Origin of the sequence: Falsiroseomonas selenitidurans (assembly GCF_012103215.1) — a bacterium.
GTDB lineage: Bacteria > Pseudomonadota > Alphaproteobacteria > Acetobacterales > Acetobacteraceae > Falsiroseomonas > Falsiroseomonas selenitidurans.
The window spans coordinates 1-56,639 of the sequence record NZ_JAAVNE010000022.1 but is presented as its reverse complement, the minus strand read 5'-3'; the positions used below and the strand labels follow the sequence as shown (position 1 = coordinate 56,639).

Genomic DNA, 56,639 nt, shown 5'->3' with positions numbered 1-56,639 from the left:
TTCGCTCTTGCCGCAGCCGCGGAAGTCGAAGCGCAGCACGGCATAGCCGAAGCCTTCCAGCAGGCGCGCCATGATCTCCGCATGGCTCTTGTCCTTGGAGCCGATGAAGCCGTGCAGCACGATGAAGGCCGGCAGTTTCTGCCCCGGGCGGTGGCCTGCCGGGATGTGCAGGTCGCCGGCCAGCGCAAGGCCGTCCGAGGGGAAGGTGATCGGCATGTCCATCGGCGGGCCTCCCATAGCGCGGCACACGCAGCGCCGCGTGTGCCGGGAGTAGGCCACGGATTTTCGAACATGACAACTTGTTCGAAGGAAATCAGGGTCAGCCGGAGGTCGGCCGGCTGCCCTTGAACAGCGGCCGCGTGGTGCGCGCGGCGTAGCGCCAGCGGCCATCCGCGCCGCGCACGCACGCATCCGTGACGGCGCCGATCAGGATCGGCGGTTCCGACAGCAGCGGCGGCTCGCCATCCTCGGCGTAGAGGCACATGGTCCATTCCGCCGTCGCATGGTCGGCATCCTGCACCGTGACGTGGAAATTGTGGATCAGGTGCCGCGCCACCCGCGGCCCGCGCCCCTCGCGCTCCGCATAGAAGGCGCGGATCGCCTCGCGCCCGGTGCGGGCCTTGTGGCTGGTGGTATAGACCCCGTCCTCCGTGAAGTGCTCGTGCGCGTTGCGTCCCCAGTTCAGGTCCACGTCGTGCCAGAAGGCGATGTTGAGGATTTCCAGCTCCTGCCGGATGCGCAGCGCGTCGAAGTCCATGGCGGGGTGCGTCCTGTGTCAGTCCACCGAGATGTTGGCGGCGGCGATGATCGGCCGCCATTGCTCGACCTCCGCCGCCATGCGCTGCGTCAGTTCCGCCGGCGTGCCGCCCAGCGGCGTCAGCCCCAGCGGCTGCAACAGCGACCGCGTCTCGTCCATCGCGAGATAGGCGTTGCTGGCGGCGTTCAGCTTCGCCACCGTCTCCGCCGCCAGCCGTGCCGGGCCGAGCAGGGAAATCCAGCCGGTGGCGCGGTAATCCGCGATGCCCTGCGCCTGCACCGGCGGCACGCCGGGCAGCTGCGGGATGGCCTGCGTCGCGGTGATGCCCAGGGCGCGCAGCGTGCCGGCCTGGATATGCGGCAGGTAGGTGGTGACCAGGTCGATGCCCATGTCCACCGCGCCGGCCAGCAGGTCGTTGGTCAGCGGCGCGGAGCCGCGATAGGGCACCAGGTTCAGGCGGATGCCGGTGCGATGCATCAGCAGCTCGATCGCCAGATGCGCGGCGGAGCCCAGCGGCGGCGTACCGCAATTCACCTTTTCCGGATTCGCCTTCGCGAACGCCACCAGCTCCTGCACCGTGCGATAGGGCATGGCGCTGCGCGCGGCGATGACGATGGGCAGTTCCGCCAGCAGCGCGATCGGCGCCAGGTCGGTGGAAGGGTTGAACGGCATCGACTTGAACAGCAGCGTGTTGTTGGTGATCGGGCCGTTGGTGGTGACCATCAGCGTGTGCCCGTCCGGCGCCGCGCGGGCGACAGAGGCGGCGCCGATATTGCCGTTGGCGCCGGACCGGTTCTCCACCACGAAGGCCTGGCCGAAGCGTTCGGAAAAATTGCGCGAGACGGCGCGCGCCAGCACATCCGTGGACCCGCCGGCCGGCCAGGGCACCACGACGGTGACGGGCCGACTGGGCCAGGCCTGCGCGCGGGCGGGAAGCGAGGTTGCGGCAAGCCCCGTGCCGATGGCCAGGCCGCCGAGCCGCCGCCTCGTGATTCTGGACATGGTGTCCTCCCTTCCTGGTTCTTCATGGGCCTGCCGCGGGGCAGGGTGGTTCATTCGCGTGGGATGCCCGCCGCGACGGCCAGCGCGCGCCACAGCGGCACCTCCGTACGCAGCCGGGCGGCCAGCGGCGCCGGCCCGTCCAGCAGCGTCGCCGCCCCCAGCTCCGCCATGCGCAGCGCCAGCGGGGCGCCCTGGCGCAGCGGCGCCAATTCCCGCATCAGCGTTGCCACCGCATCGGCCGGCAGGTCGCGCGGGCCGAACAGGCCGAACCACAGCTCCACGCCCTCATAGGCCGGCACCAGTTCCGGGATGGCCGGCGCCTCCGGCAGCAGCGGGCTGCGGGCGCGCGCGCAGCTGGCCAGGGCGCGCAGCCGGCCGCCGCGGATATGCGCCAGCACCTCGATCGGGCTGAGGAAGCCGGAGGCGACCTCGCCGGCCAGCAGCGCGGTGGCGGAGGGGGCGGAGCCGCGATAGGGCACGTGCAGCAGGTCCACCGCCGCCCGGGCGCGCAGCAACTCGCCCGCCAGGTGCACGGTGGTGCCGATGCCGGCGGTGCCGAAGCTGACGGCGCCCTGCCGCGCCTTCGCCTGCGCCAGGTAGTCCGCGAGATCCCGGAACGGCGAATCTGCGCGCACCACCAGCAGGATGGGCGAGGCCGCCGTCATCGTCACCGGCACCAGATCGGCCAGCGGGTCGAAGCCCGGGTCGCGCTGCAGCGCCGGCAGGATGGCGACGGCGGAGGTGCTGTGCAGCAGCGTGTGCGTGTCCGCCGCCTGCACCATGGCGCGGATGCCCAGCGCGCCGCCGGCGCCGGAGCGGTTCTCCACCACGAAGGGCTTGCCGAGGCGCCGTGCCAGGTGGTCCGCGATGATGCGCGCCGGGATGTCCGTGGTGCCGCCGGGGGCGAAGGGCACGATGATGCGCGCGGCGCGCGACGGCCAGGGCAATTCCGCCCGCGCAACCCCGAGGCAGGAAGGCGCCGCCAGGCCGGCGAGGCCCGCCGCCAGCAGCGTGCGGCGCCGGGGTGCAGGGGGTGGCGGGGCAGCCGGTGGCGGGCCGGGCGGCATCGGGCGTTCCTCCGCGGCGCCTTTCCGGTGCCGTTGCGAAGGAGGCTACCGACTTCGCGGGGGTCATCCAGCGCGGCGACGGTGCATTCCGGCCTGCGGAACGGGTCCAGCCCGGCCTCGGCGGCGGCGGCGCCGCGGCCTAGCCTCGGCCCAGCAGGGGGAAGACGACATGCAGGCTGATGACCCGGGCACCGCGCCGCGCGCGGCACGGTTCCGCGTGCCGCCCTTGGCCTGCGACGCGCATTGCCACGTCTTCGGCCCCGCCGAGCGCTTCCCCTACGCGCCGGGCCGCCGCTACACGCCGGAGGACCGGCCGAAGGAGGTGCTGGCCGCGCTGCACCGCCGCCTCGGCCTCGGCCGTGCCGTGATCGTGCAGGCGAGCTGCCACGGGACCGACAACCGCGCCATGCTCGACGCCCTGCGCAGCGCGCCCACCCGCACCCGCGGCGTGGCGATGATCGACGATGCGACGACGGAGGCAGCGCTGCGCGACATGCAGGATGCCGGCGTACGCGGCATCCGCTTCAACTTCATCGCGGCGCTGGGCGGCGCGCCGGACATGGGCGTGTTCCACCGCGCCGCGGACCGCGCCCGCAAGCTTGGCTGGCACATGGTGATGCAGCTGCAGGGGGATGGCGTGACGCGGATGGCGCCGGTGATCCGCGCGCTCGGCATGCCGGTGGTGATCGACCATATGGGCCGCGTCGACCCGGCGCTCGGCGTGGAGGGCCCGGCCTTTCGCGACCTGCTCGACCTGCTGCGCGATCCGCGCATCTGGGTGAAGCTGAGCGGGGCGGAGCGCATGACCCAGGCCCCCTTCACCGACGCCCTGCCCTTCGCGCGCGCCCTGCTGCAGGCGGCGCCGGAGCGCGTGCTGTGGGGCACGGATTTCCCGCACCCCAACCTGGCGACGCCGGTGGAGGAGCAGGTGCTGCTGGATCTCGTCGCGGATTTCGCGCCGGCGGAGGCAGACCGCCAGCTTCTGCTGGTGGACAACCCCGCCACGCTCTACGGCTTCCCCCGGAAAACGCTGCCAGAAGGAGAACCGCGATGAGCGAGGCGAAGCCGGGTGGCCTGGGCCCCTATGCCCTGCAGGGGCGCGTTGCGGTGATCAGCGGCGGCAGCAGCGGCATCGGCGCCGCCGCCGCGCGCCGCCTGGCCGAACAGGGCGCCACCATCGCCGTCGGCTACAACACCGGCCGCGACCGGGCGGAAGCCCTGGCGGCGGAACTGCCAGGGTCGGGCCACATCGCGCTGCACCTGCCGATGGGCGACAGCGCCGCGATCCGCGCCGCCGCGGCCGAGGTGGAGACCAGGCTGGGCCGTGCCGACATCCTGGTGAATTCCGCCGGCACCACCCGCGCCGTGCCGCATGCGGACCTGGATGCGCTGGACGACGAGACCTTCGACCGCATCCTGCTGACCAATGTCCGCGGCCCCTACGCCACCATCCGCGCCTTCGTGCCGCTGCTGCGGCGTGGCGGGGATGCGGTGATCATCAACATCTCCTCCCTCGCCGGGATCAACGGGCTGGGCAGCAGCATCGCCTACTGCGCCTCCAAGGCGGCGCTGGACACCATGGGCCTGTCGCTGGCGCGGGTGCTGGGGCCGGAGATCCGCGTCATCGGCGTCTCCCCCGCCGCGGTCGATACCGGCTTCGTGCCGGGCCGCAGCCGGGAAGCGGTGCTGAAGCAGGCGGCCGCCCTGCCGCTGCCGGTGGTCTGCCAGCCGGATGACGTGGCGCTGGCGGTGGTGGCGGCCGTGACGCATCTGCGGCTGAGCACGGGCACCACGCTGCTGGTGGATGGCGGCCGGCACCTGTAGCCCTGCCGGGCCCGGCAGGGCTACAGGTGCTGCTCAGCCGGGCGGCAGCGCCATCTGCCGGCGCAGCCAGTCCAGCCTTTCCGCCGCAGCGGCGGCGGCCAGCGCCTCGATCTCCCGGTAGGCGGCCAGCACCTCCTCCCCGAAGGGGGTCAGGGCACTGCCGCCGCCGCGCGCGCCGCCCTTGGCCGGGGCCACCACCGGCGCGTGGAAATGCCCGTTCATGGCCGACACCAGGTCCCAGGCGCGCTGGTAGGACATGCCCATGCGCCGCCCGGCCGCGGCGATCGACCCCGTCTCCCGGATCGCCTCCAGCAGGTCGGCCTTGCCGGGGCCGAAGGGCATGTCCTTGGCCAGCAGGACGCGGATGCGCAGGGGGGACGGCATGGGGCCCCAGGAAACCATGGAAGGTGGCGGGCGGGAACGGGCTTGATCTGGAGTCGCCGATCGATATCTTCCCTAATGGATATCGCCGCCGGGAGACCGCTCATGCGCCGCCGTGCCCTGGCCGCTCTGGCCCTGCTGCCAGCCCTGGCGCGCGCAGCCCGGGCGCAGCCGCAGCCCGCCACCGTCTTCGCCGCCGCCAGCCTGACGGACGCCCTGCGCGCCCTGGGGCAGGCGTGGGCGGCGCGCGGCAACCCGGCGCCGCGCCTGTCCTTCGCCGCCTCCTCGGCCCTCGCCCGGCAGATCGAGCAGGGGGCGGGCGTCGACCTGTTCCTCTCGGCCGATGAGCCCTGGATGGATTATCTTCAGTCCCGCGGCCTGATCCTGGAGGCCAGCCGGATCAGCCCGATCGGCAATGCGCTGGTGCTGGTGGCCCCCGCAAGGCCCGCCCGCGCGCCGGTGGCGCTGGGGCGCGGCGCGGATTTGCTGGCACTGGCCGATGGGGGCCGCATCGCCACCGGCGATCCCGCCCATGTGCCGGCCGGCCGCTACGCCCGCGCCGCGCTGGAATGGATGGGGCAGTGGAACGCCGTGTCCCCACGCCTGGCACGCGCCGACAATGTGCGCTCCGCCCTGCTGCTGGTGGAGCGGGGGGAGGTGCCGCTGGGCATCGTCTATGCCACCGACGCGGCGGCCAGCCGCGGCGTCACCGTGCTGGGCACCTTCCCCGCCGGCAGCCACCCCCCCATCACCTACCCCTTCGCCCTCACCCGCCGCGCCGCCGGGCACGCCCCGGCGCGGGCGCTGCACGCCTTCCTCGCCGGGCCGGAGGCCACCGCCACCTGGCAGCGCTTCGGCTTCGGCCTGGCGCGCTGATGGAGCTCTCCGCCGAGGAATGGCAGGCGATCCGCCTGAGCCTGGAGGTTGCCGGCCGCTCCGTCCTGGTCGGGCTGGTGCCGGCGGTGCTGGTGGCGCTGCTGCTGTCGCGCAGCCGCTTCCCGGGGCGCTTCCTGCTGGATGCGCTGGTGCACCTGCCGCTGGTGGTGCCGCCGGTGGTGGTGGGCTGGGCGCTGCTGATGCTGTTCGGGCTGCGCGGGCCGATCGGCGCGCCGCTGCATGACTGGTTCGGCATCCGCCTGGTCTTCACCACCGAAGGCGCGGCGCTGGCCACCGCCGTGATGTCCTTCCCGCTGATCGTCCGCGCCGTGCGGCTGGGGCTGGACCAGGTGGACCCGGGGCTGGAAGCGGCAGCGCGGACGCTGGGCGCCGGCCCGCTGGACCGCTTCCTGACCGTCACGCTGCCGCTGATGGCGCCCGGCATCCTGGCCGGCGCCGTCACCGCCTTCGCCGCCGGGCTGGGCGAATTCGGCGCCGTCATCACCTTCGCCTCCAATATCCCGGGCGAGACGCAGACCCTGCCGCTGGCCATCTACACCGCCACGCAATCCCCGGGCGGGGAGGCGGTGGCGGCGCGGCTGGCCGGCCTCTCCCTGGCCCTGGCCGTGGCCCTGCTGCTGCTGGCGGAATGGGTCGCCCGGCGCATGCACCTTCTGCTCGGCCGCGCCTGAGCATGCTGGAGGTCTCGGTCCGCCACCGCTACGGGCGGGACGGCTTCGCGCTGGATGCCGGCTTCACGGTGGCGGAGGCCGGCGTGACGGCGCTGTTCGGCCCTTCCGGCTGCGGCAAATCCACCCTGCTGTCCATCGTCGCCGGGCTGCTGCGGCCGGATGCGGGGCGCGTGGTGCTGGGCGGCACCGTGCTGGTGGACACGGCGCGGCGGGTGTTCCTGCCGCCGGAAGCCCGGCGCTGCGGCGTGGTGTTCCAGGATGCGCGGCTGTTCCCGCATCTCAGCGTCGCCAGCAACCTGCGCTACGGGCTGACGCGCGCGCCGCGCGACGCCACCGGCCCCGGGATGGCGGAGGTGGTGGCGCTGCTGGGGCTGGAGGCGTTGCTGGCCCGCCGCCCCGCCGGGCTTTCGGGCGGGGAGCGCCAGCGCGTGGCGCTCGGCCGCGCCCTGCTCGCCCGCCCCTGCCTGCTGCTGATGGATGAGCCGCTGGCGGCGCTGGATGCGGGCAGGCGGGCGGAGGTGCTGCCCTTCCTCGCCCGGCTGCGCGACGCCGCCCGCCTGCCCATCCTCTACGTGACCCATGCGCTGGAGGAGGTGGACGCGCTGGCCGACCGGCTGGTGCTGCTGCGCGACGGCCGGGTGCTGGCAGAGGGCGCGGTGGAGGACCTCGCCACCCGCACCGACCTGCCGCTGGCCGCGCGGCGCGATGCCGGCGTGCTGCTGCCCTGCACGGTGGCGGCGACCGATCCCGGCGGGCTGACCCGGCTGGACTTTCCCGGCGGCACGCTGCTGGCCACCGCACGGCCGGAGCCGCCGGGCACCCGGCTGCGCCTGCGCATCCGCGCCCGCGACGTGGCCCTGGCGGTGGCGGAACCGCGCGGCCTGTCGACGCGCAACATCCTGCCCGCCGTGATCCAGGACCTGGCCCCCGGCAGCGCGCCGCAGGAGGTCTTCGTGCGCCTGGCCGTCGGCCCCAGCACCCTGCTGGCCCGCCTCACGGAGGACAGCGTGGCCCGCCTGGCGCTGCGGCCGGGGATTCCGGTCTGGGCGCTGCTGAAGGCGGTGACTTTCGACCATCTGGGCGGGGTGCGGTAGCCGGCTGCGGGGATCCGGCCGATCGCCCCCAATGGCCTTCGCCCTACCCCCGCAGGTGGCAGGAAGCGAAATGGCCGGGCGCCACTTCCCGCAATTCCGGCACCACCGTCTGGCAGGGATCCGCCTTCGCGATCGGGCAGCGGGTGTGGAAATGGCAGCCGCTGGGCGGGTTCAGCGGGCTCGGCACGTCGCCCTTCAGCCGGATGCGCTGGCGCTTCACCGTCGGGTCCGGGATCGGCACGGCGCTCAGCAGCGCTTCCGTGTAGGGGTGCACCGGGTTGGCGTAGAGGTCGCGGGCGGAGGCGATCTCCACGATCCGCCCGAGATACATCACCGCGACGCGGTTGCTGATATGCTCCACCACCGACAGGTCATGCGCGATGAACAGGTAGGTCAGGCCGAACTTCGCCTGCAGGTCTTCCAGCAGGTTCACCACCTGCGCCTGGATCGAGACATCCAGCGCGGAGACCGGCTCGTCGCAGACCACCAGCTTGGGGGAGACCGCCAGGGCGCGGGCGATGCCGATGCGCTGGCGCTGGCCGCCGCTGAATTCATGCGGGAAGCGGCGCATCTGGTCGGCATTCATGCCCACCGTCTCCAGCAGCTCCACCACCCGGTCCTCGCGCTCCGCGCGGGATTTCGCCAGGCTGTGGATCACCAGCGCCTCGCCGATGATGGCGCCCACCGTCATGCGCGGGTTGAGGCTGGCGAAGGGGTCCTGGAAGATGATCTGCATGTCGCGGCGCAGCCGGGAAAGCTGGTGGCGGTCCATCGCCGTCACCTCCTGCCCCTCGAACCACACCTGGCCGGCGCTGGGTTCCATCAGCCGCAGGATCAGCCTTCCGGTGGTGGATTTGCCGCAGCCGGATTCGCCCACCAGGCCCAGCGTCTCCCCCTGCGCCAGGTCGAAGCTGACGCCGGAGACGGCGTGCACCTCCTCCACCATGCGGCGCAGCAGGCCACCGCGCACGGCGAAGCGCTTCTGCAGGTCCTGCACGCGCAGCAGCGGCTCGGTCATGGGCGGTGTTCCGGGTAGAGGATGCAGGCCACCTTGTGGCCGGGCGCCACCTCGCGCAGCGGCGGCTCCGCCGCCACGCAGTCCGGCATGGCGTGGCGGCAGCGCGCGGCGAAGCGGCAGCCCACCGGCGGGTTGAGCAGGGAAGGCACGGTGCCGGGGATCGCCTCCAGCCGCGCATGCACGCTGGCGGCGCGGTCGATCCGCGGGATGGAGCGGATCAGCCCCTGCGTGTAGGGGTGGCGCGGCGTGGCGAACAGCGCCTCCACCGTCGCTTCCTCCACCACCTTGCCGGCGTACATGACGACGACGCGCTGCGCCACTTCCGCCACCACGCCCATGGCATGGGTGATCAGCAGCACCGCCATGCCGAGCCGCTGCTTCATCTCGTCCAGCAGGTCGAGGATCTGCGCCTGGATGGTGACGTCGAGCGCGGTGGTCGGCTCGTCCGCGATCAGCAGCTTCGGGTTGCAGGACAGCGCCATGGCGATCATCACGCGCTGGCGCATGCCACCGGAGAACTGGTGCGGGTAGTCCTGCACCCGGCGCTGGGGGTTGGGGATGTTGACCAGCCGCAGCATCTCCGCCGCCCGGTCCAGCGCGGCACGGCGGGACAGGCCCTCATGCTGGCGCACCGTCTCGGCGATCTGCTGGCCCACAGTGTAGACCGGGTTCAGGCTGGTCATCGGTTCCTGGAACACGAAGCCGATCTGCTTGGCGCGGATCTTCCGCATCTCCGCCGGCGGCAGCGGCACCAGGTCGCGGCCCTCGAAGCGGATCTCGCCGGCGACGATGCGGCCGGGCGGCATGTCGATCAGCTTCAGCACGGTCTTGGCGGTGACGGTCTTGCCGCAGCCGGATTCACCGACGACGCAGACCGTCTCCGCCCGGTTCGCCGTGATGTCCACGCCGTCCACGGCGCGGACCATGCCGTCATCGGTCTTGAAGTGGACCTTCAGGCCGCGGATGTCGAGCAGCGGCGTCGTGTCCCGCGCGGGCGCCGCCGAGGGCGCGAGCAGGGCCTCGCTCACAGCACGCGCCTCGGGTCGAGCGCGTCGCGCAGGCCGTCGCCGATGAAGTTGATCGTCAGCACCGTCAGGAAGATGGCGAGCCCGGGGAAGATCGCCCAATGCGGCGCGAAGTCCAGATTGTCCTTGGCATCGAACAGCAGCCGCCCCCAGGTCGGGATGTCCGGCGGGAATCCGAGGCCGAGGAAGGACAGCGTGCTCTCGGCGATGATCGCCGCCGCCACGTCGATGGTCGCCGCCACGATCACCGGCCCCAGCGCGTTGGGCAGGATGTGCCGCACCACCAGCCGGGGGCGGGAGGCGCCGAGGGCGCGCGCGGCCTCGACGAATTCCTTCTCCCGCAGCGAGAAGAACTGCGCGCGCACCAGGCGGGCCACCGGCATCCAGCGGAAGCCGCCGATGACGGCGACGATCATGATGAAGACGCCGGCCTCCGGCCCCACGATCTGCCCCAGCCCGTCGCGGAACAGGTAGATGATGAGCAGCAGCAGCGGCAGCTCCGGCAGCGACAGGAACAGGTCGGTCAGCCACATCAGCGCCGCATCCACGCGGCCGCGCGACATGCCGGCGATGGCGCCCACCAGCACGCCGACGCAGACCGCGACCAGCATGGCGGCGACGCCCACGGCCAGCGAGATGCGCCCGCCATGCAGCACGCGGGCCAGGATGTCCTGGCCCAGATCATCCGTGCCGAAGGGGTGCGCCCAGCTAGGGCTCTGCAACTGCGCGGAGAAGTCGATCTCGTCCACCGGCAGGGTCCAGACCAGCGGCCCGACCAGCACCGCCAGCACGATGCCGCTCAGCAGCACCAGGCTGACCACCGCCAGCCGGTGCTTGCGGAAGCGCCGCCAGGCTTCCGCGCCCGGCGTCACGCGCGGCCGGGCGGCGGCGGGGCTAGCTGTAGCTGATGCGAGGGTCGAGCCAGCCATAGATCACATCCGCCAACAGGTTGAAGAAGATGACGAGCCCCGCGAAGACGAAGGTGACGGCCATGATCACGGGCGTGTCGTTGGCCAGGATGGCACTGATGAGCAGGGAGCCGATGCCGGGCACGCGGAAGATCTGCTCCGTCACGATGGCGCCGCCGAACACGGTGGGCATCTGCAGCGCCACCAGCGTCACCACCGGGATCAGCGCGTTGCGCACCACATGGCGCAGCGTGACGCTGCCTTCCGGCAGGCCCTTGGCGCGCGCCGTCGTCACATGGTCCAGCCGGATCACGTCCAGCACGGCGGAGCGCACGAAGCGCGTCCAGGCGGCGCCCTGGAACAGGCCGAGCACGGCGACCGGCATGATGGATTGCCGGATCTGCTCCCCCCACCAGGTCCAGCCGGTGGAGGTGAGGTCCGCCCGGTAGACGAAGGGCAGCCAGTCCAGCGTGATGGAGAACAGCAGGATCAGCAGCAGGCCGGTGAAGAAGGTGGGCAGCGAGAAGCCGATGAAGGCCAGCGTGTTCGCCACCTGGTCGAACACGGAATAGGGCCGCGTCGCCGCCATCACGCCGACCGGCAGCGCGATCGCCAGCGCCAGGACCTGGGAGGCGCCGATGATCGCCAGCGTGGTCGGCAGCCGGGCCAGGATCAGCTGGTCGACATTCACGCGGCTGACGAAGGAATACCCCCAGTCGCCACGCAGCATGGCGGTCAGCCAGCTGAAATAGCGCGTCCAGACCGGGTCATCGAGACCCAGGCTGGCGCGCAGCGCCGCCCGCACATCCGGCGGGATGGCGGGGTTGGTGGCCAGCTCCTCGAAGGGGTCGCCCGGGGCCAGGGCGAGCACGGTGAAGAGGATGACGCTGATCCCGAGCAGGCTCGGGATCGCGATCAACAGGCGACGGACGACGTAGTTGGTCACGTCGGGACGCGGCCGGGGATCAAGCCGCGCGATGCCAGTCGTGCAGGAAGCCGAAGGTGAGATCCCAGGCGCTCAGCTTGTGGGTCAGCGTGTTCAGGCTGGCCGAGACGGTCGGCCGGCCGACCAGCGGGATGACGTGGTTGGAGCCCACGATCAGGTCGTTCATGCGGATGAACAGCGCGGCGCGCTTCACCGGATCCAACTCCCCTTCCGCGGCGCGGTAGGCGGCGTCGTATTCGTCGCTCTTCCAGCGGATGATGTTGCGGCCCTGCCAGGAATTGGCCTTGGTCGACATCTCCCACGACACATACTGGTTCATGAACAGCTGCGGGTCGGCCTGCGGCATCGTGGTGGTGTACATCTGGATGTCGCTGAAGAACTTCGTGTAGGTGTCCGGGTTCGCGACGTCCGAGGAGAAGAAGACGGAAGCGGTGACGGCCTTCACCTCGATGTCGATGCCGGCCCGCTGCGCTGCCTGCTTGATGACGGCCTGGGTGCGCTGGCGCGGCGTGTTGATGGAGGTCTGGTAGACGAACTTCAGCCGCTTGCCGTCCTTGGCCCGGATGCCGTCCGCGCCGCGCGTATAGCCCGCCGCGTCCAGGATCTCATTCGCCTTGGCGATGTTGAACTCGAACTTCGTGTTGGGTGAGCGGAAGCGCGGCGGGTTGTTCAGGAAATTGGCGGTGGCGGGGCCGCCGCGGCCGTAGATGAACTGCTCCAGCGCGTTGCGGTCGCACAGCAGCGACAGCGCCTCCCGCACCTTGGGGTCGGACAGCGTGGGGTGGGTGGAGTCCAGGCTGGCGCGCTCGCCATTCACCTCGTTCCAGGGGTCGCGCGTGTGCAGCTGGATGAACTCGATGCCGCCGCCGGGCACAATGTTCACCTTGCCGCGGCCATTGGCTTCCAGCCGCTTGAGGATCGCATCCTCCACCTGCATGTTCCAGGCATAGTCGAATTCACCGGTCTGCAGCACGGCGCGCGCGGCGGAGACGGCATCGCCGCCGCCCTTCACCTCCAGCGTGTCGAAGAAGGGGCGGTTCGGCATGTGGTAGCTGGCGTTGGCCTCGCCGCGCAGCATGTCGCCAGGCTGGAATTCCGAGAATTTGTAGCCACTGGTGCCGACCGGGCGCAGATTGGCCGGGGCCTCGCGGGACTTGGCACCCATGTAGTCCTTGAACAGGTGCTTCGGGATCATCATCCCGCGGGAGCCGACGAAGGCATCCGCCCAGAACGGCGTCGGCTTCTGGAACTCCACCCGCACCGTGTAGTCGTCCACCTTCACCACGTTCACGTCGCGGTAGCTGCCGGTGGTGACGGAGGCGGTGGCCGGGTCCTTGGCATATTCCCAGTTGAACACGGCGTCGTCGGCGGTGAAGTCCTGCCCGTCATGCCACTTCACGCCGCGCTTCAGCTTCCAGGTCACGGAGCGGCCATCGGCCGCCAGCCCGCCATTCTCGCGCGACGGAATCTCGGCGGCCAGGATCGGCTCCAGCGTGCCGTCCTGCGCCCAGCCGGCCAGCGGCTCGTAGAAGGCGCGGCTGCCGTCCTGGTCCTTGGTGCCGACCGCGAAATGCGGGTTCAGCAGCGTCGCGCCCTGCCAGTACAGCACCTTCAGCGCCCCGCCGCCGCGCCGCGACGGATAGGCGGAGGCGGTCTGCGCCGCGGCCGGCGCGGCGCCTGCGATGGCCAGAAGCTGCGTCGCCATCGGCGCCGTCAGCCCCACCGCCGCCATGCGCCGCACGAAGCCACGGCGCGTCAGCGTGCCGCGCTGCACGCGGCCGATCATCTGACGCAGATCGTCTTCCGTCATCCCCAACTCTCCCGACTTGCCGCCCGGGGCGCCGGGTCTGATGAGACCGCCCGGCTGCCCGCAGGCCCCTGTTTCAAGAACGCTACAGCAAGCCGGCGCCGCCTCGCACCCCCTTTTTCGATCACGGCCTTGCCGTTTCGCGCGGGCCTGCCCTCCGATGCGGCAGATCAGCGGCGCTGTTGCCCCAGTTCCTGGTCCACGACGCTGACCCAATAGGCGACGCCCATCGGGATGATGTCGTCGTTGAAGTCGAAATGCGGCGTGTGCAGGTTGGGCGAGGTGCCGTCCGGCCCATTGCCGCCGCCGATGAACATGAAGGCGCCCGGCCGCGCCTCCAGCATCAGCGCGAAATCCTCCGCCCCCGTCACCGGCGGGAAGGCCGCATCCACCGCCGCCTCGCCCACCAGCGCCGCGGCGGCGGCCACGGCAAGCTCCGTCTGCTCCGCATGGTTCACCAGCGCCGGCACGCCGCGATGGTAGATCGCCTCCGCCGTGCAGCCATGTGCCATGGCAAGGCCCTGCGCCAGTTCGCCGATCCGCCGTTCCAGCAGGTCCCGCACCGCAGGGGTGTAGCTGCGCGCGGTGCCGGTCACCGTCAGCGCCGCCGGCATGACGTTGGAGGAAATCGGGGAGCCGCCCTGGATCGAGCCCACGCTGAGCACCGCCGCCTCCACCGCGGCGACGTTGCGGCCGATGATGGTCTGCAGCGCCAGCACGAAATGCGCCTGCACGATGGTGACGTCCGTGGCCAGGTGCGGGGTGGACCCGCCATGCCCGCCGGTGCCGTGGAAGGTCACCGTGAAGCGGTCCGCCGCCGCCAGCGCCGGGCCCTTGCGGGTGGCGAAGCGCCCTGCCGGCAGGGTCGGCTTGTTGTGCAGCCCATAGACGGCATCGCAGGGAAAGCGGTCGAACAGCCCGTCCGCCAGCATCGCCCGGGCGCCGCCCCGGCCTTCCTCGGCAGGCTGGAAGATCAGGTGCACCGTGCCGGCGAAGTCGCGGTGCTCCGACAGCCAGCGTGCCGCGCCCAGCAGCATGGTGGTGTGCCCGTCATGGCCACAGGCATGCATGGTGCCGGGCGTGGTGGAGGCCCAGGGTTTGCCCGTCTGCTCCGCGATCTGCAGCGCGTCCATGTCCGCCCGCAGGCCGATCACCCGCTGCCCGGGCCTGGTGCCGCGGATGGTGCCGACCACGCCGAGCCTGCCGACGCCTTCCTCCACCTCCACACCCATCGCGCGCAGTTCCCGCGCCACCAGGGCAGCGGTGCGCACCTCCTCCATCCCCATCTCCGGGTGGGCGTGGATGTCCCGGCGAATGGCCGCCAGCGCCGGCTGCCAGGCCTTCACGGCTTCGATCACGTCGGCGGTCATCGCTGGGGTCCTTCCCGGGCAAGGCGCGCAGCTTGCCAGGGGGACGCGCCCTGTCCAGGGGGATCAGGCGAGGCCGTGGGGCAGCAGCGTCACGCCGGAGGGGACCCGGGGCGGGTCGGCGCCGGCCAGGCTGGCGAGCCGGGGGAAGACCAGGCAGCGCCCATCCGGCACGCCGAGGATCATCCCCGCCGGGCCCTCATGCAGGCTCACGGCGATGCCCGCCATCCCGGGCGTCTCACGCAGCCCCAGGCGAAGCTCCTCGCCCCAGACGCCCTGCGGCGCGTCGTTCACCACCAGCGCCAACTGGCCCGGCCCCAGTTCCGGGTCGGGTCGCAGGTCGAGGTGCAGCAGCACGCCGCCCTCGCCCTGGAAGGTCACCGCCTGGCCAAGCTCGATGGCCTTGTCCTGGAACAGAAAGCTGGCGCAATGGCGCGGCAGCGGCGGCGGCGGCTCCGCCGGCAGCAGCGAAATGAATGCCGCGTCATGCACCGGGGCGGAGACGGCCGCCAGGCCGGGCAGCCGCGCGAAGCCCAGCCGGCCATGGCCTTCCACCTCCAGCTCCACCCGACCGGCGCCGCGCAGCACGGCCACCACCAGCGGTGCCGCCGCACCCGGCAGGGGCAGCGACACCACCCTGCCCCAGCCGCTTCCCGCGCCGGCGCCGCTGCGCCAGTCATTCACCAGCAGCACCAGCCCTTCCGCCGCACGCCGCATCCGGACATGCAGGACGACGTCCCGCCCCTGGTAGAAGGTGACCGCCGCTTCCTCCGCCACCGCGGCCCCGGTGAAGTTGAACCGGTAGACCGGGCGGGTTGTGATCATCCGATCCGCTCCAGCGCCTGTTGCACCGGGATCTGCCAGGCCTGGCCCAGGGCGCGGAGGTGCTTGCGCATGCGCGCCAGCATCGCCGGGTCGCGGCCCTGGAAGCGCAGCATCGTCTCGAAGACGCGCAGCGTCTCCTGCAAGTGGCGGCCATGGTCCGTGCGGGTGGTGATGGTGCCGGCATGCCGGCGGTGGCGGTTCAGCGACTCCACCACGTAATGCACCGCGCCACCCGGGGCGCAGGCCTCCACATAAAGGCGCCAATCGGCGCAGAGGCGATAATGCGCGGCCTCCGGCGCCAGGCGGCGCAGCGCCGCCAGCAGGGCGTCGCGCCGCCAGAGCACGCTGCTGAGGTTGAGGATGAGGTTGCGCGGGCACAGCACCTCGGCCAGGAAGGCCGGGGCCGCGAAATGCTCGTCCTGCTGCAGGAAGGTGTCGCCCAGATCGGCGTAATAGGCCTTGTAGTCCGGGTGGGTGACGCGCCCTCCCTCGTCGATCTGCTGCGAATCGCAGAAGGCGAGCACGGCATCCGCCGCCCCCTCCAGCCGCCCGGCCATCCGGCGCAGGAATTCGGGATGCGCGGTGTCGTCCGCCTCCGCGATCCAGACCAGATCGCCGCCGGCCATCTCCACGCCCGCCTGCCACTGCCGCAGGATGTTGCCGCCATTGCTGGCGGACTGCACCACCCGCGCCGGCACCCTGTGGCGGGCGCAGAGCTCCTCGAACAGGGCGACACCGGCATCGGTGGAGCCGTCATCGAGCAGGACCACCTCCTCCACCCGATGCGTCTGGCGCAGGATTCCCCCCAGGCGCTCCGGCACGAAGCGGGCATATTGGTAGTTGGGGATGATGACGGTAATCCCGGTGCGGCCCAGCGCGATGGCCGGCGCCGGCGGCGCCTGCCCTTGCCGCATTGCCACGGCCTCGGCCAGGCAGGCGTGCAGCGTGCCGGCCAGCGTGCCGCGCTGCGCATCGAAGCACAGGGCCGCCGGGCGGATCGCCTCGGCCGGGCGCAGGCCCCGCGCCTCCCCCACTGCCAGGTAATGCGTCAGCGGCTCCCCCGGCGGATCGTAGGTCTCGCCGTACCAGAGCGGGTCGAAGACGCCGGCGGCACGGATTTCGGAGCTGCCGGGTGCCTCCTCTGCCGGAAGGGGCTGGGTCCCCGGCGGTTCGCGCCACAGCGACGGGGGGAATTCCGCCAGGGCCGGCGCCACCTGCCGCACCACCGTGTAGCGCAGGCCGGGGCTGCACCGGGCCAGGCCATGCAGCGTGCCGGGCCAGGGCCAAGCCCAGCGGCCGGCTGCCGCGCCGCAGGCGGTCAGCCGCAATTCGCCGGCTGCCAGCGCACCCTCCAGCACCACGCCTGGTCGTCCCATGGCCGTCGCGGGCAGGAAATGCACCTGCTCGGTCCCGTCCTCCAGCCCGAAGCAGATCTCGATGCGACGAAGCATGACCCAGAATCGCAGGGCGAAATACCCGCCCGTCGGCAGTGCCATCTCAACCCGCCAATCGCCGAGGCCATAGCCGGGGACGACCTCCAGCCGGTGTTGCCCGGCGAGGCCCAGGGGAATCGCGGGCAGGAGCCCCAGCTCCGCGCCAGCCCCGGCCCAAGGCCCTGGCCTGACGAAATCGCGGACTGGCCCTTTCACGTGCGGCTCTTTTTGCCCCTGGAAACTGTACATTGTCGGAATCGTGATAAGTATCGGGTCGCTACCCGGCTTGCCAAGGCCGGGGCGCGTCATTTCCGCCCGGCGTGCAGCGGTGGCAACGCCAGACGCCTGCCAATCCCGTTGGTTGCACCGCACACGACGAGATGCTTTTACCTGCCGGTGGCACGCCCCGGAGCCGGAGCGCGCGACCCCTGACGAGGCGGGCAAGCTGATGACAATGGACCAGACCGACATGGCGTCGCGCGAGACCATGCTGCGCACCGTGGCGCTGGAGGCCGATGGCCTGCGCGCCCTGCATGCCGAACTCGGCGGCAGCCTGGGCGAGGCGCTGCTGCGGACCGTCCGGCTCATCATGGCACGACCGGGCCGTGTGATCGTGACCGGCATGGGCAAATCCGGCCATGTCGGCCGCAAGATCACCGCCACCCTCGCCTCGACCGGCACGCCCGCCTATTTCGTGCATCCCGGCGAGGCGAGCCATGGCGATCTGGGCATGATCGCGCGCGAGGATTTGGTGCTTGCGCTGTCCTGGTCCGGCGAGGCGCCGGAACTGGCCGACATCATCGCCTATACAAGGCGCTTCGACGTTCCGCTGGTGGCCCTCACCTCCCGCGCCGAAAGTGCGCTGGGCAGTGCGGCGGACATCTGCCTGCTGCTGCCACGGGCACCGGAAGCCTGCCCGAACGGCCTGGCGCCGACCACCAGCACCACCATGCAGCTGGCACTGGGCGACGCGCTGGCGATGTGCCTGCTGGAGGCCCGCGGCTTCACCAGCGCCGATTTCCGCGACTACCACCCCGGCGGCAAGCTGGGCGCCCGGCTGAAGCGCGCCCGCGACCTGATGCACGGCAAGGAAGAGCTGCCGCTGGTGCCGGAGACGGCGAGCCTGCAGCAGGCGGTGGTGGAGATGACCTCCCGTCGCTTCGGGGTGACGGGGGTGGTGGACGAGGCGGGGCGCCTAGTCGGCGTGCTGACCGACGGCGACCTGCGCCGCGCCTTTCAGCGCGGCACCGCGCTGGAGCAACCGGTGGGCGGCGCGATGACGCGCCAGCCGCGCACCACCACGCCGGAAACCCTGGCCGCGGACCTGCTGGGCCAGATGAACGAGACCCGCATCACCAGCATCTTCGCGTTGGACGAAGCAGGGATCCCGGTGGGGGTGCTGCACATCCACGACCTGCTGCGGGCGGGGATCGCCTGAGGGCAAGGCATGGCGGGGCCAAAGGGGCCACGTGCCGGCAGGCCTGTGGGACTACCTCGGCATCACCACGACGCACACATCTTGTCAGAGAGAAAATCAAAGGGCATAGCATGCGCTTTGAGGGGATCCAGAAGACAATGGCGGTGAGCGTTCTAGACGTCGGCGAGTTTCGGCGGGCGTTTGGCGACCAGCCTGAGGAACGCCGCCCCGAGTTTCTCGCCGATGTCCTCGAAACGCTGGCAACGGGTCTCAGCGGCATTAACGGTATCGTCGCCTGCGTTGACATGGATGCGAAAGGCTTCCGCAGAGGTCTCGAACTGGCGCTTACGCGAAATCCGGCCAATCTGACGGCCGGGCGGGCGCTGATCTGGCACCTCATCCGGGAAGGCGAGACGGAAGCGGCGGATGCGCTGTCACAGGCGCTCGCCGGTCATTTCCCTAATCACCGCGACCTCTATCCCGAGCGCGTGCGGACACTACTGGTCGGCAATTCAGCCAAGGCGATGCCGGCCTTCGAGGCTGTGAAGCGCCAGCTCGGTGAGACCGCGCAGCTCTCCTATGCGCTGCAGTGCGCCTCGGTGGAGCCGAAAGGTGCCGCGGCAGCCAGCGTTGCCGCCTTCAACACCGTTCTGCGCGGCGCCTTCCTGGACATGGTCAACCTGCCGGAGAAGGACCATCCCCTCTCGTTGTCACCGGAAGAGCGCCAATCGCTCTGGCGCATCAGCGAGATACTGCTTGGCGCCCGCCGCATTGCCCTGGTCGGCAATGCGCCGACCCTGAAGGGGGCGGGGCTGGGGCCGGAGATCGACGCGCATGACCTCGTGATCCGCTGCAACTTCGCCGAAATCGAGGGCTTCGCCGCCGATGTCGGAAACCGCGTGGACCTGGTGGCCTTCAACGAGACGCTGCGCCCTTCATTGCAGCGCCTGCGAGGGAGATCTGGGCGCTATGCGGAGGTACCAGCGCTCGGTCTGCACCCGATCGCCGATTTCGGCGCATCGACAACGCGTGAGCCCATCCCCACCGCCGTCGCAACCCTACCCTATCCGACGCGTGCCTTCATCTCCGCCATCTCCTATGTCCGTTCGACCACCGGGCTGATGACGATGAACCTGCTGACGCTGATTTTCGGCAAATCCGTTACGGCCTATGGGTTCGATTTCTTCGCCGATGTCGCGCGGCCGCACTATTTCGGCCACCAGACTGGCGCCTACCTCGGCCACGAGGTGCAATACGAACGTTGGTTTGCCACTCATTTCCTCCCGGCAGTCCGCCCGGGCTTCCTATATTTGGTAAAGCCCAAATCGGCAGACTAATCTTGTGCGGCCGGCCCACGCCGTCGAGGAGCTCGGTTTAGGCGGGTCCGGCCGCGATGCCCTTCAGCCGGCTAGAAGGTGTAAGGCCAGCTTGCTCCAGCATTGCGCCGAAGCGAGTGGCCAGCGAGGCCCGCACAGAATCGAAGCGCTCGGCATAGGGGCCGATGGCATCGACGATGTCGTCCGCGATCGTTTCGCGCCCCGCATCGGTGGTGGCCATGACCGGCAGGCCCATGATCTCGGCCAGTTCGCGCGTCCTAAGGTCATGCGGGAAGATCAAGGCCGGCCGGCCGGACTGCCAGCCCAGATTGACACCATGGATGCGCGTGCCGACGATGACATCGAGGCGCCGATACGACTCCATCCAGGGTTCCACACCGAAATAGGAGCGCAACCGTCGACGGAAGGTACCGCGATCGACCTTCGCCACATACTTCTGGAACCCGGCCCCCGTGAACCAGGCCTCCTCCAGAGCCTCATCGCGATCGCCGCGGGCAAGGGCAACGGCGGCCAGCGGCTCCTGGCAGATGATTTCCTCGACCATCGGCGAGATGCGGCGGAACAGGCGCATTTCGAAGTTTGCCAGGCGGTCATAGAAAGTCGGCACGAAGGCCCATCGCTCGATCGGTCCGGCAAGGCGGCTGGCAATACGCTGGCCCATGCCCGGATCTGGATTGAGGAAGTTGGAGGGGCAGCCCAGCACCTCGTAATTCGTCACGCCTTAGTGCTCCAACACCTGAGCGGTGAAGTCTCCGCGCACGGCAATGGTGCGGCACTGTTCCGCGAGCACCCGCAGAAGGCGCTCTGTGCCCGGCTTCAGCTTCACTTCATCCACGCTGCGCCCGGCCTGCGCCCCGAGTCCGGCAATGACGACCGGCAAGCCCGCCTTCTCCAGCCGCCCGGCAAGGTCGGAGAAGTCGAAGCGTGAATAGAGAAAGTTCGCTGCCGGTATGCAGATAGCGCGGTAAGTTTCGCGGATCTTCGCCGGGTCGAAGCGGAAGCCGACAGGTGTGCAGGGATCCGCAAGGCAACCCGCCAACGCGGCGTGGAAGGCGAGATTGCCAGTATTGCGGCCGGTTTTGGCGAAGGCCTCCTCGGTGTCGAGGAAGCCGGACGCCGGAACGGTGCCGAACGACCCGGCATAGGCAACCGGCTTCAGGGGAGGCGCTGCTGCGGGAATTGGTTCGGGCATGCTCTCACCAGGAGAAGGGTTGCGGAAGGTGGTGCCGGTCCCGAGGCTCAGGCGGCTTTGGCCCGGCGGGCCGTCTCGGCGACCGCCTGCGCGAGGGCAGCGTAGTGCTTCGGCCGTTCCTGCGCAAAGCGCGCAAGATCGTCAGCTTCCTTCGCAGACCATCCCGCGTACTCCTCCACTCGAAGTCCAGATACAGCCTCGGGCTGGATGACCCGGCGCGTGTCACCAAAGACGTCCTGCAGCAGATTGGAAATCTTCTTGGTATTGGATTCTATGGCGACGAAGGGTGTGCCTGTGTTGATGGCGAAGCACACTGCGTGGTAGCGGCCGGTGACCAGCAGATCCAGACCTGCCATGCGCGCCGCGTAGTCGTAGATCGTGGTCGGCTGGTTCGGCGGGATGCGGATGTCACACGCAACGAAGCCCTTGTCCGTTTTCATCGTCTGCAACTGCGCCGAGACCTTGGGCAGGATCGAATCGGTTACGCCAATTCGTGCAGGCGGTTCAGATGGCGGCACAGTGCGCGCCGATGCAAAATCGTGGTACATTGAGAAATCAGGACAGTAAAGTGGCTTGGCCAAGCCGAAGGCCGCCAGCTCAGCAAAGCTCTGCCGATCGCGCACCTGCACGAGGTCATACTGCGCCAAATGAGTGTAGACCCGCGCGTCATTCGCTTCCAGGGTTGCGTTCAGCAGGATAGAGGGAACGCGCAGGGTCTGCCGACACAATGACCCGATCTGCGCCAGCGCCTGCGCCCGGGCGTTGCTGTGGTGAATGGAGCCCTCGCCGTTCACGACAACGGCGGAAACCTGCGCGATCCGCTCGTGGAACGTGGGGTCGGCCGTCCAGGGCTTCCCGACCGGGTGAAAGGACGGGATGCGCAGACCGGCCCGGGCGAGGAACACCAGCAGCCCTTCCACCACCGCCTGGCACCCGTAATGCCGGTCGGGCCGTGTGTCGTTCACCAGCATGACCGACCTGGCGTTACCATCCGTCTCCGGCATGTCTCGATCCTTGCCCTGCAACAACATCCAAGCGGCGTGCTGTTCGCAACCGCGGACCCTGGCTGTCAATCCTGGAAGCGACGGCCGGCGCGGATTGGTCAGGCGAGGGCCGGCGCCGCCACACGAAGCCGGGCGTAAAGCCCGCGCACCTCGCCCACCGTCTCCGCCACGCTCGGCGGCCGCGCCAGCGTCGCCTGCAGGTCCAGCACTTCCTGCGGATTATCCGCCAGGCGGCGCAGCAGGTCGCTCAGCGAGGTGGCGCTGCGGGCGCGGAAGTGGAAGCCGTCCACGCCATGGCGCACCTTCTCCGCCATGCCGCCGATGTCGGAACAGATCACCGGCCGGCGCGCCCCGAACGCCTCCTGGATCACCATCGGCGAATTCTCCCACCAGATGCTGGGCACCAGCACCGCGTGGCAGGCCTGCATCAGCGACTTCACCCGCTTGTGGTCATAGGGCCCGCGCACCGTCACCACGCCGCGCGCCGCGGCCAAGCGTCGCTCGATCTCCTCCCGCAGCACGGGCGGCTGGTTCGAGGCATCGCCCGAGATCTCAAGCCGCAGCCGGCCGCGCTTCGGCGGCCGCCTGCGCAGGTCGTCCGCCGCATCCATCAGCAGACCCACCCCCTTCAGCGTCGACAACTGGCCGAAGAACCCGACGATGAGCGTCGCCGGATCCGGCATCGGCTGGTCCTCGCCGGGAAGGGTGGGCTGGCCGTTCTCGATCACGCTCACCCGGTCCGCCTCCAGCCCCCAGGCGATGTAGCGATCGGCGAGGAAGCGGCTGGGCGAGATGAAATGATCGGCCAGCTTCATGAAGCGCTGGATGTAGAGCTTGCGCATGAAGAAGTCGTTGTCCGACTTCTCCGGAAAGCACCGCGCACAATCATGCGGCGAAGCAGCCTCGCACAGCTCCATTCCCGGGCGCTTCACCATCTGGCCGAAATGGTGACAAATCGCCAGGTACTCGTGCAGCGTCAGCACGATGCGTGCCTCAGGCGCCGCCTGCTTCACCTGCAGCAGCGCCTCCATCCCCAGATTCGCGAAATGGTGGAAATGCACCACATCCGGCTTCAACTCCGCCACCAAATCGCGGAATTCATCGGCAAAGCGCGGATTGTTGGCGCTGTGGTTCCAGTGGTCGTAGCCGGGATTGCCGATGACGAACTCGTCCGGCCCGAAGGGCTGGAAAACATGCGTGCCGAGCGGCGGCTGCATGGAGGCCGAGGCACCGCCGCAGAACCAGGCGGTGATGCCCGGCATCTCCCGCAGCGCGGTGTACATCTGGTAGGCGGCGATCTCCGCCCCGCCACGCGACACCCGCGGGTGCATGTGGGAGACGATGAGCACGCGCAGCGGCGTCGCGCCGGCCGCGGGGCCCGTCGCGCCGCTGGCGCCGCGCCCGGAATTCCTGCTGCTCCGCATCCTTCAGCTCTCCACCGCCAGGTGCCGTGTCAGGTGCCGGCGCCGGTTGAAGCTCCAGGCATTCAGCAGGGTCAGGTTGGTGCGCCAATTGTCGGTTGGATCGTTCTGCGACTGCCGCTCCAGGTGCCAGGCGCGCACGGTCATGTCGGTGGCGCAGGCCAGGCCGCGGGCGGCCAGGCGAAGGCACAGATCCGCATCCTCGAAATCGCCGATCACATAATCCGGGTCGAAGCCGCCGAGTTCCAGCGCCAGGTCGCGGCGCATCAGCATCGCGGCGCCGGTGATGGCCGGCGCCTTCGCCAGTTCCGGCCCCTCCTCCCGCGGGAAGCGACCTTTGCCGGGATGAATGGGGAACAGCCAGCCGGAGAACTGGCGCAGCTTCTCGAAGGCCATGCCGGCATGCTGGATGCTGCCATCGGCGAACAGCAGCAGCGGCCCGACCGTCCCGAGCCTGGGGTCGGCTTCAAGGCGCATCACCAGCCGGTCCAGCCAGTCGCCGCGTTCCGGGAAGACATCCGAGTTCAGGAACAGCACATAGGTGCCGCGTGCCTGCTGCAGGCCGAGATTGCTGGCCGGCCCGAAGCCACGATTCTCCTCCGGCAGCAGCACGCGGAACGGCATGCCGAAGCTGGCATGGACCGCATGCGCCATGCGCAGCAGCGTCTCCCGCTGATCCGGGTCGTCCAGCACATAGACCACCTCATCCGCCGGCAGCCCCTCGCGGGAGAACATCGCCAGCTGGTAGCGCATGAAGTCGAGCCGCTTGTAGAGCGGGATCACGAGGCTGACCCGCGGCTTCTCCGGCAGCTGGCCGAACACCTCCTCCTGCACCGCCATCGGCCTATCCAGCCGCGCCCGATTCAGCTGCAGCAGCGGCTTGCCGAAGATGGTGTCGAACATCCGGTCCAGCTCATGGCCCGGCAGGGCGGCGGAGGTCAGGATGCGCCGCATCGCGGCGACGCCGCTGCGCATCGGCCGCGGCAGCGGTTTGGAAAGGATCCGGCCATTGGTCAGGCGGATCTCGAGGAACAGCTTGTCGTCCCGCACCGCCCCGGTGTCGCCCCAGGCGACGAAGCCGGCCTGGCGCTCATCGGTGCCGTAGCGGGGGCCGAAGGTGTCGTGGATGTCGTTGCGCCGCACCCGAACGCGCGAGGTCTCGAGTGGCGGCGAGAAATGCGGCCCGCAGCGCAGATGGGTGGAGGCGATCAGCCCCAGCGGATCGACGCACCAGCCCATCAGCATGGCGCAGCCGGTGCCGGTCTGCACCACCTCGTCCATCTCCAGATGCACCGGCAGGCCGGCGCTGTTCAGCGTGTCCTGGTCCGGGTTCATCGGCCGGTCGAGCGTGGCGCGCACGGCGCCGGCACCGCCGGCACCGGCATGGCGCACCGCATCACGGGCCAGGCGCAGAATGCCGGGGCCGTCGCGCCTGGTGGTGCCAGGCGAGCAGCCGATCACCCAGCTTCGGCGCGGATCGATGCGCAGCACGATGTCGGTGAGCGGCAGCTGCCCCGCCGGCGCGCCCGGGAACAGCAACGCCAGGACGAAGCCATGGCCGAAATCCCGCACATCCGGCCGGTCATACTGCAGCAGCAGGGCCTCGCCCTCGATCGCCCGGCCTTCGAACTGGATGGTCGCCGGGATATGGCCCGAATGGTCCGCCGGCAGGCTGCTCCGCATCCAGCCGATGAAGAACAGCGCGTCGAGCGCCTCGCTGTAGCCGTAGTCGTCCACCACGCCTTCGGTCCGAACCGGCTCCGGTGGCGGCGGTGGCGGCGGCGGCGGCGGGGCCAGCGCAACCGGCTCCGCCGGCGGGGCAGTCACGGCCGGCTCCGCCGGCGGGGCGGCCACGGCTGGCACGACGGGTGGGGCGGCCACGGCTGGCACGACGGGTGGGGCAGCCACGGCCGGCGCAGCCGGCGGGGCAGCAACGGCCGGCGCGGCCGGCGGGGCGGCCACGGCCGGCTCTGCCGGCGGGGCAGCCACGGCCGGCTCTACCGTCGGGACAGCCACGGCGGGCTCCGCCGGCGGCTCGGTGATCGTCGTCCCCTCGGTCACCAGGATGCCGTTGGGCACCAGCATCTCGGCCGAGCCGGCCAGGCGAAAGCGGCCCGGCACCCCCAATGGCTCCCGGCCCGGCAGCGTCACGCGCAGACCATCCTCCGTCACCTGGAGGACCACAAGCAGATCGTCTCCGGGCGGCACCACGACGGGAAGCCTCACCTCGGGATTCCAGCGGCCATTGATCCGGTCGTTGATGACCAAGGTTCCAATGGCCGCACGATAGATCGCGTGCAGCAGCGTGTCGTCACCGCGGATGATATTCAAATTCTGCCCGACGCTCAGCGCACGCGGCGAAAAGCGCAGGACCCATCCGGCCCCGATATCCAACTGTACAGCGTGGTGGGCGATGCCGGGCGCGGCTGCGGCGACGGGCTTTTCCTTAAGCACGCGAAATCTCCAGCCGGAATGCCAAGATATCCGAAGCACCGTCACGTGCAAGAGCCCCGTGGCCGCCTCTAATACCTTACGTTATAGGTTAACCGAGGTTGTGCTGCACCGCAACGCGGCACATGCCCCGCCCTGGCCCGCGCCAGCATTGGCGTTTCTTCCGTTGCAAGCTAGACACCGCTCTCCCGGTCGAGGATTTCCGCGCCATGTCCCGCACCACCGTTCGGATCGGCCCCGTCGCTGTCGGCAACCACCTGCCCCTGTCGCTCATCGCCGGCCCCTGCCAGATGGAAAGCCGGGCCCATGCGCTGGAAACCGCCACAGCCTTGAAGGAGATCTGCGGCCGGCTTGGCATCGGACTCATCTACAAGACCTCCTACGACAAGGCGAACCGCACCTCCGCCAAGGCGGCGCGCGGCATCGGCATGGCGAAGGGCCTGGAGGTCTTCGCCGAGATCCGCGAAACGCTGGGCCTGTCGGTGCTGACCGACGTGCACGATGCCGCGCAATGCGCCCCGGTGGCGGAAGCGGTGGACGTGCTGCAGATCCCCGCCTTCCTGTGCCGGCAGACCGACCTGCTGCTGGCCGCCGCCGCCACCGGCCGGGTCATCAACGTCAAGAAGGGCCAGTTCCTGGCGCCGTGGGACATGAAGAATGTCGCCGCCAAGCTGACCGGCGCCGGCAACCCCAACGTGCTGCTGACCGAGCGCGGCGCCTCCTTCGGCTACAACACCCTGGTCTCGGACATGCGGTCCCTGCCGATCATGGCGCGCGACACCGGCCTGCCGGTGGTGTTCGACGCCACCCATTCGGTGCAGCAGCCCGGCGGCATGGGCACCTCCTCCGGCGGCCAGCGGGAATTCGTCGAGACCCTGGCCCGCGCCGCGGTGGCGGTCGGCGTCGCCGCGGTGTTCATCGAGACGCATGAGGATCCGGACAATGCGCCCTCCGATGGCCCCAACATGGTGCCGCTCGACCAGTTCGAGGCGCTGATCGGCCGGCTGCAGCAGATCGACGCGCTGGTGAAGGGCTTCGCCTGATCATGCGTCCGCTGGTGCTGATCCCGGCCCGGATGCAGGCCAGCCGCCTGCCCGGCAAGCCGCTGGCCGACATCCTCGGCCGGCCGATGATCCTGCATGTGCTGGACCGGGCGCGGGAGGCCGATATCGGCGAGGTGGTGATCGCCACCGACACGGCGGAGGTGGCCGAGGTGGTGCGCGCCGCCGGCGGCCGCGCGGTGATGACGCGCGCCGACCATCCCTCCGGCTCCGACCGCATCCATGAGGCGATCGGCGCCGTGGACCCGGACGGCACCTGCGACGTGGTGGTGAACGTGCAGGGCGACCTGCCCTCCATCGCGCCGCACGCCATCCGCGCCGTCTTCGGCACGATGGACGAGGCGGAGGTCGCGCTCGGCACGCTGGTCGCGCCGATCGTGGAGGAGGAGGAGCGCCATGCCTCCTCCGTGGTGAAGATGGTGGGCACCGAGATCCGGCCCGGCCACTTCCGCTGCCTGTATTTCACCCGCACCACGGCGCCCTGGGGCGAGGGGCCGCTGTGGCACCATATCGGGCTCTATGCCTGGCGCCGTGCCGCGCTGGACCGCTTCGTGCGGCTGCCGCCCTCGCCGCTCGAACTGCGGGAAAAGCTGGAGCAGCTGCGGGCGCTGGAGGCCGGGATGCGGATCGACGCGGTGGCGGTGGACGACGTGCCGCTGGGCGTCGACACCCCGGCGGATCTGGAACGGGCGCGGCGAATCCTCGCCGCCCGCGGCCAGGCCCGGCCTTGAGTCACCCGCCGGTGGCAGGCCCGCCATTGCGCTGCACAATCCTTGCCTTTAGGTGTTGCTGCCCATGACGATCCTCATCACCGGTGGCTTCGGCTTCATCGGTTCCGCCGTGGTCCGGCGCCTGCTCACCACCACCGAGGAGGTGGTGGTCAATGTCGATCTGATGACCTACGCCGCCAGCCCCGCCGCGCTGGGCATGCATGCCGGGGACCGGCGGCACATCCACATCCAGGCCGACATCTGCGACCACGAGGCGATGCGCGAGGCGTTTGCCACACACCGGCCGGACCGGGTGATGCACCTGGCGGCCGAGAGCCATGTGGACCGTTCCATCGATGGCCCGGCCGCCTTCATCCGCACCAATGTGGTCGGCACCCAGGTGCTGCTGGAAGCCGCCCGGCACCATTGGAACACGCTGGACGCCGCCGCCAAGGCCGCCTTCCGCTTCCACCACGTCTCCACCGACGAGGTGTTCGGCTCGCTGCACGAGGGCGATGCGCCCTTCGATGCCCGCACCCCCTACGACCCGCGCAGCCCCTACAGCGCCTCCAAGGCGGGCTCCGACCACCTGGTGCGTGCCTGGGAGCACACCTATGGCTTCCCCGCCTTCGTCTCCAACACCACGAACAATTACGGCCCCTGGCAATTCCCGGAAAAGCTGATCCCGCTGGTGACGCTGAACGCGCTGGAAGGCCGCCCCCTGCCCGTCTATGGCAAGGGCGAGAACATCCGCGACTGGCTGCATGTGGACGACCATGCGGAGGCGCTGGTGCTGGCGCTGATGCGCGGCCGGCCGGGCGCCACCTACTGCATCGGCCCGCGCCAGGAACGCACCAACCTGCAGGTGGTGCGCGCCATCTGCGCCACCCTGGACCGGCTGCGGCCGGACCCGGCGGGGCCGCGCGAACGCCTCATCACCTATGTCGCCGACCGTCCGGGCCATGATTTCCGCTACGCCATGGACCCGTCCGAGGCCGAGGCCGAGCTGGGCTGGACCGCGCGCTACGATTTCGAGGCCGGGCTTGAGCACACCATCCGCTGGTACCTCGACAACGAGGCCTGGTGGCGACCGATCCGGGACAAGACCTATGGCGGGCAAAGGCTGGGTGTGAAGGCATGAAGGGTATCATCCTGGCCGGGGGATCCGGCACGCGGCTGCACCCGATGACGCGGGCGGCCTCCAAGCAGCTGCTGCCGGTCTATGACAAGCCGATGGTCTACTACCCGCTCGGCACGCTGATGCTGGCAGGCATCCGCGACATCATGCTGATCTCGACGCCGGAGGATCTGCCCAATTTCCGCCGCCTGCTGGGCGATGGCAGCCAGTTCGGCGTCAAGCTGACCTATGCCGAGCAGCCCTCCCCGGACGGGCTGGCCCAGGCCTTCCACATCGGCGAGGACTGGATCGCCGGCGAGGCCTGCGCGCTGGCGCTGGGCGACAACATCATCTACGGCGAGGGCCTGTCGGACCGGCTGCATCATGCGGCGGACCTGGCCGAGGCCGGCACCTCCACCATCTTCGGCTACCGCGTCGCGGACCCGGAACGCTATGGCGTGGCCGAGTTCGACGAGACCGGCCGGGTGCTCTCGATCGAGGAGAAGCCGGTCCGGCCGAAATCCGACTGGGCGGTGATCGGCCTGTATTTCTACGACAAGCGGGTGACGCGGATGGCCCGGCAGATCCAGCCCTCCGCCCGTGGCGAGCTGGAGATCACCGACCTCAACCTGCTCTACATGCAGGATGGCTCGCTGCGCGCCGACCAGCTGGGCCGCGGCTGCGCCTGGCTCGATGCCGGCACGCCGGCCAGCCTGCTGCAGGCGGCGACCTTCGTGCAGACGGTGCAGGAACGCCAGGGCCTGCAGGTCGGCTGCCCGGAGGAGATCGGCTATCGCCGCGGCTTCCTCTCGGTGGAGGAGCTGCGCACCCAGGCCCAGGCCCAGGCGAAGACTGCCTATGGCCGCTACCTGCTGCAGCTCTGCGCGGAGCATGTGCCGTGAAGGTCACGCCGCAAGCCATTCCGGACGTCCTGCTGATCGAGCCGGCGCGCTTCGGCGATGCGCGCGGCTTCTTCAGCGAGGTGTGGAAGCGCAGCGCGCTCGCCGCCCAGGGGCTGGACGTGACCTTCGTGCAGGACAACCACTCCCTGTCGCGGGAGGTGGGCGTGCTGCGCGGCCTGCATTTCCAGCGCGCCCCGGCGGCGCAGGGCAAGCTGGTGCGCGTGGTGCGCGGCCGGGTGCTGGATGTCGCGGTCGATATCCGGGAAGGCAGCCCGACCTATGGCCGGCATGTGGCGGTGGAGCTTTCGGCCGAGAACTGGCGCCAGCTCTGGGTGCCGCGCGGCTTCGCGCATGGCTTCCTGACGCTCGAGCCGGATTGCGAGGTGCTCTACAAGGTCGATGCCGAATACAGCCGGGAGCATGACGGCGGCATCCTGTGGAACGACCCGGCGCTGGGCATCGACTGGCCGCTGCCGCCGGGCGGGCCGGTGCTGTCGGACAAGGACCGCGCCGCGCCGAAGCTGGCGGATGTGGCGCCGGTGTTTCCGAAGGGGGCGGTCTGATGCGGCGCATCCTCGTCACCGGCCGCGGCGGCCAGCTCGCCACCGGGCTGGAGGCCAGCCTGCCGGCACAGGGGTTCGAGGCGGTGCTGGTCGGCCAGCCCGATTTCGAATTCGACCAGCCGGAGACGGTGCAGGCCGCCTTCGCGGCGGTGCGGCCGGACGCGGTGGTGAACACCGCAGCCTGGACCGCGGTGGATGCCGCCGAGGATGACGAACCTGCCGCCTTCCGCGCCAATGCGCTGGGGCCGGCGCTGCTCGGCCGGCTGTGCGGGGAGGCCGGGATCCCGCTGGTGCAGATCAGCACCGACTATGTCTATGACGGGCTGGGCACCGCGCCCTATGTCGAGACGGCGCTGCCGAACCCCTCCTCCGCCTATGGCCGCACCAAGCTGGCCGGCGAATGGGCGGCGCTGGCGGCCTGTCCGCAGACCCTCGTGCTGCGCACCGCCTGGGTCTACAGCCCGGTGGGCCGGAACTTCGTCCGCACCATGTTGGCGGTCGGCGCCCAGCGGCCGGAGCTGCGCGTGGTCAACGACCAGCACGGCAACCCGACCTCCGCCCCAGACCTGGCGGATGCCATCGCCGGCGTGCTGGCGCGGGTGCGGGAGACGGGGTGGCAGGCATCCTATCGCGGCGTGTTCCACGCCGCCGGCAGCGGCCACACCCATTGGCACGAATTCGCCGAGGCGATCTTCGCCGCCGCCGCCCCCTTCGGCGGGCCGCGCCCGGTGGTGCACCCGGTGGGCAGCCATGAATACCCCACCAAGGCGAAGCGCCCGGCCAACAGCCGGCTTGACACCGGCAAGCTGAAAGCGACCTTCGGCGTGGAACTGCCGGCCTGGCAGGACGGGCTGGCCCAGGTGGTCAAGGCACTGCACGCGGGCTGATTCAGGCCCCTGCGCCCGAAAGCGCCGCCCAGACCCGCTCCGCCGTCATCGGCAACGGAATCTCCGCCATCACCCCGGCCTGGGCCAGGGCGTCGGCCACGGCATTGGCCAGGGCGGCCGGGGCTCCATTGGTCGGCAGCTCCCCCACCCCCTTGATTCCCAGCGCGTTGTTCGGGCTCGGCACGCCGCGGTCCACATGGACGAAGCCGGGCAGGTCGGCGGCGCGCGGCATGGCGTAGTCCATCAGCGTGGCCGCCTGCATCTGGCCCTCGGCATCGTAGCGGGCGGATTCCAGCAGCGCCTGGCCAATGCCCGCCGCCCAACCGCCCTGCAACTGCCCGGCCAGTAGCATCGGGTTCACCACGGCCCCGGCATCGACGGCGCAGGCATGGCGCAGCAGGGTGACGGCGCCGGTCTCGGGGTCCAGCTCCACCTCGGCCCAGGCAATGCCGGCGGGCCAGGTTTCCACCGTGCCGGCGAAATCCGCGCGCCCCTCCAGCCCGCCGGCCCGCGCCGCAACGGCGGCCAGCGCGACGCGGCGGTCGGTGCCGGCCACGGCGTAGGCGCCATCCTCCCACACCACATCCACCGCCGCGGCTTCCAGCATCGCCGCCGCCAGGCCCCGCCCCTGCTCCACCGCCGCCTCCGCCGCCCGGGCCAGGGTGGTGCCGGAGATGATGGTGGAGGAAGACCCGCCGGTGCCGCCGCCGCGCGGGATGCGGTCGCTGTCGCCCTGTTCGATCCGCACCATGCCGGGCGCCACGCCGAAGGCGGCGGCCAGCAGCTGGGCATAGGCGGTGGCGTGGCCCTGGCCCTGGTTCTGCGTGCCGGTGCGGGCCAGGATGGTGCCATCCGCCAGCACCTCCACCACCGAGGTCTCGTCGCCCCAGCCGCCGGAGCCGTGCAGGTGGCAGGACAGGCCGCGGCCGAGCAGCCGCCCGCGCGAAGCCGCCGCCGCGCGGCGGGCCGGGAAATCATCGGCCCGCGCCAGCTCCAGCACGGCCTCCAGCAACGCCGGCGGGTCGCCGCTGTCGTAGCGGTAGCCGAGCGCTGTGGTGTGCGGGTAGTCCTGCCGCCGCAGCAGGTTCAACCCGCGCAGCGCCGCCGGGTCCCGCCCCGTCTCCCGCGCCGCCACATCCACCAGGCGTTCCAGCAGCACCAGTGCCTCCGGCTTGCCGGCGCCGCGCACCGCATCCACGGGCGCGGTGTTGCTGAAGGCGCAGCGCATGGCGATGTGGATGGCCGGGATGCGGTAGAGCCCGGCCAGCACCTTGGCCATGCCGCCGGTCGGGATGGTCGGGTTCACGGTGGAGACCCAGGCGCCGAAATTGGCCACCGCCCGCACTCGCACCGCCAGGAAGCGGCCCTGCGCATCCAGGGCAAGCTCCGCCTCGGCCACCAGATCGCGGGCATGGGTGTCCGCCAGGTGGTGTTCCGTGCGGTCCTGCACCCAGAGCACGGAGCGGCGCAGGCGGTCCGCCGCGAAACAGGCCAGCGCCTGCTCCGGATAGGGCGGCAGCTTCGGCCCAAAGCCGCCGCCGACATCCGGCGTCACCACCCGCAGCCGCTCCCGCTTCCAGCCCAGGATGTGGTCGCACAGGATGCGGTGCAGCAGGTGCACGCCCTGGGAGGGGGTGGTCAGCGTCACCCGCCCCTCCGCCCATTCCGCCAGCGCGGCGCGGGTTTCCAGGTAGCCGGCCAGGATACGCGGGGAACGGTGGGCGACACGGGCGATATGGGCGGCGCCGGCGAAGGCCGCCTCCACCGTGGCCGCATCGCCCTTCTGCCAGTCGCAGACCAGATTGCCCGGCGCCGTCGCGTGCAGCTGCGGCGCGCCGGGGGCAAGCGCGGCGTCGCCCTGCACCACGGCCGGCAGCGGGTCGTAGTCTACCACCAGCGCCTCCGCCCCATCGCGCGCGGCGTGGGGGGTTTCGGCCACCACCATGGCGACGATTTCCCCCACATGGCGCACGCGGTCAGTGGGGATCGGCAGGCGCTGCGGTTCCACATGGCGCCGACCGGCGGCGTCGCGGATTTCGGTCACCGCCGGGTTGTGGCCGAGCCCGGCCACATCCGCGCCGGTGAAAACCGCGACCACGCCGGGCAGGGCGCGTGCCGCGGCGGCCTCCACGCCGAGGATGCGGGCATGGGCGTGCGGGCTGCGCAGGAAGGCCGCGTGCAGCACGCCGGGCGGGACGAGGTCCGCGGTGTAGCGGCCGCCGCCGGTCAGCAGGCGCGGGTCCTCCAGCCGCCTTAGCGGCTGGCCCAGCCCGGGAAGCACATCGAATGCCATGACCTGCCCGCGCCACCCCTGCCCTGCCAGGCCCGCAGAGTGGCGGATCCGCGCCCGGCTGGCGAGGTGCCGGGACTGCCTGCCGCGCGCGGTGGCTGCCCGTGGAGTGCGCAGGCCCGGCCGTTCAGGGCCAGGACCAGGGTCGGAGCGACCTGACGCATCGCCGCCGCGCGGGCGACAGATTGATGAAGGGAGGTCACTTGCAATTCCGCCTTGGCATGGTAGGTAGCCGTTACAGACGGAGCGCGGGCGTAGCTCAGGGGTAGAGCACAACCTTGCCAAGGTTGGGGTCGAGGGTTCGAATCCCTTCGCCCGCTCCAGTCGGTTTCCCAACCTCACGTTTCCCACGCGCCGATGGCGCCCTGAACCGCAGGTTTCCTGGGGTTTTGCCGTGACGGCTTGAGGGTTGGAGAATGCAACGAACCCGAAAAACTCTCTCCAGAGGGCGAAGATTCTCCGAAGCTCGGGACTTGGGCGATTCAGTCTACAAGCCTGAATGCCAGGAAAAAGGCCGATCTCCGGGCACGCGCCTCGCTCGGGGTTGGGGGTGAGACTGCTGGGGCGGTAGCAACCCGAACGGGAATGGGACGCCGCTGCGACCAGCAGCGACGCCCCTCTCCGTCACTTCGAGCGACCGGCGCCGTTCCGGGTCGGGTCGTTGACGACGTAGGTCATGCCAGGCTTCGGCGTGGGCGGCAGGGGTTCGCCCCTCACCACCGTGCGTTCCTGTCCGGTATCTCCGCCACGCGGGCCAAGAATGCCGTATTGCGCTGACCTCGGTGCCGGCTCGCCCGGCTTATACTGCTTCGACATCGATGTTGGTCCTTTCCGACCGATACAAGCGCGGAAACACGTGATTGCCGGTCTGGTCCAACCCGTCGTAGAAATGACGTGTTGGGTGGTCTGGACCAAGCGGCGCCCGCCATCGTGCGCTGTTTTCAAGCGGATCACTGGTTTGGGGGCGGAGCGCCAACTCCGCCCCCAACTTCATCCAGGCGATTCGCGCCTGAACTTGCCACCGTTGTATGAAAATCGAACGGAGCTGGCAAGTCTTGACTTTTCGTGTTCGATCGGGCTATGCGCTCTGAAGGCGGGAGTGGCGGGCCACTCCGGCCCACAACCGATTCTTGCCGCTGAGGAACGGCCCATGACCATAACCGCAGAACAACTCGGGCACCGGCTGCGGATCGCACGCGGACAGATCAGCCAGGATCTGGCTGCCGCAGAGATCGGCGTGCCCCGTTCCGCGGTCAGTCTGATGGAGTCCGGGCAACGGCAGGTGTCCACGCTCGAACTCACCCGGCTGGCGACGCTTTACGGTCGGCCGATCGAGTGGTTCGTCAATCCAAATGATGCCGAAGAGGCTGCCGATCCCGTGCAGGCTCTGTTTCGGCAGGAGCCTGGGCTGGCAGAATCGACGGCGCAGATTCATGTCGGGCGGTGCGTGCAGTTGTTCCGTGACGGTTCCTCACTCCTCCGACTGTTAGGGCGTGAGCCTGTCTCGGCCCTTCCGCGGCATGATCTTCCGGCTCCGCGCTCCACGGGCTCTGCGATCGACCAAGGCCAGATGGTCGCAGAGCAAGAGCGACGGCGGCTCGACTTGGGAAATGCCCCTATCCGTGACCTCGCTGATCTCATCTGGAGCCAGGGGGTTTGGGCCGCCACGCTTGACCTCCCGCAGGACATGTCTGGCCTGTTCCTAAGCGGCCGAGACTTTGGCCTCGCGGTCATCGCCAACGGCAAGCAGGACTTCCGGCGGTGCCGATTCTCACTCGCGCACGAGTATGGCCACGCGCTGATGGATCGTGATCAGCCTGCGGTCATCACGCAGAGCAGCAATCGAAGGGACACGCGTGAGCAGCGCGCAAACGCCTTCGCCGCGACGTTCCTGATGCCGGCGGACGGTGTACGGGAGTTTCTGCACGGTCTCGGCAAGGGCCACGGATCTCGACGTGAAGAGGCGGTGCCTGACGCGCTCGCCAACGAGGACGGCGTCCGCGGTGAGTTGCGTTCCCCGCCGCGCTCCCAGACCATCACCGTGGTCGATGCGGCGCTGGTCGCCGAACAGTTTGGCGTCAGTTATCCGGCCGCGCTCTGGCGGCTGCTTGGCCTCGGTCAGATCAGCTCAGCTGAACGGGAAGCCTTACAAAAGCAGACCACGGCAGCGAACCGCTATATCAAGACGGTGAGGAGCACCTCCGAAGCCGATGATGCGGCAGCCGCGGCACCGCCAAAGGATGCTGACCTTAGGTGGCAAATCCTGCCGCTTGCGATGGAGGCATGGCGCCGGGAGTTGATTACCAGTGGCCGCCTCACCGAGATTGCCCGGCACCTGGAATTTGAGGATACGGATTCGATTCTCGAACTGGCCGAGCTTCTTAGCTGACGACCCGCACGTGGTGCTGAGCGACAAGGCGACAATCGTCCTCGACACATCCGTGCTGTTGAACTTCATTCGGATCGATCGGATGGACCTTCTGCAGCCGCTGGCCGTGCCTCTTCTCGTGCCTGAGGACGTGCGGGAGGAGGTCTCGCGGCCTGACCAGCGGAAGGTGCTGGAAGCAGCGATCAGTTCCGGGCTTCTTCACGTCGAGAGCATCGCTGATCGGGTCGAGGTCGCGCTGTTTGCGGACCTGGCTCGGATCGGACGCTTCGGGCCAGGCGAGCGCGCCGTTATGGCCGTCGCACTGACGCGCGGGATGGCTGCCGGGCTTCAAGAGCGCCTTGCCGGAGCTGAGATGCGGCGGCGCGACAAGGCAGCACGTATCATCACCACCGAGGACATTGTCCTGCGGACAATCAAGGCTGGCGGCATCACTGTGCCTGACGCGGATGGGTTGCTTGTCGAATGGCGCACACATCACCGTTTCGCATCACGCATCAAGACATTCGAGGGCATGGCGTAGCGGCACGACGGGCAAGGGAGGAAGCCCGCCTGTCATCCGATCTTGAACACCCTCATCGCCTCGTCGCCGTAGTGGTTGATCACCTTCACCGCGATCCGCCCCGACTTCGGCGGCGAGAAAGGGCGGCTTTCTTTGGAGTAGAGGGTCGACCATGCAGCCTCGTCGACTTCGGTCTTCAGTGCGGTCTTCAGTTTCTCGAAGGGGTCCTTGCCGCCGAGAAAGTAGGCGTGGCGGACAAAGAAACTGTCGCCGTCGTAGTCGGTGTCAACGAACCAGCAGGCGACGTCTTCCTCAACCTTGCCGGAAGAGCGGACCTCGCCGGTGGTTGGATCGAAGATGTCCACGCCGCGGAGCTGGACGACGCAGGTGCCATCCTTCCTGCGGTCCAGCGCGATATCCGGCTCCCCGAACACCACGAACAGGTTGCCGCCGCCTGACTTGTAGGCGTCGGCCGCATGCAATTCCTGGCTCATCCGCGCCTTCAGCACTGTGAGCCGGCCGAAATTCATCGTGGTCTCGCCCACTTGCGGATCGAAAGCGAAGCCACAGACCACCATGCTGTCCGCCCAGTCGCGGCACTCCCGCGCGGCTTCCCGCACTAGGTCCTGGCCGACGGTACCGTATTCGGGGCCGATGACGATGGCAGCGCGCCGCTGCTGGCCGGCTTCCTCATAAGTGGCTTCGGCCGCGACATGGCCCTGGCCAGGCCAAGGGCGGAGAGTGGCTAAGATCAGGCGCTCATTCTTCTTGGTGTTTTGCACCCCGGCCTTCGCCAGGTTATCGAGCACCGCGGTGACAAAATCGTCGCCAGCGCTGCTTTCGGATTTGGGGCGCAGCCGGCGGCGCGGGGGCGGCGCCTCGCCGGCCTCCACGGCCATGGCTGCAACCACCGCCTCATCCTCCTCATCAGCGGGGAGGACGCGGTGCGGGGAGAGGCTTTCCACCGTGAAAGGGCCTGTGACCCGGACGGCGCCCTTCTTCGGGTAGGGACGGTCGTGGAGATACTCGACGTCAGCGTTGCGGGCGATGGACGCGTCCATCGCGGCCTGCCGCTCACGGCGCGCTTTCCAGAATGCCGCATGTGCATCCAGGGCGGCCTTTGGTGCGTCGTCGGGCACGGCGCGCGGGATCTGCCATTCTACGTCCGTGGTATCCAGGGCTGAGTTCCATGCAGCGCGGGCTGCCTCGATGACCGGCTGCCATTTATCATGAATGACGTCGATCTCGGCGTTGTTTGCGATCAAGCTAACGGTCACATGTGGGACGCGTTCCAGCAGGAAGCCCTGACGCAAGTCACCCTGATATGGTCCTCCAGCAGTGGGCCGGCCCGTGACTTCAGCTTCCTTTGCCGCCCCCTCGCGGCTGTCGCGCAATAGATGCGCGGGATGAGGTCGTGACATCAGCCGCGCCCTGGCTATGGCCAAGGCAACACGCGAAGTGTCGATAGTAATCCAGCGACGGCCCCACGCTTCGGCTACGAACGCAGTAGTTCCCGACCCGCAAGTGGGATCGAGAACAAGATCACCTGGGTCGGTAGTCATCAGCATGCACCGCTTGACGACCTCCGTATTTGTTTGAACGACATATCCTTTGTCGTCTGCACCGACCGTATCTGACCACGGAACCGTCAAGTCGCCGACGGACTTGTCCGCTGCCAGAAGGGCCGTACGAAGCAGATTACCTGCTGGGATCAGCCGGCCGGCTCGTTCGAGCCTAAGCAAGCCTTCAGGTGTGGTCCCATAGCCGTTCTTCGGATGGGAGTAGGTCTTCCCACGAAAAGTTGGCTTGAAGAGGCCGCTTTCCATCAGTCCGGATGGCTCCAGCGACATGGACCCGCACCAGCGCGGCGTGGTGCCGACAGCTTCTGGAGGTAAATCAGCGGGCCGGGCTATCTCGCCATCAACTGCCTGCACATAGGGGAACCCGCTCTGCGGCCCGTACTCCATGACCCGGAATAACTTCCGATACTTGGCGTTCGGTCGCCCCTTCGCATCCTCCTTCCGCTTCGCATACCACACGACGAAGTCGGCCATCTGTTCGACGAAATTTGTACCGAAGGGCATCGTCTTTTTGCGAAAACTGAACGTAGAGACGTGATTTTCCGGCCCAAATACTTCGTCAAGAAGTGAGCGAATTAAGTGAAGATTTTCATCACTGATCTGGACAAATATACTGCCGCTATCGGTAAGCAACTCACGTGCTACCACCAACCTGTCTCGGATATACCCAAGATAGCTGTTGATCCCGTCTTTCCAGGTATCACGAAATGCCTTGATCTGCTCAGGTTCACGCGTCACTCCCTCAAGTGACCTATCCTTGGCTTCGGCTTTCTTCGTGCTTGGCTGCCAATTTGACCCAAAGCGAATCCCGTAAGGCGGATCGAAGAAGATCATCTGGACCTGCCCGCGAAGACCTTCCTTCTCCGCAAGGCTGTTCATCACCAGGAGGCTGTCGCCCAGGATCATCCTGTTCGACCAGTTTTCTGCGTGGGCGTAGAATTCGAGCTTCGCTTCCGGATCGTCGAGTCTGTCAAAGCTACCAAACAGATCCGACTGCGACCTCACGCCTGGAGCTTTTTGCTTACGGAGATCCCGAATCAGCGCCTCCGGCATGATTTTTTCTTGGATGTAGATCGGCACCGTTGGTACGGCCAGATCGGCAGCGTCCGCTTCATCTTTGCCTCGCCAGACGAGTTGCGGGTCAAGATCGGGATTGCGCGGATACTTCATTTCAGCAGCCTGCGCTTCCTCCTTAGCCAAGAGAGACGATGTCTCAGCGGTTGGTATGTTTGCGCGCGTTGCCGATGAATGCCGATAGTGCTCAATCTTGTCTGATTTTTCCATGTCTAGACCATATTAAACTGCGCAATTATTTTAAGTGTACGCTTAACGACGGTATCTCCGGCGCCTCCTCGGGCATGGGACCCACCCATCGCAATGCTCAGATACGTATCACAAGCCTTATTTACTGTGATATTCCGTTTGGATTTAATTTCCTGCGCAACAATATCAGAGCCTTGAGTAGACCGCAGGTTACTCATCGCCACACCAATGTCATCTCGAAGCGATTTGTTTAGAGATTCAACCGAACCCCGCCCCATGTCACGCGTCAAATCAGTATCCCTACGAACTCGTCGCACAAGCGTTTTATCGGTCATCGCGAGGAGTAGCGAGAGAGGAACAAGGGTATTTGCGTGACCTTGAAGATTGGCCCCGCCAGATGCCCGCCAACGGATCGACCTAGCGTCGATCAGGCCAAGCCGCCCGGATGCCACGATGGCACCACCCAGTCTCGCCAATGCCAGGCGGAAACCTATATCTGTGGTCCAGTTGGTCATGGTGGCGATCCCTCACGCAGCAATTGTTGGTGTCTGTGAGGCACTGATGGCGCGCTCACGTATGTGAAGCTGTATCGAATCGGCGATCCCGTAGGGTCCATCGAGCCTCAGGAAACTCCAGCGCCCGTAGCGGCCAGTGCCATTGACCGCGGGCACCCAGAGCTTCTGCATGGTGTCGTGCTTCGCATCGTCTTTGGCGTCACGCTCGCCCTTCACCTCGAGCACCAGATGAAGCAGGTCGTCAGCACCTGCGCCGTCATCCACAAGGGCGATGAAGTCGGGGCGGTACTGGTGTTCAGCACCGCCATGCTCATAGGGAATCTCAAAGCCGAGCCGGTCGTTCTTCACGTAGCGCAGCACTTCATGCATGCCCTCAAGCGCCTGGGCGCAGGCGGCCTCCCAGTCACCGTCGCAGACCACCAGGTTCACCTGGCATTTCGCCGCGTTGGTCTCCCAGAAATTGGCCTTGGTGGTCGTGAAGGCGACGTTTCGGCTGCTGCCGGTCTCGTTATACGGGTCCATGATGGGCCGCAGCATGCCAGCGCCCTCTTCGCTCTCGATGCATGCGCGGTAGATGCGCTCGGCCGCCTTGTCCCCCACGTCGCGCCAGAGCAGGTAGGCGGGGAAGGTGTTGCCGATGCAGCTCAGGCACTCCTCCATCCAGCGCCGCGTGATCGCCAGCAGCGATGGGAAGAGCCAGGGCTTGCGGCTGCCCTCCTGGTCCTTGAACCAACGCTCCAGCGTGTATCCGGCAAGGTGGAACGCGATGGTGGCAGCGCGCTGATCGGCCAAATCCTCCAGCGAGAGCTTGATGTTCTCGCCGACGAAGGGAGCGTTGATGGCATCTGGCGGCGCCATGTCGGGGGTGATCTGCAGACGGCTCTCCCCGGTGAAGGTCGCGCGTAGCCGGCCGGGCGGCAGCACCACGCGATAGCCAAGAACCCGGGGAAAACGGATCTCCAAATCGTCGCGCTCGGGTAGCACGGCGTGGACCCGCGTGGTGGGTTTTGGCGGCTTGTAGTCGGCGGCGGAGTTGGCCGGGACGAAGGAAAAGGGAATGCCGAGCACGTCGGCATATTCAGGCTCGAACATGCCGTTGCCACGCGTGTCCTGTCCGACCGGCTCATAGGAGACGCGGCGTAGTGCGCGGCCGATTACCTGCTCGCACAGCAGTTGCGTCCCGAAGGCGCGGACCCCGAGGACGTGGGTGACAGTGCGCGCGTCCCACCCCTCGGTCAGCATGGAGACAGAGACGACGCAACGGATCTGCTCTCCGAGGCGGCCCTGCTGGCCCACGGTATTCATCACCTCGCGCAGCAGGTCGCTGTCGGAGACCGTTTCGGCTTCCGCGTGTCGGCCGCGGGCGCGAAGCTCGCGCTTAAAGGCGTCGATCTCGGGGGCAGCCAGCTTGCGAAAACTGTCGGATAGGGCCTCGCCGCTTTCCAGCTCCTCACTGTCGATGAGTATGGTCTGAGCACGCGGCGCCAGGCGGCGCTGGCCTGGGCCGCCATCCTCCACATTCGAAAGCAGCGCGAGTTTGCCTGGGACCAGCACTGTGTGCTCGGTGCCGTCCAGGGACTTCTCAATCTTCTCGTAGCCGGCGATCCAGTCGAAGACGAGCTTCGACGTCGCAGTGTTGTTGCAGACGACGATGAGCACAGGCGGCGTGGGGCCGCCCTTTCCCTGCCAATTGGCGAAGACCTTGGCGTAGTGGCCGTATAGCGACTGAAGGGCACCAACGAGTTGGCTCGGCAAATCCTCGGGGTCCAGCGCCTTGGCCTGCTTGCCGCGGCCGGCCTTGGGCAAACGGTCGCGCACATGCTTGTAGACGTGGCGGTAGATCGGTTCGTCTGCGCCGGGCAGGTCCTGCACCGGCACGCGCGGCACCTTCACGATGCCGCATTCGATGGCATCGATCAGCGAGAAGTCGGAGACGACCCACGGAAAGAGCGTGCCCTCGGGGTAGCCCGAGCCGCGCAGGAAGAACGGCGTAGCCGAGAGGTCGTAGACCTGGACCGGGTGCTTCAGCACACGCTGCAGGGCTTCGATTCCGCTTATCCACAGGCGCGCGGCCGCGTTGTTCTTTTTCGCTTCGGCCTTGCCTTCCGCGTCCAGTTTCGTGGCGTCAGGGATATCGTCCCCGCCGGACTTCTCGCGATAACAATGATGGGCTTCATCGTTCAGCACGATGATGCGTCGGCGACCAAGAAGCTCGCCGCAAACGCGCTGGACCATTTGGCCCTCAGATTCCAGAGTTTGGACCGGTCCTTCGCGCCCACCAAGGATTGCCTTCGCCAGTTTTGGCGCGTCGAGCGTCTCCCGGTGCTGGAAGGCGTGGAAGTTGGTGATGACGATCCGCGCGCGCTGGAGGTCGTCCCGCATCTCCCGCGGCACGATGTCGTGGAGCAGATAGGTGTTGGTCGGATCGGAAGGCAGCAGCACGCGGAGGCGATCGCGCACGGTGATGCCGGGGGCAACAATCAGGAAAGCATCCGTGAAGCGGTTCCGGTTAGCGCTGCGGGCGCGGGCGGCGTTAAGGGTCTGCCAGGCGATCAGCATCGCCATGACCGTGGTCTTGCCAGCGCCGGTGGCAAGCTTGAAGGCGATGCGGAGCAGATCCGGGTTTGCTTCGGCACTGAGGGTGCGGAGGCGGTCGATCTCCTGCTTCGGGGCAACCTCGGTTAGCCAAATGGCCGTCTCGGCAGCTTCGATCTGGCAGAAGAACAGCTTTCGGGTCCGGCTGGGATCGCGCCAGTGCTGGAGCAGGCGGGCGGTGACCGGGGTGACGGTGGAACGAAGGCCGGCATCGCCGAGAGAGCGCCAGGCGGCAACCTTCGACCTGATCTCGTTGATGTAGTCGTTCGGCTTCCGCTGGCCGAAATTATCCTCAAGGTCCAGGCTACCCTGGTTCTTTAGCTTATGCTTCGGCGGTGGGACGGGTACGACGAACTCGCTCCGCCTCCGCCCATCGGTCGGGAAGCCGGTCGGAATACCATTCTCGTCGAGCACCCAGTGAAGGGACGGCTCGGCAAACGGGCTGTTGAGAATCGGGTTGTTGATGACAGCTGGCGGCACGTTACAAGCCTGCCACGATCCGCGGCGCCGTGCACTACCGAACCAAGAAATTACCATCATCCGAGGCCGAGATTGGCGCGCTGGTCCTGCCAGGGAGACGGAAGGGGGCTCATCAATATCGGGAGCCCGATTCGTTCTGGGCATTTACCGTTCAGAATGCCCTGGACGATATCCGGCGCCAGCAGGGTGAGTTGAAGCAGGCGTCCGAGGTAGCCGCGATCGATGTTCTCGGCGGCAGCCATTTCGGTGACCGAGCCGTAGACCCCATTGTCGAGCATTCGCTGATACCGGAACGCCCGCGCCAGCGCTTTGACCAGCGCCGGATCGGCGCGCGTTGTGGCCCCCGCGGGTCCTGTCGCCATCGGCGTGACGATCGTCTTCCGCCCTGGCCGGCGCCGTATCGCCAGCGGCACCCGGACCGTGATGCTGGTCGCCGTGGTCATGCTGCCGACCTCAGGACCTCGGGAGCGATGGCGCCGAGGTCGCGGACGAGGCCGCCGAGCCCATCCAGCCGCAGCCGAATGTCGGCGCCGGCGGGCCCTACCACCACCCGCTCCACCAGCGACCGCACGATCCGTGCCTGCTCCGCCGGGAACAGGTGCTCCCACAGCGGGTCGAGTCGATGCAGGGCGTCCTGCGTCTCGCCCTCAGTCAGGTCGGGCGCCTCCATGCGCGCCGCGCGCCAGGTGCCGACGACGATCTCCGGCTGCCGCAGGAGCGCCCGCACCTGATCCACCACGGCCGCCTCGATCTCCGCCGCCGACACCCGGCGCAAGATGCTGGCGTCGCCCGCGGCATCACCCTTCAGCACGCGCTGCGCCACGTAGTAGCGATAGAGCCGGCCGTTCTTCCTGGCGTGGGTTGGCGACAGCGCCCGGCCGTCCACCCCAAAGATCAGCCCCTTCAGCAGCGCCGGCGTCTGCGCCCGATTCTGGTTGGCGCGGACGCGAGGGCTGACCTGCAGCACGGCATGCGCCCTATCCCAGAGCTCTCGCGGCACGATGGCCTGGTGCTCGCCGGGGTAGACCTGCCCCTTGTGCGCCGCCTCGCCGACATAGGTGCGGTTGTTCAGCAGCTTGTAGACGTCGCCCTTGTCCAGCGGCCGACCCGCTTTGCTCGTGGCGCCCTCGGCCCTGAGGCGGTTCACCGTCTCGATGCCCGATCCCGTCTCGGCAAAGATCTCGAACACGCGGCGCACACGCGGCGCCTCATCCTCATTCACGATCAGCTTCCGCGCCACGACGTCGTAGCCAAGCGGCACCTTGCCTCCCATCCACATGCCGCGGGCGCGGGAGGCGGCGAATTTGTCGCGGATGCGCTCGCCAATGACCTCTCGCTCGAACTGGGCAAAGCTGAGCAGGATGTTCAGCGTCAGCCGCCCCATGCTCGTGGTCGTGTTGAACGACTGCGTGACGGACACGAAGGTCACGCCATGCGCGTCCATCACCTCCACCAGCTTGGCGAAATCCATCAGCGAGCGGCTGAGCCTGTCGATCTTGTAGACCACGATGACGTCGACGAGGTCGGCCTGAATGTCGCGCAGCAGGCGCTGCAACGCCGGCCGCTCCAGCGTGCCGCCCGAGAACCCGCCGTCGTCGTACCGGTCGCGGACCAGAACCCACCCCTCGGCGCGCTGGCTGGCGACGTACGCCTCGCACGCGTCGCGCTGGGCGTCGAGGGTGTTGAACTCCTTCTCCAATCCTTCGTCCGTGGACTTTCGCGTGTACACGGCGCAGCGGAGCTTCTTCATGGTGGCCGGCATGGCCGGCTCCATGCGGGCGCGGCGCGTCATGCCTCACCCCGCGCGCGCAGCCCGAAGAACGTCCAGCCGTTCCAGCGCGTGCCGGTGATGTGGCGCGCGATGGCCGAGAGCGACTGGTAGGGCCGCCCCTCGAATTCGAAGTCGTTGACGCGCACCGTGACGACGTGCTGCACGCCCTGCCATTCCCGGATGAGGCGCGTGCCGGCCAGCGGGCGACTGTCGGCCCGGATCCGGCGCAGGACGACGTTGCCGCCATCCAACTGCTCGCCCAGCGCCACCAGTCGATCGACGGTTTCGGGCTTCAGCCCGCCATACGCGAGTTCCTGGATGCGGTACGCCAGCCGGCTCTGGATGTAGGCCCGGTTCCAGGGCGGCGGCTCCTTCCCGAATAGCTCCCGCCATTGGTCTTTCAGCATGGCGGTGGGCGCCGCCTGCAGCGCGGCGAGGCGGCTCAGCACCTGCGTCGACGGGATCTTCGGGATGGTGGGCGCCGGCGCGGGCGCGGCGGTGGATCGTCTGGTCATGCGAGTCCCTTCCTGTTGGGGTTCGCATGCAGGCGCTGCCTGGCGGTGGAGTGTAGGCGAACGTCTCCCGCCCCCCGAGCTATCTCCGCATCCTGCGCATCATCCTCGGCAGCGCGGCTGCGCAGCCGCACCAGACCGGCGGCCAGGATGCCGCAGACCTCCCGGAGGTGCGGCGGGAGGTGGGCGTTGCCGGGGAGGTGCGATGGGGGCGCCATCCCCATGATTACCGGGGCCGCGGCCTGAGTGTTTCACCGCCAAGCTGCAGATTAGATTCGACAGCGGTATGCCGAATCATGTACCTGATACGTTCCACATTACAGGGCGGTCACGTGCAGAAGGACTTCACCAAGTTCGCCAACCAGCGGTTCCTGAAAACCGTGAACTGGAAAGTCCTGGGCAAGCTGCTCACGAAGCATCGGGCAGGCCTCAAGAATCTCGACCTCGACACCCTCCTGGCGGATGAAGTCGAGGGGCGGAAGCGGATCACCGAGTACCTCCTCGGCTCGAAGGACTCTTACCCGGATGGTCTGATCCAGGACCTGCACCGTATCGTCCGGCTCGACAGCCCGACCGGTATGCGGCTGCTCCAGGAGGAGGCTGAGCGCCAGGAGGTCGTCATCATCGACCCGGCCGTGTCCCCGACCGCAACGCCGCGCGACTATGCCCTGGTCGCCTTCGTCGAGTACCCGGACGTGTTCAAGGAGGCGGAGCACACCTCCGTCTTCATCGCGCCACCGAGCGTGACCGAGTTCGATGCTGGCGAGGATGGGATCGCGGCCAGCGTGACCAAGGAGGCGCTCGAGGCCCTGCGCATCCGTGCGTCCGGGATCTTCGCCGCCGACCTGCGCGGGAAGTTCTGCCGCGTCCGGGACTACGTCGATGATGGCGAGCTTTGCATCGCCGTCCGCCACGGCGCGCCGCCGGTTTCCACCGAGGTCATCCGCGGCGAGGAGGATGAGGTCATCGGCTTCCAGGAGGTCGACACCGCGGTGATCTCCTTCGTCGAGGCGACGGGGCGGCTCACTGTGTGGGGCTGCGCGAAGAAGCGCCGCGGCGACCTGGCGGAAGCATTCGCCACCGAGATTCTCGGGCGCCCGGGGGTCTTCAAGGCCGCCAGCTCGCAGGACCTCTACACGCTGGCGCCGGTCGAGAATTCGAATGGCGGCTTCGGCTTCCGCATCGGTGACCTGGACCAGATCGAGCGGGTCGAGATTACGGAAGCGCAGGCCAACCGCGTCGCCACCAATGCCCGGACCGGCCGCGAGAAGACCCTGTTCTCGGTGCGGGTGAAGGACTCCGAGGGTAGCGCCCTGCGCCGTCTGCATGAGAGCCGAACCGACATCAGCTACGGCGACAATTTGTGGCGCCTCGACCACATCATCGCGCGCATCGTGCTGAAGACACCGGGTGGCCGCGCGCCGACGATCAGCGTCACGATCAAGCCGCCCGGATCGGTCACCTTTCCAAGGGTCCGGCACAAGAAGCTGGTCATGGCCCTCCTCAAGCTGAATGCGCTGACAAATGACCGACGGCCTATCGCAGCAGCTCTGGCAGCTGAGTGAGGCCGGCGAGCCGGTCGTCATGCTCGGCCGGCAGCATGCTGTAGGAGAAGAGGCTGCCTTCGAGCGCCTCCTCCAGCTCGGCATCCTGCTGCATCGCGGGCGCGAGGCATCCTGGGATGTCTGCGCCGACTGCGATTGCGGCGCGGATGAGCGCGAAGTCCTGTGGGATGGCGATATCGCCACCGCCAAATGCGCCGCCGACCGCCGGCGGGATGAGCGTCTGGACGCGGATGATGTGCGGAGCTTCAGCGTCGACGTCCATGCCTTCATGGACGGCGTAGCCACGTCCATGGGCCTGGGCCGCGCGGAGCTGGTGGCGCCAGGGCTGTGGAGCCTTGGCATGCTGGCGGACGGACGCATCATCGTGGCCGCCCCCACCCGAGCCGGCATTCGGCAGCCGGGGCTGGTCGGCGCAATTCGCCTCACGCACAAGGAAGGAACGATCGTCCTGGTCGGGCCGGAACTGCCTGCGCTGACGCGCGGCAATCTGGCCGAACAGGACATCCACCATGTTCAGCCGGCCCACGCCCTGCTGCCGTCGGCGGGCGACCTCTTCCTGGCTTTGGACACCCGCCGCCTGCCAGACGGGCGCGCTGGCCGGTACGAGTTGGTGCTGACGGCCGCCACGCAGACTGTTCGGCTTGATGACCGAGAAGCCTCCATCCGCGCGAAGCCGTTTCAGCTTCTGAGGGCACTCGCGGATGCTCATCGGGATGGTCGGCCGGTTGTGCATCCATCGGTGCTGCATGCGTTGCTTTTCTCCGCGAACACCTCACCCGACGCGGTTCGCAAGCTGGCGAACGAGCTTCGCAGCCAACTCAGGGAGCACTTCGGCGACACTCCCCGCGTGGCCGGCCTCATCACGACGAACAACACGCTGGGCTACTCCATCGCTTGCCCGCCACTGTCCGTCCTCGTGAAGTAGCAGCGCCGATCCGACATCTTGCAGACGCCTGTCCGACGCCTGTCGGAAAGCATCCGCGGCACCTTCCGCTGGCCATCACCGCCAGCTGGAGCCGCCGATGCCCTCGCTCACCTTCGCCCAATTCGAACCCCTGCACCGCATGGCCGAGCGCATGTCGCGCGGCCTGTGCCGCCGCCTCGGGCTGCCCGCGCATGACGCAGAGGATTTCGCCCAGGACCTCCTGACCGATCTCCTCGCCCGGCTGCCCGGCTTCAACCCGGACCAGGGCGGTCTCGGCGCCTTCGCACTCACCTGCTTCCGGCATCATGCCGCCCTGCTGGCGCACCGCACGCAGCGGCACCGGGCCCTCCACCACTCCATTTCCCTCGATGACCCGCTGCCGGACGGCGGCGCGACGGTCGGCGCCGTGCTGTCGGATGCGGACGGCTACGGCGCGTGGATGGGCCAGCAGACCGATGCCTTCGCGGACGTGAATCGCCGGCTGGACCTCGAGCGGATCGCCGACGTGCTGACGGAGGAGGATGCGCCCCTCTGCGCCGCTCTCGCGCGTGGCGACGTCGATCCCGCCCGTCACGCCGGCCTGTCCCGCACCACGGCGTTCCGGCGCGTGCGCGAGATGCGGTTGCGGCTGTGCGCCGCCGGCATCGCTCCGGCGGCCTGAAACAGAATGACCGCAGCCTCGGTAATCATGGTCATGGACACCAACATCACCGACATCCGCGCAGTGGTGGCGCCTCTCACCGAGGCTTCCCTCTGCACCTGGCTGGGCGCCGCGGCTCCCGGCGACAGCATCACCTACCACCGCGGCGCGCTCGCCCGGCAGGTCTGCCCGCAGTTGCAGTGCCTGCCCGAGCCGGAGCGCACCGCGCTGCAGCGCCTGGCGGCCCGCGCCTGGAAGCTGGCCGAGCTCGGCCTCGTCGATATCGTGCAGCGCCGCCACGGCTACGAGGACTACGCCTACATCCTCGTCGCCCGCCGTCGCCCCCGCCGCGCCGCCTCGGCCATCCTGCCGATGCTGCTCGCGGAGGCCGCGTGATGGACGCGCTCCGCACCAACCGCCCCACCCTCGACGCGCTGCGCCACATGCCGGTGAGCGACGTCATCGGGCTCCCCGCCGAGCATCTGGCGCTGCTGCAGACCGATGCGCGCGAGGCGCTGGACGCCGCCAAGCGCATGCAGGACTGGATCGAGGCCGCGATCGCGCTCCGCTACGAGCAGCGCGCCATCGGCGCCCGTGCCGCTGCCGGCAAGGACACCGGCACGGTCCGCTTCCAGGACGGCACCGTGGAGATCGCGGTCGATCTGCCGAAGAAGGTGGATTGGGATCAGGCGCGGCTCGCCGCGCTGTCGGAGCAAATCCGCGCCGGCGGTGAGGATCCCGGCCAGTACGTCGAGGTCAGCTTCAAGGTCTCTGAGCGGGCCTATACCGCCTGGCCCGATCGCATCCGCCAAGCCTTCGAGCCGGCCCGCACGGTCCGCACCGGCCGCGCCACCTATCGCCTCGCCATCATGTCCGAGACGGCGCTGCGCGACAGCCCGCATGGCGCCGGCGTCATCCCGCTGCGGGGAGGCCGCTGATGGCGCTGCGCATCATCACCGCCGACGAACGGCAGGCTGAGGCGCGCGGCATCAAGGCCGTGATCTTCGGGAAGAGCGGCATCGGCAAGACCTACCTCCTGCTGACGCTCGACGAGGGCAGCACGCTCTTCATCGACCTGGAGGCGGGCGATCTCGCCGTGCAGCACTGGCGTGGCGCGTCGATCCGCCCGCGCACCTGGGAGGAATGCCGCGACCTCGCGCTGTTCCTCGCCGGCCCCAACCCCGCGCTGCGCGACGACCAGCCCTATTCTGCCGCGCAGTATGTGCGCGTCCTGCAGGCCTATGGCGATCCGGCGCGCATGGACGGCTTCGCCACGATTTTCGTCGACAGCATCACGGTCGCGGGTCGGCTCTGCTTCCAGTGGTGCCGCGGTCAGCCCGAGGCGCATTCGGAGAAGACCGGCAAGCCCGACATCCGCGGCGCCTATGGGCTGCATGGCCGCGAGATGATCGCCTGGCTCACGCACCTGCAGCATGCGCGCGGGCGCAACGTGATCTTCGTCGGAATCCTCGACGAGAAGCTCGACGACTTCAATCGCCGCGTCTTCGTGCCGCAGATCGACGGCAGCAAGACCGGCCTCGAGCTGCCCGGCATCGTCGATCAGGTCATGACGCTGGCCGAGATCAAGCCGGACGTCGCACCCGGCCAGCCTGCGGTCGCGTCCTTCCGCGGCCTGGTCTGCCAGACGCTGAATCCGTGGGGCTATCCCGCGAAGGATCGCAGCGGCCGGCTCGACATGCTGGAGCCGCCGCATCTCGGGCAGCTCTTCCAGAAAATCCGCAGCCCGTCGCCGCCGATCGACGCGCACGGCACGCCGTCGATCGCGCCGCCCGTCCCTACCACCAACACCTGATCGGAGCAGAAGCACCATGGCTGCCTGGAACGACTACAACGACGCCCAGTCCAACCCGAACCTGATCCCCAAGGGGACGCTGGCGAAGGTCCGCCTCACCATTCGTCCCGGCGGCTTCGACGATCCGAGCCAGGGCTGGACCGGCGGCTACGCCACGCGCGGCAGCACCGGCGCCGTCTATCTCAATGGCGAGTTCACTGTGCTGGAAGGCCCCTACGCCAAGCGGAAGATCTTCACGCTGATCGGCCTCCACAGCCCGAAGGGGCCGGAATGGGCGGGGATGGGCCGCAGCTTCCTGCGCGGGATGCTGAACTCCGCGCGCGGCATCTCCGACAAGGATGTCTCGCCCCAGGCGCAGGCAGCGCGCCGCATCGGCGGCTTCGCGGATCTCGACGGCCTCGAGTTCGTGGCGAAGATCGAGCACGGCACCGACGCCGGCGGCGAGACCAAGAACGAGATCCGCATGGCGGTGACGCCGGACCATCGGGACTACGCCCAGCTGATGGGGCGGCATGTGGCGCCGGCGGGTTATGCACCCCCCGCCCAGGCCTACGCGCCGCCCGCCGCGCCGGCCATCCAGCAGGGCGCCTTCCCTGCCGCGGCGCCGCAGCCCGCCGCTGCCGGCGCCGACCCGCGTCCCGCCTGGGCGCGCTGAGGGAGGGCCGCACCAGCATGCTGCTCCGCCCCCGCCAGAAGCTCTTCGTCGAGCGCAGCCTTCGTGCGCTCGATAAGCACGGCAACACCCTCGGCGTCGCCCCGACCGGCGCCGGCAAGACGATCATGCTGTCGGCGGCGGTGGGCGAGCATATCGGCAGCAGCGCCGCCAAGGCCGCGGTCCTCGCGCATCGGGATGAGCTCACCGCGCAGAACCTGGCGAAGTTCCGCCGCGTGAATCCTGGCATCGCCACCTCGGTGGTGGATGCCGGCCAGAAGTCCTGGGGCGGCCAGGTCACCTTCGCCATGGTGCCGACCCTGGCGCGCCAGGCGAACCTCGAGGCGATGCCGGCGCTGGACCTGCTGGTCATCGACGAGGCGCATCACGCCGTCGCCGACAGCTATCGCCGCATCATCGATCGCGCCCTCGACCGCAACCCCGCTTGCCGGATCTACGGCGTCACCGCGACGCCGAACCGCGGCGACAAGATCGGGCTGCGCCAGGTCTTCTCGAACGTCGCCGACCAGATACGCCTGGGCGAGCTGATCGCGTCCGGTCACCTGGTGCCGCCCCGCACCTTCATCATCGATGTCGGCGTGCAGGATGAGCTTCGCGCGGTCCGGCGCAGCGGCGACGACTTCGATATGGGCGAGGTCGCCCGCGTCATGGACACGGTGCCGGTCACCGATGCCGTGGTGAAGCACTGGCAGGAGAAGGCCGGCGGCCGCCAGACGGTGGCCTTCTGCTCCACGGTCGCACACGCCGAGCACGTTGCCGCAGCCTTCAATGCGGCCGGCATCTCCACCGTCATGGTGACCGGCGACATGCCGGAGGGGGAGCGGCGCTCCGTCCTGGCCGCCTATGCCCGAGGCGAGGCGCGCATCGTCGTGAATGTCGCCGTGCTGACGGAGGGCTGGGACCACCCGCCCACCTCCTGCGTCGTGCTGCTGCGGCCGAGCTCCTTCAAATGCACGATGATCCAGATGGTCGGCCGCGGGCTCCGCACCGTCGATCCGGGCGAGCATCCGGGCATCGTCAAGCGCGACTGCATCGTGCTCGACTTCGGCACATCCTCGCAGATCCACGGCTGCCTGGAGCAGGACGTCGATCTCGACAGCCAACCCGGCGAGGGTGAGCCGCCCACCAAGACCTGCCCCTCCTGCGAGGCGGAGGTGCCGATCGCGGTGATGGAGTGCCCCATCTGCGGCCACGCCTTCGAGCCCCGCGGGCGGGCGGCGACGCCGCTTTCCGACTTCGTCATGACGGAGATCGATCTCCTCCGCCGATCCGCTTTCCAATGGTGCGATCTGTTCGGCGATGACGCCGCCCTGCTGGCCAATGGCTTCAACGGCTGGGCGGGCATCTTCTTCCTGAACGGGGCCTGGCACGCGGTCGGCGGCGCCAAGGAGGAGCGGCCCCGCCTGCTGTCCATCGGCGAGCGGCTGGTGGCGCTGGCCGCGGCGGATGACTGGCTGAACACCTACGAGACGGACGAGAGCGCCCATAAGAGGCGGCGCTGGCTGCGCGAGCCGCCGACAGAGCGGCAGCTGATCCACCTGCCGCCGCAGGCCCGCGCCGATCTCGGCATGACGCGCTACCAAGCATCGGCGCTGCTGACCTTCAAGTTCAACCGGCAGGCCATCCAGCACCTCGTGCGCAGCGCCCAGCCCGCGGCGCTGGGGCAGGCCGCATGATCGATGGCCCGCTCCCCGGAACCGCCCTGCGCCGTCTGCTCCCGCCCGGCGCGTGGCTTTGGCTGGTTCGACCCGGGGCCGCGGAAGAAGCCACGGCCCTCGGTCTGCTTCTGCTGCATCGCCTGCCAGGGCTTCTGGTCGCGCTTGGCGGGGAGGTCGTCCGCCATGGTTGACCTCACCGAGCAGGAGAAGGCGGCGATGCGCGCGGCCATGCGCCGCGTCGCGGAGACGATGGCCGAGATCGGCTGGGGCACCCGCTTCCAGGATCTGAGCGAGGCGCAGGTGCTGACCCTGATCGAGGTCGCCATCGGCGGCTTCCAGGAGGCGATGCAGGCGATCGCCCGGCAGGACACGGCGGCGGAGGCGCCCTTCTGATGCTCGACTTCAACAGCCGCGGCCAGACGTCGGGACACGTCAACGCCGCCATCGATGCCGCGCTGGTCGCCACCAACGCGGCCACGCCACCGCGCAGCTATCTCGGCGGCTCCCGCCTTGGCCACGCCTGCGAACGCGCTCTGCAGTTCGAGTTCGTGAAGGCGCCGAAAGATGAGGGCGCGGATTTCGACGGGCGCCTGCTGCGCATCTTCGGGATCGGGCACGCGCTGGAAGATGTGGCCGTCGCCTGGCTCCGCGCTGCTGGCTTCGATCTCTACACGCGCCGCGGCGGTGGCGAGCATGGCGAGCAGTTCGGCTTCTCGGTCGCGGGCGGTCGCATCCGCGGCCATGTCGATGGCGTCTTCGCCGGCGGCCCGACCATCCCCGGCATGGCGTTCCCGGCGCTGTGGGAATGCAAGACCATGAACGCCAAGGCCTGGCGCGAGACGTCCAGCAAGGGCGTCGCTGTCGCCAAGCCGATCTACGCGGCGCAGATCGCGGTCTACCAGGCCTACATGGACGCCGCCGTGCCGGGGGTGGCGGACAATCCGGCGCTGTTCACCGCCATCAACAAGGACACCGCCGAGCTGCACCACGAGCTGGTGCCGTTCAACGCCGAGCTGGCGCAGCGCATGTCGGACCGGGCGGTGCGCATCCTGGCCGCGACCGATGCCGGCGAATTGCTGCCTCGCGTTGCCGCCCAGGCCGATCACTTTGAGTGCCGCTTCTGCCCCTGGGCCGCGCGCTGCTGGGCGCAGCCTGCATGACGGCATGGGGCGACTTCAACGATGCCGCGCCGCTGCCGGATAACAGCGTGAGCGAACTTCCCTCCGCAGGTCAGATCGCCCTCGATCGACTTCCCGGTGCAGGGCAGCCGATGCCGGCGGCCCTTGGGTCCATCTCGCCGGACATCGAGCAGATCGCCGCCTTCCTCGACGTGGTGTTCGGCTATTGCGACGGGCTGATCCCCGTCCGCGGCTTCGTCGACCAGGGCCAAGGCCTCGACACCAAGCCGCACAACATCTGGGTGCCGGCCGATCGGCACGCCGCCGCATCCCTCAGCGCCTATGCCACCTGGGCCGCTCGTGAGGGCAGCGCCGTCTATGTCATCCCCGGCACCGTCGCCGAGCAGGGGCAGGCCCGCGCCGAGCATGTGCTGCAGATGCAGACCGTGGTGGTCGACCTCGACGCCGGCGACATCGCCGCCAAGCTGGCGCACCTCGTCCACCACCTGGGCGCGCCCACCCTACTGGTCGAAAGCGGCGGCCGCACCGCCGAGGGTGCCGCCAAGCTGCATGTTTGGTGGCGGCTCACCGAGCCGGCCGAGGGTGAGGACCTAGCGCGGGTATGCGCGCTGCGGGGGGAGATCGCGGAGAAGGTTGGTGGCGATCTTCACTTCCGCTCCGCGCACCAGCCGATCCGGGTGCCCGGCACTGTCCACCAGAAGCATGGCGTGCAGCGGCACGTCACGATCCGGGAGCACCACCCCAGGGTCGAGGTGGAGCTCCCCGACTTCGCCGCGGCGGTCGCCGCCATGCCGACCATGCCGGGCCTGGAGGCGCCCACCGCTGCCCCTGGCGCCAACCGCCCCGGCCTCGATGCCGTCCTCACCACGCCAGTGCGCGAGGGCAGCCAGGACGCGTGGACCCGCTTCCAGGGCGCCAGCGCCGCCATCGGCCACTTTGTCCGCATGGTCCACGAGGGCCGCATCACCGGCGACGAGGGCTGGAAGGCGATCTGCCAGTACAATGCCGCCTGCCTCCGCCCGGCGTGGCCGCTGGACCGCCTCAAAGTCGAGGCGGACAGCATCTGGGCGCTGCATGTCGACCGCAACGGGCCGCCCCTGCTGCGCGCCACAGCACCACCGCCGAGCACCATCCCGGCGCACACCCTCGGCGTGCTGCTCGACGACACCTCCCCGATGCCCGACGACCTGATCGGGCCGCGCCTGCTGACCCCGGGTGGGATGCTGGTCCTCGGCGGGGCGCCGAAGGTTGGCAAATCCGACTTCCTGATCAGCCTCCTGGTGCATGCCGCCGCCGGCGCTCCGTTCCTGCGCTTCACGGCGCCGCGCCCGCTGCGGGTGTTCTATCTGCAGGCTGAGATCCAGTACCACTACCTGCGCGAGCGCCTGCAGCAACTCCGGCTCGACCCCGCCGTTGTGGCCCGCGCGCGCGACACCCTCGTCGTCACCCCGAAGCTGCGCATGCTGCTCGACGACCAGGGCGTGCCGCTCGTCGCGACTGCCATCCGCGCCGCATTCCCCGACGCGCCGCCGGACATCATCTGCATCGACCCCATCCGCAACCTCTTCGATGGCGGGCCCGCGGGCGAAGGGGAGAACGACAACGCGGCGATGATGTTCTTCCTGCAGAGCCGGGTCGAGGCGCTGCGCGACCAGGTCGCCCCCGAGGCGGGCATCATCCTCGCCCACCACACGAAGAAGCTCAGCAAGCAGCAGGTGAAGGACGATCCCTTCCTGTCGCTCTCCGGCGCGAGCGCGCTGCGCGGCTACTACACCTCGGGCGCCATCCTGTTCCGCCCCGACGAGGAACAGACCGAGCGCGAGTTGCATGTCGAGCTCCGCAACGGCCCCGGCCTCGAGCCGATGCTGGTCGACAAAATCGCGGGCCGCTGGGTGGAATTCGATCGTCGCGGCGAGCGCCTGGTCAGGCAGGACATCGGACGCAAGCTCGATGCCGAACGGCTGCGCAAGCAGGATGTGATCCTCGGCATCCTGCTCGATGAGGCAGCTGAAGGCCGGCTCTATTCCACCATGCAACTGGCCGAGAAATTCGAGAACAAGGTCGGGCTCGGCAGCAAGCACACGATCCGCGAGCGTTTGAGCGTGCTCGCCACGAAGGGCTTCGTGAAGTTCCGCCGAGACGGCACCGAGTTTGGCCTCGGCGTCGTTCGGTCGCGCTTCGGGTACCTCTGCGTGGAGGGCATGACCTTCGGCCCAGAGGTCGAAACCGTGGATCCGCAGACCGGCGAGGTGACCACCAGCGCCCGCCGCGTCCTGCCCAGCCACTTCAAATGCCCCCAATCCGGCAACTGCCTGGACGTCGAAAATCCGGAGGTCTGGGTCTACCCGGAAGGCGTCTTGGACGACCTCACTCCTGAGGAGTTAGGCCTAACTCCTCACTCCTCCCCGAAAACAACGTCATGAAATCAATGGCTTGGGAGGACAGAGGAGTTAGGTCCCTAACTCCTCAAACTTCGCACCTAACTCCTCTTTTCGGCAATCCGATCAACGGCTTGCGGCCCGCCGAGGAGTTAGGTGTTTCATCCACCCCCTACGGGGGTGTGCGTGCGGGCCTCATCGGCGCGCGCACACCACACCTCGGGCGACCGGGTTGGGCGCGTGGGCCGCCCCCGCTTGGGCCACCTCACCCGATGCCGGGCAGCGACGGCGAGCTCCGCCAAGAACCGCGCCGTCGCCGCCCTCACCAGGACGATCCCCTTCCGGAGACCACCATGGCACCCGCGACTCTCACCATGCCCGCCGCCCATGCAAGCGGCCCGCCCATCGCCCTCCCGCCCGCGACCGGCCTCGCGCACCACGCCGTGCTCGCCCTGGATCTCGGCACCACCACAGGCTGGGCGCTGCGCGGCCCGGACGGCGGCATCACCTCGGGCACGATCACCTTCAAGCCGACCCGCTTCGAGGGCGGCGGGATGCGTTTCCTGCGCTTCCGCGGGTGGCTGGCCGAGGTCGCCGCCCTGTCCGGCGGCGTGGCGCGGATCGTGTTCGAGGAAGTCCGCGCCCATGCCGGCACCGATGCGGCGCACATCTACGGCGGCTTCCTCGGCATTCTCGCCGCTTGGTGCGAGGAGCACGACGTCCCCTACGAGGGCGTGCCGGTCGGCACGATCAAGCGCTACGCCACCGGTAAGGGCAACGCCGACAAGGCGAAGATGGTCGCCGCCATCCGAGCCCGTGGCTTCGCGCCGGCCGATGACAACGAGGCGGATGCCATCGCGCTGCTGCTCT

The 56,639-nt window shown here is 68.9% G+C and carries 53 protein-coding genes and 1 tRNA gene (1 of these 54 running past the window's edge); 28 read left to right on the top strand and 26 right to left on the bottom strand.

The features are described from left to right. The 4 genes from HEQ75_RS14635 to HEQ75_RS14620 form a co-directional block, all read right to left on the bottom strand. Positions 1–222, bottom strand: partial view of an alpha/beta hydrolase gene (locus HEQ75_RS14635; RefSeq protein ID WP_168031827.1) — the start only. Its footprint begins 669 nt before the window's first position; only the first 222 of its 891 coding nucleotides appear in the window; its start codon is at positions 220–222; the stop codon falls past the left edge of the window. A 97-nt stretch (positions 223–319) separates the two neighbouring features. Further along, a complete protein-coding gene (locus HEQ75_RS14630) occupies positions 320–757 on the bottom strand; it encodes a nuclear transport factor 2 family protein (protein WP_168031825.1) in 438 nt (145 codons plus the stop codon). 18 nt (positions 758–775) lie between these two features. Further along, positions 776–1,759 carry a Bug family tripartite tricarboxylate transporter substrate binding protein gene (locus HEQ75_RS14625; RefSeq protein WP_168031823.1) on the bottom strand — a complete coding sequence of 328 codons (984 nt, stop codon included), beginning with the start codon at positions 1,757–1,759 and terminating at the stop codon, positions 776–778. A gap of 50 nt (positions 1,760–1,809) precedes the next feature. Continuing rightward, positions 1,810–2,826 (bottom strand): Bug family tripartite tricarboxylate transporter substrate binding protein, encoded by a 1,017-nt coding sequence (locus HEQ75_RS14620; protein ID WP_168031821.1) that lies wholly within the window; start codon positions 2,824–2,826, stop codon positions 1,810–1,812. A 169-nt stretch (positions 2,827–2,995) separates the two neighbouring features. Here HEQ75_RS14620 and HEQ75_RS14615 point away from each other — a divergent pair, with 169 nt between their 5' ends. Next, the gene (locus HEQ75_RS14615; RefSeq protein ID WP_168031819.1) at positions 2,996–3,880 is read left to right on the top strand and encodes an amidohydrolase family protein; all 885 of its coding nucleotides are present in this window, start codon (positions 2,996–2,998) and stop codon (positions 3,878–3,880) included. Beyond that, a complete protein-coding gene (locus HEQ75_RS14610) occupies positions 3,877–4,650 on the top strand; it encodes an SDR family NAD(P)-dependent oxidoreductase (protein ID WP_168031817.1) in 774 nt (257 codons plus the stop codon). The genes HEQ75_RS14615 and HEQ75_RS14610 overlap by 4 nt, the downstream gene beginning before the upstream one ends. Positions 4,651–4,683: 33 nt before the next feature. Here HEQ75_RS14610 and HEQ75_RS14605 read toward each other — a convergent pair whose 3' ends face one another. Further along, positions 4,684–5,034 (bottom strand): winged helix-turn-helix domain-containing protein, encoded by a 351-nt coding sequence (locus tag HEQ75_RS14605; RefSeq protein ID WP_209318565.1) that lies wholly within the window; start codon positions 5,032–5,034, stop codon positions 4,684–4,686. A gap of 102 nt (positions 5,035–5,136) precedes the next feature. On the opposite strand from HEQ75_RS14605, the gene modA reads away from it, so the two are divergent. From modA to modC, 3 genes are read left to right on the top strand one after another with little or no spacing between them, the layout of a single operon-like run. After that, positions 5,137–5,907, top strand: coding sequence for a molybdate ABC transporter substrate-binding protein (gene modA, locus HEQ75_RS27880; RefSeq protein ID WP_209318564.1), 771 nt, complete (start codon positions 5,137–5,139; stop codon positions 5,905–5,907). Next, positions 5,907–6,599, top strand: coding sequence for a molybdate ABC transporter permease subunit (gene modB, locus HEQ75_RS14600; protein WP_209318563.1), 693 nt, complete (start codon positions 5,907–5,909; stop codon positions 6,597–6,599). The genes modA and modB overlap by 1 nt, the downstream gene beginning before the upstream one ends. A gap of 2 nt (positions 6,600–6,601) precedes the next feature. Then, positions 6,602–7,693: a molybdenum ABC transporter ATP-binding protein gene (gene modC, locus HEQ75_RS14595; RefSeq protein WP_168031811.1), complete on the top strand. Its 1,092-nt coding sequence runs from the start codon at positions 6,602–6,604 to the stop codon at positions 7,691–7,693. Between the two features lie 43 nt (positions 7,694–7,736). Here modC and HEQ75_RS14590 read toward each other — a convergent pair whose 3' ends face one another. From HEQ75_RS14590 to HEQ75_RS14555, 8 genes are all read right to left on the bottom strand, one after another. Next, complete coding sequence (locus tag HEQ75_RS14590; protein WP_168031809.1) at positions 7,737–8,711, bottom strand: ABC transporter ATP-binding protein; 975 nt, start codon at positions 8,709–8,711, stop codon at positions 7,737–7,739. Continuing rightward, positions 8,708–9,637, bottom strand: coding sequence for an ABC transporter ATP-binding protein (locus HEQ75_RS14585; protein WP_168031892.1), 930 nt, complete (start codon positions 9,635–9,637; stop codon positions 8,708–8,710). The genes HEQ75_RS14590 and HEQ75_RS14585 overlap by 4 nt, the downstream gene beginning before the upstream one ends. Before the next feature lie 98 nt (positions 9,638–9,735). Then, the gene (locus HEQ75_RS14580) at positions 9,736–10,608 is read right to left on the bottom strand and encodes an ABC transporter permease (protein ID WP_328733992.1); all 873 of its coding nucleotides are present in this window, start codon (positions 10,606–10,608) and stop codon (positions 9,736–9,738) included. Positions 10,609–10,630: 22 nt separating this feature from the next. Continuing rightward, entirely contained in the window at positions 10,631–11,590 is a 960-nt protein-coding gene (locus HEQ75_RS29060) for an ABC transporter permease (RefSeq protein WP_168031805.1), read from the bottom strand. Positions 11,591–11,609: 19 nt separating this feature from the next. Beyond that, positions 11,610–13,400, bottom strand: a complete 1,791-nt coding sequence (locus HEQ75_RS14570; protein WP_168031803.1) for a peptide ABC transporter substrate-binding protein — start codon at positions 13,398–13,400, stop codon at positions 11,610–11,612. A 167-nt stretch (positions 13,401–13,567) separates the two neighbouring features. Beyond that, positions 13,568–14,767 carry a M20 aminoacylase family protein gene (locus HEQ75_RS14565; protein ID WP_168031801.1) on the bottom strand — a complete coding sequence of 400 codons (1,200 nt, stop codon included), beginning with the start codon at positions 14,765–14,767 and terminating at the stop codon, positions 13,568–13,570. Positions 14,768–14,830: 63 nt separating this feature from the next. Continuing rightward, positions 14,831–15,589, bottom strand: a complete 759-nt coding sequence (locus HEQ75_RS14560; RefSeq protein ID WP_168031799.1) for a hypothetical protein — start codon at positions 15,587–15,589, stop codon at positions 14,831–14,833. Next, entirely contained in the window at positions 15,586–17,085 is a 1,500-nt protein-coding gene (locus HEQ75_RS14555) for a glycosyltransferase family 2 protein (RefSeq protein ID WP_168031797.1), read from the bottom strand. The genes HEQ75_RS14560 and HEQ75_RS14555 overlap by 4 nt, the downstream gene beginning before the upstream one ends. A 385-nt stretch (positions 17,086–17,470) precedes the next feature. On the opposite strand from HEQ75_RS14555, the gene HEQ75_RS14550 reads away from it, so the two are divergent. Then, positions 17,471–18,460, top strand: coding sequence for a KpsF/GutQ family sugar-phosphate isomerase (locus HEQ75_RS14550; protein ID WP_168031795.1), 990 nt, complete (start codon positions 17,471–17,473; stop codon positions 18,458–18,460). 110 nt (positions 18,461–18,570) lie between these two features. Beyond that, a complete protein-coding gene (locus HEQ75_RS14545; protein WP_168031793.1) occupies positions 18,571–19,776 on the top strand; it encodes a glycosyltransferase family 29 protein in 1,206 nt (401 codons plus the stop codon). Between the two features lie 37 nt (positions 19,777–19,813). On the opposite strand, the gene HEQ75_RS14540 is transcribed toward HEQ75_RS14545, so the two are convergent. From HEQ75_RS14540 to HEQ75_RS29055, 5 genes are all read right to left on the bottom strand, one after another. Beyond that, the gene (locus tag HEQ75_RS14540) at positions 19,814–20,494 is read right to left on the bottom strand and encodes a glycosyltransferase family protein (protein WP_168031791.1); all 681 of its coding nucleotides are present in this window, start codon (positions 20,492–20,494) and stop codon (positions 19,814–19,816) included. A gap of 3 nt (positions 20,495–20,497) precedes the next feature. Next, complete coding sequence (locus HEQ75_RS14535; protein WP_168031789.1) at positions 20,498–20,968, bottom strand: glycosyltransferase family protein; 471 nt, start codon at positions 20,966–20,968, stop codon at positions 20,498–20,500. Between the two features lie 47 nt (positions 20,969–21,015). Then, positions 21,016–21,972: a polysaccharide pyruvyl transferase family protein gene (locus HEQ75_RS14530; protein ID WP_168031787.1), complete on the bottom strand. Its 957-nt coding sequence runs from the start codon at positions 21,970–21,972 to the stop codon at positions 21,016–21,018. A 98-nt stretch (positions 21,973–22,070) separates the two neighbouring features. Then, on the bottom strand, positions 22,071–23,396 hold the full coding sequence (locus HEQ75_RS14525) for a glycosyltransferase family 4 protein (RefSeq protein ID WP_168031785.1): 1,326 nt from the start codon (positions 23,394–23,396) through the stop codon (positions 22,071–22,073). Between the two features lie 3 nt (positions 23,397–23,399). Continuing rightward, positions 23,400–25,619 carry a glycosyltransferase family 2 protein gene (locus HEQ75_RS29055; protein WP_168031783.1) on the bottom strand — a complete coding sequence of 740 codons (2,220 nt, stop codon included), beginning with the start codon at positions 25,617–25,619 and terminating at the stop codon, positions 23,400–23,402. 434 nt (positions 25,620–26,053) lie between these two features. Here HEQ75_RS29055 and kdsA point away from each other — a divergent pair, with 434 nt between their 5' ends. The 6 genes from kdsA (at position 26,054) to rfbD (ending at position 31,084) form a co-directional block, all read left to right on the top strand. Next, the gene (gene kdsA, locus HEQ75_RS14515) at positions 26,054–26,887 is read left to right on the top strand and encodes a 3-deoxy-8-phosphooctulonate synthase (RefSeq protein ID WP_168031781.1); all 834 of its coding nucleotides are present in this window, start codon (positions 26,054–26,056) and stop codon (positions 26,885–26,887) included. Further along, positions 26,887–27,636 carry a 3-deoxy-manno-octulosonate cytidylyltransferase gene (locus tag HEQ75_RS14510; RefSeq protein WP_168031890.1) on the top strand — a complete coding sequence of 250 codons (750 nt, stop codon included), beginning with the start codon at positions 26,887–26,889 and terminating at the stop codon, positions 27,634–27,636. The genes kdsA and HEQ75_RS14510 overlap by 1 nt, the downstream gene beginning before the upstream one ends. Positions 27,637–27,700: 64 nt before the next feature. After that, the gene (gene rfbB, locus HEQ75_RS14505) at positions 27,701–28,756 is read left to right on the top strand and encodes a dTDP-glucose 4,6-dehydratase (protein WP_168031779.1); all 1,056 of its coding nucleotides are present in this window, start codon (positions 27,701–27,703) and stop codon (positions 28,754–28,756) included. Then, positions 28,753–29,634, top strand: coding sequence for a glucose-1-phosphate thymidylyltransferase RfbA (rfbA, locus tag HEQ75_RS14500; protein WP_168031777.1), 882 nt, complete (start codon positions 28,753–28,755; stop codon positions 29,632–29,634). Before rfbB ends, rfbA begins: the two co-directional genes overlap by 4 nt. Next, positions 29,631–30,197, top strand: coding sequence for a dTDP-4-dehydrorhamnose 3,5-epimerase (rfbC, locus tag HEQ75_RS14495; RefSeq protein WP_168031775.1), 567 nt, complete (start codon positions 29,631–29,633; stop codon positions 30,195–30,197). Before rfbA ends, rfbC begins: the two co-directional genes overlap by 4 nt. Then, positions 30,197–31,084, top strand: coding sequence for a dTDP-4-dehydrorhamnose reductase (gene rfbD / locus HEQ75_RS14490; RefSeq protein WP_168031773.1), 888 nt, complete (start codon positions 30,197–30,199; stop codon positions 31,082–31,084). Before rfbC ends, rfbD begins: the two co-directional genes overlap by 1 nt. A 1-nt stretch (position 31,085) precedes the next feature. Here the strand turns inward: rfbD and HEQ75_RS14485 are convergent, their stop codons facing one another. Next, on the bottom strand, positions 31,086–33,377 hold the full coding sequence (locus HEQ75_RS14485; protein WP_168031771.1) for a xanthine dehydrogenase family protein molybdopterin-binding subunit: 2,292 nt from the start codon (positions 33,375–33,377) through the stop codon (positions 31,086–31,088). A 245-nt stretch (positions 33,378–33,622) separates the two neighbouring features. Between HEQ75_RS14485 and HEQ75_RS14480 the strand changes: the two genes are divergently transcribed. Further along, positions 33,623–33,697: transfer RNA gene (locus tag HEQ75_RS14480), tRNA-Gly, on the top strand. A 301-nt stretch (positions 33,698–33,998) separates the two neighbouring features. Here HEQ75_RS14480 and HEQ75_RS14475 read toward each other — a convergent pair. Next, complete coding sequence (locus HEQ75_RS14475) at positions 33,999–34,190, bottom strand: hypothetical protein (protein WP_168031769.1); 192 nt, start codon at positions 34,188–34,190, stop codon at positions 33,999–34,001. A gap of 334 nt (positions 34,191–34,524) precedes the next feature. Between HEQ75_RS14475 and HEQ75_RS14470 the strand changes: the two genes are divergently transcribed. Together HEQ75_RS14470 and HEQ75_RS14465 are read left to right on the top strand one after the other, a co-directional pair. Beyond that, positions 34,525–35,763, top strand: a complete 1,239-nt coding sequence (locus HEQ75_RS14470; protein ID WP_168031766.1) for a helix-turn-helix domain-containing protein — start codon at positions 34,525–34,527, stop codon at positions 35,761–35,763. Between the two features lie 10 nt (positions 35,764–35,773). Beyond that, positions 35,774–36,283 (top strand): hypothetical protein, encoded by a 510-nt coding sequence (locus HEQ75_RS14465; RefSeq protein ID WP_168031744.1) that lies wholly within the window; start codon positions 35,774–35,776, stop codon positions 36,281–36,283. A gap of 32 nt (positions 36,284–36,315) precedes the next feature. Here HEQ75_RS14465 and HEQ75_RS14460 read toward each other — a convergent pair whose 3' ends face one another. From HEQ75_RS14460 to HEQ75_RS14435, 6 genes are read right to left on the bottom strand one after another with little or no spacing between them, the layout of a single operon-like run. After that, positions 36,316–39,126, bottom strand: coding sequence for a site-specific DNA-methyltransferase (locus HEQ75_RS14460; RefSeq protein WP_168031742.1), 2,811 nt, complete (start codon positions 39,124–39,126; stop codon positions 36,316–36,318). Between the two features lie 2 nt (positions 39,127–39,128). Further along, positions 39,129–39,620: a hypothetical protein gene (locus tag HEQ75_RS14455; RefSeq protein WP_168031740.1), complete on the bottom strand. Its 492-nt coding sequence runs from the start codon at positions 39,618–39,620 to the stop codon at positions 39,129–39,131. A 12-nt stretch (positions 39,621–39,632) separates the two neighbouring features. Beyond that, positions 39,633–42,695, bottom strand: coding sequence for a BPTD_3080 family restriction endonuclease (locus HEQ75_RS14450; RefSeq protein ID WP_168031738.1), 3,063 nt, complete (start codon positions 42,693–42,695; stop codon positions 39,633–39,635). A 56-nt stretch (positions 42,696–42,751) separates the two neighbouring features. Beyond that, positions 42,752–43,138, bottom strand: a complete 387-nt coding sequence (locus tag HEQ75_RS14445) for a hypothetical protein (RefSeq protein WP_168031736.1) — start codon at positions 43,136–43,138, stop codon at positions 42,752–42,754. Continuing rightward, positions 43,135–44,487, bottom strand: coding sequence for a recombinase family protein (locus HEQ75_RS14440; protein ID WP_209318561.1), 1,353 nt, complete (start codon positions 44,485–44,487; stop codon positions 43,135–43,137). Before HEQ75_RS14440 ends, HEQ75_RS14445 begins: the two co-directional genes overlap by 4 nt. Next, a complete protein-coding gene (locus HEQ75_RS14435) occupies positions 44,484–44,981 on the bottom strand; it encodes a DUF2924 domain-containing protein (protein ID WP_168031734.1) in 498 nt (165 codons plus the stop codon). The genes HEQ75_RS14440 and HEQ75_RS14435 overlap by 4 nt, the downstream gene beginning before the upstream one ends. Positions 44,982–45,310: 329 nt before the next feature. Here HEQ75_RS14435 and HEQ75_RS14430 point away from each other — a divergent pair, with 329 nt between their 5' ends. From HEQ75_RS14430 to HEQ75_RS14375, 12 genes are all read left to right on the top strand, one after another. Then, complete coding sequence (locus tag HEQ75_RS14430; RefSeq protein ID WP_168031732.1) at positions 45,311–46,543, top strand: hypothetical protein; 1,233 nt, start codon at positions 45,311–45,313, stop codon at positions 46,541–46,543. Continuing rightward, on the top strand, positions 46,503–47,468 hold the full coding sequence (locus HEQ75_RS14425; RefSeq protein WP_168031730.1) for a hypothetical protein: 966 nt from the start codon (positions 46,503–46,505) through the stop codon (positions 47,466–47,468). The genes HEQ75_RS14430 and HEQ75_RS14425 overlap by 41 nt, the downstream gene beginning before the upstream one ends. A 97-nt stretch (positions 47,469–47,565) precedes the next feature. Next, the gene (locus HEQ75_RS14420) at positions 47,566–48,129 is read left to right on the top strand and encodes a sigma-70 family RNA polymerase sigma factor (protein ID WP_168031728.1); all 564 of its coding nucleotides are present in this window, start codon (positions 47,566–47,568) and stop codon (positions 48,127–48,129) included. 33 nt (positions 48,130–48,162) lie between these two features. After that, complete coding sequence (locus HEQ75_RS14415) at positions 48,163–48,504, top strand: hypothetical protein (RefSeq protein WP_168031726.1); 342 nt, start codon at positions 48,163–48,165, stop codon at positions 48,502–48,504. Then, complete coding sequence (locus tag HEQ75_RS14410) at positions 48,504–49,046, top strand: hypothetical protein (protein WP_168031724.1); 543 nt, start codon at positions 48,504–48,506, stop codon at positions 49,044–49,046. Before HEQ75_RS14415 ends, HEQ75_RS14410 begins: the two co-directional genes overlap by 1 nt. Next, positions 49,046–49,921 carry an ATP-binding protein gene (locus tag HEQ75_RS14405; RefSeq protein ID WP_168031722.1) on the top strand — a complete coding sequence of 292 codons (876 nt, stop codon included), beginning with the start codon at positions 49,046–49,048 and terminating at the stop codon, positions 49,919–49,921. Before HEQ75_RS14410 ends, HEQ75_RS14405 begins: the two co-directional genes overlap by 1 nt. Before the next feature lie 16 nt (positions 49,922–49,937). Next, positions 49,938–50,576 (top strand): hypothetical protein, encoded by a 639-nt coding sequence (locus tag HEQ75_RS14400; protein ID WP_168031720.1) that lies wholly within the window; start codon positions 49,938–49,940, stop codon positions 50,574–50,576. Positions 50,577–50,593: 17 nt separating this feature from the next. Then, a complete protein-coding gene (locus HEQ75_RS14395; RefSeq protein ID WP_168031718.1) occupies positions 50,594–52,270 on the top strand; it encodes a DEAD/DEAH box helicase in 1,677 nt (558 codons plus the stop codon). A gap of 165 nt (positions 52,271–52,435) precedes the next feature. Beyond that, the gene (locus HEQ75_RS28280) at positions 52,436–52,645 is read left to right on the top strand and encodes a DUF6511 domain-containing protein (protein WP_168031716.1); all 210 of its coding nucleotides are present in this window, start codon (positions 52,436–52,438) and stop codon (positions 52,643–52,645) included. Beyond that, complete coding sequence (locus tag HEQ75_RS14385; protein ID WP_168031714.1) at positions 52,645–53,412, top strand: hypothetical protein; 768 nt, start codon at positions 52,645–52,647, stop codon at positions 53,410–53,412. The genes HEQ75_RS28280 and HEQ75_RS14385 overlap by 1 nt, the downstream gene beginning before the upstream one ends. After that, complete coding sequence (locus HEQ75_RS14380) at positions 53,364–55,814, top strand: AAA family ATPase (RefSeq protein ID WP_328733981.1); 2,451 nt, start codon at positions 53,364–53,366, stop codon at positions 55,812–55,814. Before HEQ75_RS14385 ends, HEQ75_RS14380 begins: the two co-directional genes overlap by 49 nt. Before the next feature lie 308 nt (positions 55,815–56,122). Beyond that, positions 56,123–56,639: crossover junction endodeoxyribonuclease RuvC (locus HEQ75_RS14375; RefSeq protein ID WP_168031712.1), on the top strand; the 517-nt coding region annotated here is incomplete at its 3' end.

Bases quoted from the DNA above. Each gene is read 5' to 3' on its own strand.
- HEQ75_RS14630 (WP_168031825.1), bottom strand. From the start codon at position 757: ATGGACTTCGACGCGCTGCGCATCCGGCAGGAGCTGGAAATCCTCAAC.
- HEQ75_RS14625 (WP_168031823.1), bottom strand. From the start codon at position 1,759: ATGTCCAGAATCACGAGGCGGCGGCTCGGCGGCCTGGCCATCGGCACG.
- HEQ75_RS14620 (WP_168031821.1), bottom strand. From the start codon at position 2,826: ATGCCGCCCGGCCCGCCACCGGCTGCCCCGCCACCCCCTGCACCCCGG.
- HEQ75_RS14615 (WP_168031819.1), top strand. From the start codon at position 2,996: ATGCAGGCTGATGACCCGGGCACCGCGCCGCGCGCGGCACGGTTCCGC.
- HEQ75_RS14610 (WP_168031817.1), top strand. From the start codon at position 3,877: ATGAGCGAGGCGAAGCCGGGTGGCCTGGGCCCCTATGCCCTGCAGGGG.
- HEQ75_RS14605 (WP_209318565.1), bottom strand. From the start codon at position 5,034: ATGCCGTCCCCCCTGCGCATCCGCGTCCTGCTGGCCAAGGACATGCCC.
- modA (WP_209318564.1), top strand. From the start codon at position 5,137: ATGCGCCGCCGTGCCCTGGCCGCTCTGGCCCTGCTGCCAGCCCTGGCG.
- modB (WP_209318563.1), top strand. From the start codon at position 5,907: ATGGAGCTCTCCGCCGAGGAATGGCAGGCGATCCGCCTGAGCCTGGAG.
- modC (WP_168031811.1), top strand. From the start codon at position 6,602: ATGCTGGAGGTCTCGGTCCGCCACCGCTACGGGCGGGACGGCTTCGCG.
- HEQ75_RS14590 (WP_168031809.1), bottom strand. From the start codon at position 8,711: ATGACCGAGCCGCTGCTGCGCGTGCAGGACCTGCAGAAGCGCTTCGCC.
- HEQ75_RS14585 (WP_168031892.1), bottom strand. From the start codon at position 9,637: ATGGTCCGCGCCGTGGACGGCGTGGACATCACGGCGAACCGGGCGGAG.
- HEQ75_RS14570 (WP_168031803.1), bottom strand. From the start codon at position 13,400: ATGACGGAAGACGATCTGCGTCAGATGATCGGCCGCGTGCAGCGCGGC.
- HEQ75_RS14565 (WP_168031801.1), bottom strand. From the start codon at position 14,767: ATGACCGCCGACGTGATCGAAGCCGTGAAGGCCTGGCAGCCGGCGCTG.
- HEQ75_RS14560 (WP_168031799.1), bottom strand. From the start codon at position 15,589: ATGATCACAACCCGCCCGGTCTACCGGTTCAACTTCACCGGGGCCGCG.
- HEQ75_RS14555 (WP_168031797.1), bottom strand. From the start codon at position 17,085: ATGGCACTGCCGACGGGCGGGTATTTCGCCCTGCGATTCTGGGTCATG.
- HEQ75_RS14550 (WP_168031795.1), top strand. From the start codon at position 17,471: ATGACAATGGACCAGACCGACATGGCGTCGCGCGAGACCATGCTGCGC.
- HEQ75_RS14545 (WP_168031793.1), top strand. From the start codon at position 18,571: ATGCGCTTTGAGGGGATCCAGAAGACAATGGCGGTGAGCGTTCTAGAC.
- HEQ75_RS14535 (WP_168031789.1), bottom strand. From the start codon at position 20,968: ATGCCCGAACCAATTCCCGCAGCAGCGCCTCCCCTGAAGCCGGTTGCC.
- HEQ75_RS14530 (WP_168031787.1), bottom strand. From the start codon at position 21,972: ATGCCGGAGACGGATGGTAACGCCAGGTCGGTCATGCTGGTGAACGAC.
- HEQ75_RS14525 (WP_168031785.1), bottom strand. From the start codon at position 23,396: ATGCGGAGCAGCAGGAATTCCGGGCGCGGCGCCAGCGGCGCGACGGGC.
- kdsA (WP_168031781.1), top strand. From the start codon at position 26,054: ATGTCCCGCACCACCGTTCGGATCGGCCCCGTCGCTGTCGGCAACCAC.
- rfbB (WP_168031779.1), top strand. From the start codon at position 27,701: ATGACGATCCTCATCACCGGTGGCTTCGGCTTCATCGGTTCCGCCGTG.
- rfbA (WP_168031777.1), top strand. From the start codon at position 28,753: ATGAAGGGTATCATCCTGGCCGGGGGATCCGGCACGCGGCTGCACCCG.
- rfbD (WP_168031773.1), top strand. From the start codon at position 30,197: ATGCGGCGCATCCTCGTCACCGGCCGCGGCGGCCAGCTCGCCACCGGG.
- HEQ75_RS14485 (WP_168031771.1), bottom strand. From the start codon at position 33,377: ATGGCATTCGATGTGCTTCCCGGGCTGGGCCAGCCGCTAAGGCGGCTG.
- HEQ75_RS14475 (WP_168031769.1), bottom strand. From the start codon at position 34,190: ATGTCGAAGCAGTATAAGCCGGGCGAGCCGGCACCGAGGTCAGCGCAA.
- HEQ75_RS14470 (WP_168031766.1), top strand. From the start codon at position 34,525: ATGACCATAACCGCAGAACAACTCGGGCACCGGCTGCGGATCGCACGC.
- HEQ75_RS14460 (WP_168031742.1), bottom strand. From the start codon at position 39,126: ATGGAAAAATCAGACAAGATTGAGCACTATCGGCATTCATCGGCAACG.
- HEQ75_RS14455 (WP_168031740.1), bottom strand. From the start codon at position 39,620: ATGACCAACTGGACCACAGATATAGGTTTCCGCCTGGCATTGGCGAGA.
- HEQ75_RS14445 (WP_168031736.1), bottom strand. From the start codon at position 43,138: ATGACCACGGCGACCAGCATCACGGTCCGGGTGCCGCTGGCGATACGG.
- HEQ75_RS14440 (WP_209318561.1), bottom strand. From the start codon at position 44,487: ATGACGCGCCGCGCCCGCATGGAGCCGGCCATGCCGGCCACCATGAAG.
- HEQ75_RS14435 (WP_168031734.1), bottom strand. From the start codon at position 44,981: ATGACCAGACGATCCACCGCCGCGCCCGCGCCGGCGCCCACCATCCCG.
- HEQ75_RS14425 (WP_168031730.1), top strand. From the start codon at position 46,503: ATGACCGACGGCCTATCGCAGCAGCTCTGGCAGCTGAGTGAGGCCGGC.
- HEQ75_RS14420 (WP_168031728.1), top strand. From the start codon at position 47,566: ATGCCCTCGCTCACCTTCGCCCAATTCGAACCCCTGCACCGCATGGCC.
- HEQ75_RS14415 (WP_168031726.1), top strand. From the start codon at position 48,163: ATGGACACCAACATCACCGACATCCGCGCAGTGGTGGCGCCTCTCACC.
- HEQ75_RS14410 (WP_168031724.1), top strand. From the start codon at position 48,504: ATGGACGCGCTCCGCACCAACCGCCCCACCCTCGACGCGCTGCGCCAC.
- HEQ75_RS14405 (WP_168031722.1), top strand. From the start codon at position 49,046: ATGGCGCTGCGCATCATCACCGCCGACGAACGGCAGGCTGAGGCGCGC.
- HEQ75_RS14400 (WP_168031720.1), top strand. From the start codon at position 49,938: ATGGCTGCCTGGAACGACTACAACGACGCCCAGTCCAACCCGAACCTG.
- HEQ75_RS14395 (WP_168031718.1), top strand. From the start codon at position 50,594: ATGCTGCTCCGCCCCCGCCAGAAGCTCTTCGTCGAGCGCAGCCTTCGT.
- HEQ75_RS28280 (WP_168031716.1), top strand. From the start codon at position 52,436: ATGGTTGACCTCACCGAGCAGGAGAAGGCGGCGATGCGCGCGGCCATG.
- HEQ75_RS14385 (WP_168031714.1), top strand. From the start codon at position 52,645: ATGCTCGACTTCAACAGCCGCGGCCAGACGTCGGGACACGTCAACGCC.